General features: G+C 37.6%; 59 protein-coding genes, 1 tRNA gene and 1 other annotated feature (2 of these 61 only partly in view). Of the genes, 16 read left to right on the forward strand and 44 right to left on the reverse strand.

The features are described from left to right. Nucleotides 1-1,492 carry the 5' portion of a polysaccharide biosynthesis protein gene (locus AB3I34_RS06510; protein WP_085444153.1) on the reverse strand. The gene continues 158 nt to the left of window position 1, outside the view, so 1,492 of the gene's 1,650 nt are visible here — the first part of the coding sequence; its start codon is at nucleotides 1,490-1,492; the stop codon falls past the left edge of the window. 203 nt (nucleotides 1,493-1,695) lie between these two features. Here AB3I34_RS06510 and AB3I34_RS06515 point away from each other — a divergent pair, with 203 nt between their 5' ends. Further along, nucleotides 1,696-3,222, forward strand: coding sequence for a UDP-N-acetylmuramoyl-L-alanyl-D-glutamate--L-lysine ligase (locus tag AB3I34_RS06515; protein WP_002378005.1), 1,527 nt, complete (start codon nucleotides 1,696-1,698; stop codon nucleotides 3,220-3,222). Nucleotides 3,223-3,288: 66 nt separating this feature from the next. Here AB3I34_RS06515 and AB3I34_RS06520 read toward each other — a convergent pair whose 3' ends face one another. After that, a complete protein-coding gene (locus AB3I34_RS06520) occupies nucleotides 3,289-3,861 on the reverse strand; it encodes an alpha/beta hydrolase (protein WP_002358653.1) in 573 nt (190 codons plus the stop codon). 30 nt (nucleotides 3,862-3,891) lie between these two features. Here AB3I34_RS06520 and AB3I34_RS06525 point away from each other — a divergent pair, with 30 nt between their 5' ends. After that, entirely contained in the window at nucleotides 3,892-4,866 is a 975-nt protein-coding gene (locus tag AB3I34_RS06525) for a ring-cleaving dioxygenase (RefSeq protein WP_002361234.1), read from the forward strand. A 112-nt stretch (nucleotides 4,867-4,978) separates the two neighbouring features. After that, a complete protein-coding gene (locus AB3I34_RS06530) occupies nucleotides 4,979-5,152 on the forward strand; it encodes a hypothetical protein (protein ID WP_002355495.1) in 174 nt (57 codons plus the stop codon). Between the two features lie 75 nt (nucleotides 5,153-5,227). On the opposite strand, the gene AB3I34_RS06535 is transcribed toward AB3I34_RS06530, so the two are convergent. From AB3I34_RS06535 to AB3I34_RS06545, 3 genes are all read right to left on the reverse strand, one after another. Continuing rightward, the gene (locus AB3I34_RS06535) at nucleotides 5,228-5,698 is read right to left on the reverse strand and encodes a C-GCAxxG-C-C family protein (RefSeq protein WP_002384891.1); all 471 of its coding nucleotides are present in this window, start codon (nucleotides 5,696-5,698) and stop codon (nucleotides 5,228-5,230) included. Between the two features lie 52 nt (nucleotides 5,699-5,750). Continuing rightward, nucleotides 5,751-6,479, reverse strand: a complete 729-nt coding sequence (locus AB3I34_RS06540; RefSeq protein ID WP_002361233.1) for a YebC/PmpR family DNA-binding transcriptional regulator — start codon at nucleotides 6,477-6,479, stop codon at nucleotides 5,751-5,753. A 130-nt stretch (nucleotides 6,480-6,609) separates the two neighbouring features. Beyond that, nucleotides 6,610-7,119, reverse strand: a complete 510-nt coding sequence (locus tag AB3I34_RS06545) for a VanZ family protein (RefSeq protein WP_002363134.1) — start codon at nucleotides 7,117-7,119, stop codon at nucleotides 6,610-6,612. A gap of 127 nt (nucleotides 7,120-7,246) precedes the next feature. Between AB3I34_RS06545 and AB3I34_RS06550 the strand changes: the two genes are divergently transcribed. After that, nucleotides 7,247-9,073 carry a M3 family oligoendopeptidase gene (locus tag AB3I34_RS06550; RefSeq protein WP_002399760.1) on the forward strand — a complete coding sequence of 609 codons (1,827 nt, stop codon included), beginning with the start codon at nucleotides 7,247-7,249 and terminating at the stop codon, nucleotides 9,071-9,073. Between the two features lie 24 nt (nucleotides 9,074-9,097). Here the strand turns inward: AB3I34_RS06550 and AB3I34_RS06555 are convergent, their stop codons facing one another. From AB3I34_RS06555 to AB3I34_RS06590, 8 genes are all read right to left on the reverse strand, one after another. Beyond that, nucleotides 9,098-10,438 (reverse strand): MATE family efflux transporter, encoded by a 1,341-nt coding sequence (locus tag AB3I34_RS06555; RefSeq protein WP_085444154.1) that lies wholly within the window; start codon nucleotides 10,436-10,438, stop codon nucleotides 9,098-9,100. Nucleotides 10,439-10,612: 174 nt separating this feature from the next. After that, on the reverse strand, nucleotides 10,613-11,263 hold the full coding sequence (locus AB3I34_RS06560) for a uracil-DNA glycosylase (RefSeq protein WP_002361229.1): 651 nt from the start codon (nucleotides 11,261-11,263) through the stop codon (nucleotides 10,613-10,615). Nucleotides 11,264-11,350: 87 nt separating this feature from the next. Further along, nucleotides 11,351-12,751, reverse strand: coding sequence for an aminopeptidase P family protein (locus AB3I34_RS06565; protein WP_010711990.1), 1,401 nt, complete (start codon nucleotides 12,749-12,751; stop codon nucleotides 11,351-11,353). A gap of 12 nt (nucleotides 12,752-12,763) precedes the next feature. After that, entirely contained in the window at nucleotides 12,764-13,525 is a 762-nt protein-coding gene (locus AB3I34_RS06570; protein ID WP_002375902.1) for a DeoR/GlpR family DNA-binding transcription regulator, read from the reverse strand. A 128-nt stretch (nucleotides 13,526-13,653) separates the two neighbouring features. Further along, nucleotides 13,654-14,499: a VOC family protein gene (locus AB3I34_RS06575; protein ID WP_002358647.1), complete on the reverse strand. Its 846-nt coding sequence runs from the start codon at nucleotides 14,497-14,499 to the stop codon at nucleotides 13,654-13,656. A gap of 42 nt (nucleotides 14,500-14,541) precedes the next feature. After that, nucleotides 14,542-15,138, reverse strand: coding sequence for a nitroreductase family protein (locus tag AB3I34_RS06580; protein WP_002355475.1), 597 nt, complete (start codon nucleotides 15,136-15,138; stop codon nucleotides 14,542-14,544). A gap of 170 nt (nucleotides 15,139-15,308) precedes the next feature. Further along, nucleotides 15,309-16,244, reverse strand: coding sequence for a LacI family DNA-binding transcriptional regulator (locus AB3I34_RS06585; protein WP_002355472.1), 936 nt, complete (start codon nucleotides 16,242-16,244; stop codon nucleotides 15,309-15,311). 4 nt (nucleotides 16,245-16,248) lie between these two features. Beyond that, entirely contained in the window at nucleotides 16,249-16,533 is a 285-nt protein-coding gene (locus tag AB3I34_RS06590) for a hypothetical protein (RefSeq protein ID WP_025189301.1), read from the reverse strand. A 115-nt stretch (nucleotides 16,534-16,648) separates the two neighbouring features. Between AB3I34_RS06590 and AB3I34_RS06595 the strand changes: the two genes are divergently transcribed. Together AB3I34_RS06595 and AB3I34_RS06600 are read left to right on the forward strand one after the other, a co-directional pair. Then, nucleotides 16,649-16,984, forward strand: a complete 336-nt coding sequence (locus tag AB3I34_RS06595; protein ID WP_002355470.1) for a hypothetical protein — start codon at nucleotides 16,649-16,651, stop codon at nucleotides 16,982-16,984. Nucleotides 16,985-17,166: 182 nt separating this feature from the next. Beyond that, a complete protein-coding gene (locus AB3I34_RS06600; protein ID WP_002384882.1) occupies nucleotides 17,167-18,021 on the forward strand; it encodes a M48 family metallopeptidase in 855 nt (284 codons plus the stop codon). 70 nt (nucleotides 18,022-18,091) lie between these two features. Here AB3I34_RS06600 and AB3I34_RS06605 read toward each other — a convergent pair whose 3' ends face one another. Both AB3I34_RS06605 and AB3I34_RS06610 read right to left on the reverse strand, forming a co-directional pair. Further along, a complete protein-coding gene (locus AB3I34_RS06605) occupies nucleotides 18,092-19,105 on the reverse strand; it encodes a lipoate--protein ligase (RefSeq protein WP_010711988.1) in 1,014 nt (337 codons plus the stop codon). A gap of 187 nt (nucleotides 19,106-19,292) precedes the next feature. Beyond that, a complete protein-coding gene (locus tag AB3I34_RS06610; protein ID WP_002355466.1) occupies nucleotides 19,293-19,910 on the reverse strand; it encodes a nitroreductase family protein in 618 nt (205 codons plus the stop codon). A 111-nt stretch (nucleotides 19,911-20,021) separates the two neighbouring features. Here AB3I34_RS06610 and AB3I34_RS06615 point away from each other — a divergent pair, with 111 nt between their 5' ends. Beyond that, on the forward strand, nucleotides 20,022-20,369 hold the full coding sequence (locus AB3I34_RS06615) for a helix-turn-helix domain-containing protein (protein WP_002355464.1): 348 nt from the start codon (nucleotides 20,022-20,024) through the stop codon (nucleotides 20,367-20,369). A gap of 13 nt (nucleotides 20,370-20,382) precedes the next feature. Here the strand turns inward: AB3I34_RS06615 and AB3I34_RS06620 are convergent, their stop codons facing one another. Together AB3I34_RS06620 and AB3I34_RS06625 are read right to left on the reverse strand one after the other, a co-directional pair. Further along, nucleotides 20,383-21,342, reverse strand: a complete 960-nt coding sequence (locus AB3I34_RS06620; RefSeq protein WP_002380066.1) for a GDP-mannose 4,6-dehydratase — start codon at nucleotides 21,340-21,342, stop codon at nucleotides 20,383-20,385. 22 nt (nucleotides 21,343-21,364) lie between these two features. Beyond that, nucleotides 21,365-22,333 (reverse strand): TDT family transporter, encoded by a 969-nt coding sequence (locus AB3I34_RS06625; RefSeq protein ID WP_085444155.1) that lies wholly within the window; start codon nucleotides 22,331-22,333, stop codon nucleotides 21,365-21,367. 141 nt (nucleotides 22,334-22,474) lie between these two features. Here AB3I34_RS06625 and AB3I34_RS06630 point away from each other — a divergent pair, with 141 nt between their 5' ends. Beyond that, on the forward strand, nucleotides 22,475-23,302 hold the full coding sequence (locus AB3I34_RS06630; protein ID WP_002358639.1) for a LysR family transcriptional regulator: 828 nt from the start codon (nucleotides 22,475-22,477) through the stop codon (nucleotides 23,300-23,302). 46 nt (nucleotides 23,303-23,348) lie between these two features. Here the strand turns inward: AB3I34_RS06630 and AB3I34_RS06635 are convergent, their stop codons facing one another. Together AB3I34_RS06635 and AB3I34_RS06640 are read right to left on the reverse strand one after the other, a co-directional pair. Beyond that, complete coding sequence (locus tag AB3I34_RS06635; protein WP_002367972.1) at nucleotides 23,349-23,759, reverse strand: DUF4809 family protein; 411 nt, start codon at nucleotides 23,757-23,759, stop codon at nucleotides 23,349-23,351. A gap of 15 nt (nucleotides 23,760-23,774) precedes the next feature. After that, nucleotides 23,775-24,137, reverse strand: coding sequence for a DUF4809 family protein (locus AB3I34_RS06640; protein ID WP_002363122.1), 363 nt, complete (start codon nucleotides 24,135-24,137; stop codon nucleotides 23,775-23,777). A gap of 167 nt (nucleotides 24,138-24,304) precedes the next feature. Between AB3I34_RS06640 and AB3I34_RS06645 the strand changes: the two genes are divergently transcribed. The 3 genes from AB3I34_RS06645 (at nucleotide 24,305) to AB3I34_RS06655 (ending at nucleotide 26,484) form a co-directional block, all read left to right on the forward strand. After that, a complete protein-coding gene (locus AB3I34_RS06645) occupies nucleotides 24,305-25,258 on the forward strand; it encodes an L-lactate dehydrogenase (RefSeq protein WP_002358635.1) in 954 nt (317 codons plus the stop codon). 131 nt (nucleotides 25,259-25,389) lie between these two features. After that, on the forward strand, nucleotides 25,390-25,896 hold the full coding sequence (locus tag AB3I34_RS06650) for a phosphatidylglycerophosphatase A (protein WP_085444156.1): 507 nt from the start codon (nucleotides 25,390-25,392) through the stop codon (nucleotides 25,894-25,896). Nucleotides 25,897-26,034: 138 nt separating this feature from the next. Beyond that, entirely contained in the window at nucleotides 26,035-26,484 is a 450-nt protein-coding gene (locus AB3I34_RS06655) for a YehR family lipoprotein (RefSeq protein WP_002355456.1), read from the forward strand. A gap of 52 nt (nucleotides 26,485-26,536) precedes the next feature. Here the strand turns inward: AB3I34_RS06655 and AB3I34_RS06660 are convergent, their stop codons facing one another. From AB3I34_RS06660 to AB3I34_RS06715, 12 genes are all read right to left on the reverse strand, one after another. After that, nucleotides 26,537-27,454: a hypothetical protein gene (locus AB3I34_RS06660; protein WP_002375884.1), complete on the reverse strand. Its 918-nt coding sequence runs from the start codon at nucleotides 27,452-27,454 to the stop codon at nucleotides 26,537-26,539. A 355-nt stretch (nucleotides 27,455-27,809) separates the two neighbouring features. Beyond that, a complete protein-coding gene (gene nhaC / locus AB3I34_RS06665; protein ID WP_002363118.1) occupies nucleotides 27,810-29,216 on the reverse strand; it encodes a Na+/H+ antiporter NhaC in 1,407 nt (468 codons plus the stop codon). A gap of 124 nt (nucleotides 29,217-29,340) precedes the next feature. After that, nucleotides 29,341-30,759 (reverse strand): tyrosine-tyramine antiporter, encoded by a 1,419-nt coding sequence (tyrP, locus tag AB3I34_RS06670; protein WP_002355453.1) that lies wholly within the window; start codon nucleotides 30,757-30,759, stop codon nucleotides 29,341-29,343. Nucleotides 30,760-30,961: 202 nt separating this feature from the next. Then, nucleotides 30,962-32,824 carry a tyrosine decarboxylase gene (gene tdc, locus AB3I34_RS06675; protein ID WP_002355450.1) on the reverse strand — a complete coding sequence of 621 codons (1,863 nt, stop codon included), beginning with the start codon at nucleotides 32,822-32,824 and terminating at the stop codon, nucleotides 30,962-30,964. A 298-nt stretch (nucleotides 32,825-33,122) separates the two neighbouring features. Then, nucleotides 33,123-34,379: a tyrosine--tRNA ligase gene (gene tyrS, locus AB3I34_RS06680; RefSeq protein ID WP_002355444.1), complete on the reverse strand. Its 1,257-nt coding sequence runs from the start codon at nucleotides 34,377-34,379 to the stop codon at nucleotides 33,123-33,125. Between the two features lie 191 nt (nucleotides 34,380-34,570). Beyond that, nucleotides 34,571-34,785: a binding site (T-box leader), on the reverse strand. A gap of 291 nt (nucleotides 34,786-35,076) precedes the next feature. Next, the gene (gene cls / locus AB3I34_RS06685; protein WP_002361214.1) at nucleotides 35,077-36,522 is read right to left on the reverse strand and encodes a cardiolipin synthase; all 1,446 of its coding nucleotides are present in this window, start codon (nucleotides 36,520-36,522) and stop codon (nucleotides 35,077-35,079) included. A gap of 166 nt (nucleotides 36,523-36,688) precedes the next feature. After that, the gene (locus AB3I34_RS06690) at nucleotides 36,689-37,171 is read right to left on the reverse strand and encodes a VOC family protein (RefSeq protein WP_002355441.1); all 483 of its coding nucleotides are present in this window, start codon (nucleotides 37,169-37,171) and stop codon (nucleotides 36,689-36,691) included. Between the two features lie 22 nt (nucleotides 37,172-37,193). Continuing rightward, entirely contained in the window at nucleotides 37,194-38,069 is an 876-nt protein-coding gene (locus tag AB3I34_RS06695; RefSeq protein ID WP_002384874.1) for an aldo/keto reductase, read from the reverse strand. 278 nt (nucleotides 38,070-38,347) lie between these two features. Continuing rightward, nucleotides 38,348-38,421 (reverse strand) — tRNA-Lys (locus tag AB3I34_RS06700). An 81-nt stretch (nucleotides 38,422-38,502) separates the two neighbouring features. Beyond that, a complete protein-coding gene (locus AB3I34_RS06705) occupies nucleotides 38,503-38,640 on the reverse strand; it encodes a hypothetical protein (RefSeq protein WP_002355364.1) in 138 nt (45 codons plus the stop codon). Nucleotides 38,641-38,646: 6 nt separating this feature from the next. Further along, nucleotides 38,647-40,797 carry a ferrous iron transport protein B gene (gene feoB / locus AB3I34_RS06710; RefSeq protein WP_010711987.1) on the reverse strand — a complete coding sequence of 717 codons (2,151 nt, stop codon included), beginning with the start codon at nucleotides 40,795-40,797 and terminating at the stop codon, nucleotides 38,647-38,649. Next, nucleotides 40,794-41,267 carry a FeoA family protein gene (locus AB3I34_RS06715; protein WP_002355361.1) on the reverse strand — a complete coding sequence of 158 codons (474 nt, stop codon included), beginning with the start codon at nucleotides 41,265-41,267 and terminating at the stop codon, nucleotides 40,794-40,796. Before AB3I34_RS06715 ends, feoB begins: the two co-directional genes overlap by 4 nt. 512 nt (nucleotides 41,268-41,779) lie before the next feature. On the opposite strand from AB3I34_RS06715, the gene AB3I34_RS06720 reads away from it, so the two are divergent. The 4 genes from AB3I34_RS06720 (at nucleotide 41,780) to nrdF (ending at nucleotide 45,689) form a co-directional block, all read left to right on the forward strand. Further along, nucleotides 41,780-42,004, forward strand: coding sequence for a redoxin NrdH (locus tag AB3I34_RS06720; protein WP_002355360.1), 225 nt, complete (start codon nucleotides 41,780-41,782; stop codon nucleotides 42,002-42,004). A 1-nt stretch (nucleotide 42,005) separates the two neighbouring features. Next, on the forward strand, nucleotides 42,006-42,383 hold the full coding sequence (gene nrdI / locus AB3I34_RS06725) for a class Ib ribonucleoside-diphosphate reductase assembly flavoprotein NrdI (RefSeq protein ID WP_002355359.1): 378 nt from the start codon (nucleotides 42,006-42,008) through the stop codon (nucleotides 42,381-42,383). After that, nucleotides 42,364-44,523, forward strand: a complete 2,160-nt coding sequence (gene nrdE, locus AB3I34_RS06730; protein WP_002355358.1) for a class 1b ribonucleoside-diphosphate reductase subunit alpha — start codon at nucleotides 42,364-42,366, stop codon at nucleotides 44,521-44,523. Before nrdI ends, nrdE begins: the two co-directional genes overlap by 20 nt. A 200-nt stretch (nucleotides 44,524-44,723) precedes the next feature. After that, complete coding sequence (gene nrdF, locus AB3I34_RS06735) at nucleotides 44,724-45,689, forward strand: class 1b ribonucleoside-diphosphate reductase subunit beta (RefSeq protein ID WP_002355357.1); 966 nt, start codon at nucleotides 44,724-44,726, stop codon at nucleotides 45,687-45,689. A gap of 39 nt (nucleotides 45,690-45,728) precedes the next feature. Here the strand turns inward: nrdF and AB3I34_RS06740 are convergent, their stop codons facing one another. The 7 genes from AB3I34_RS06740 to AB3I34_RS06770 all read right to left on the reverse strand — a co-directional run bounded on the left by AB3I34_RS06740 (nucleotide 45,729) and on the right by AB3I34_RS06770 (nucleotide 52,653). Then, nucleotides 45,729-47,015 (reverse strand): YgcG family protein, encoded by a 1,287-nt coding sequence (locus AB3I34_RS06740; protein ID WP_010711986.1) that lies wholly within the window; start codon nucleotides 47,013-47,015, stop codon nucleotides 45,729-45,731. Between the two features lie 45 nt (nucleotides 47,016-47,060). Continuing rightward, nucleotides 47,061-47,630, reverse strand: coding sequence for a LemA family protein (locus tag AB3I34_RS06745; protein ID WP_002385314.1), 570 nt, complete (start codon nucleotides 47,628-47,630; stop codon nucleotides 47,061-47,063). Nucleotides 47,631-47,929: 299 nt separating this feature from the next. Continuing rightward, the gene (locus tag AB3I34_RS06750; RefSeq protein ID WP_010711985.1) at nucleotides 47,930-48,631 is read right to left on the reverse strand and encodes an MgtC/SapB family protein; all 702 of its coding nucleotides are present in this window, start codon (nucleotides 48,629-48,631) and stop codon (nucleotides 47,930-47,932) included. 95 nt (nucleotides 48,632-48,726) lie between these two features. Further along, the gene (gene nagB / locus AB3I34_RS06755) at nucleotides 48,727-49,428 is read right to left on the reverse strand and encodes a glucosamine-6-phosphate deaminase (protein ID WP_002355352.1); all 702 of its coding nucleotides are present in this window, start codon (nucleotides 49,426-49,428) and stop codon (nucleotides 48,727-48,729) included. 130 nt (nucleotides 49,429-49,558) lie between these two features. Next, the gene (locus AB3I34_RS06760; RefSeq protein ID WP_085444055.1) at nucleotides 49,559-50,767 is read right to left on the reverse strand and encodes an LCP family protein; all 1,209 of its coding nucleotides are present in this window, start codon (nucleotides 50,765-50,767) and stop codon (nucleotides 49,559-49,561) included. A 149-nt stretch (nucleotides 50,768-50,916) separates the two neighbouring features. Then, nucleotides 50,917-51,897 carry a diaminopimelate epimerase gene (dapF, locus tag AB3I34_RS06765; RefSeq protein WP_002370226.1) on the reverse strand — a complete coding sequence of 327 codons (981 nt, stop codon included), beginning with the start codon at nucleotides 51,895-51,897 and terminating at the stop codon, nucleotides 50,917-50,919. A 147-nt stretch (nucleotides 51,898-52,044) separates the two neighbouring features. After that, entirely contained in the window at nucleotides 52,045-52,653 is a 609-nt protein-coding gene (locus AB3I34_RS06770) for a superoxide dismutase (RefSeq protein ID WP_002361201.1), read from the reverse strand. Between the two features lie 193 nt (nucleotides 52,654-52,846). Here AB3I34_RS06770 and AB3I34_RS06775 point away from each other — a divergent pair, with 193 nt between their 5' ends. After that, a complete protein-coding gene (locus tag AB3I34_RS06775; protein WP_002355344.1) occupies nucleotides 52,847-53,656 on the forward strand; it encodes a DUF1189 domain-containing protein in 810 nt (269 codons plus the stop codon). A 179-nt stretch (nucleotides 53,657-53,835) separates the two neighbouring features. On the opposite strand, the gene AB3I34_RS06780 is transcribed toward AB3I34_RS06775, so the two are convergent. The 6 genes in view from AB3I34_RS06780 to AB3I34_RS06805 are tightly spaced (at most 30 nt apart) and all read right to left on the reverse strand, a layout consistent with a single transcriptional unit that may run on beyond the window. Beyond that, nucleotides 53,836-54,255 (reverse strand): PTS sugar transporter subunit IIA, encoded by a 420-nt coding sequence (locus tag AB3I34_RS06780; RefSeq protein ID WP_002363016.1) that lies wholly within the window; start codon nucleotides 54,253-54,255, stop codon nucleotides 53,836-53,838. 9 nt (nucleotides 54,256-54,264) lie between these two features. After that, nucleotides 54,265-55,254, reverse strand: a complete 990-nt coding sequence (locus AB3I34_RS06785; RefSeq protein ID WP_010711984.1) for a serine hydrolase — start codon at nucleotides 55,252-55,254, stop codon at nucleotides 54,265-54,267. 12 nt (nucleotides 55,255-55,266) lie between these two features. Next, nucleotides 55,267-56,157, reverse strand: a complete 891-nt coding sequence (gene murQ / locus AB3I34_RS06790) for an N-acetylmuramic acid 6-phosphate etherase (RefSeq protein WP_002355340.1) — start codon at nucleotides 56,155-56,157, stop codon at nucleotides 55,267-55,269. Between the two features lie 14 nt (nucleotides 56,158-56,171). Then, on the reverse strand, nucleotides 56,172-57,023 hold the full coding sequence (locus AB3I34_RS06795) for a MurR/RpiR family transcriptional regulator (RefSeq protein WP_002355339.1): 852 nt from the start codon (nucleotides 57,021-57,023) through the stop codon (nucleotides 56,172-56,174). A 16-nt stretch (nucleotides 57,024-57,039) separates the two neighbouring features. Beyond that, nucleotides 57,040-57,516: a PTS sugar transporter subunit IIB gene (locus AB3I34_RS06800; protein WP_010711982.1), complete on the reverse strand. Its 477-nt coding sequence runs from the start codon at nucleotides 57,514-57,516 to the stop codon at nucleotides 57,040-57,042. 30 nt (nucleotides 57,517-57,546) lie between these two features. Continuing rightward, nucleotides 57,547-57,671: the 3' portion of a PTS system mannose/fructose/sorbose family transporter subunit IID gene (locus AB3I34_RS06805; RefSeq protein WP_196782459.1), read on the reverse strand. The gene runs 712 nt beyond the window's last position; the window shows 125 of its 837 coding nt (coding positions 713-837); its start codon lies off the right edge, out of view; the stop codon is at nucleotides 57,547-57,549.

Below are 57,671 nucleotides of genomic sequence, written 5' to 3' on the forward strand. Positions count from 1 at the left end.
AAAATAGATACAGGAACTGACGGAAAATCAAAGCGATAATCATCATGACGACTGTAATACAGAACATTAACAATGTTCGCCGTAAGGTTAATTTGTAATTAAAACGTGTCACTTGACGAATTCTTCTTAGAATCAATACGCAAGAAACCGTAAAGCCAATCATCGTTGCTAATAACGGACCGTAAACTTCAAATAAACGGATTGCGGGGAATTGCACGATTAATTTCACTGCTAAACCAATTCCTAAATAACGCATTGCGTCACGATTTTCATACATCCCCATCAACATATTTGACACTAACATATACAAGCCCAAGAATAAACTAGCGTAACAAGCTTGCACTAATAAAGAAGTACCTAAAGCATCTGGCATGTAAAAAACAGTGTATAGTGGTTGCGCTAAAACAATCATACCGAACGTTGCTGGCAACATTACAAACACAAAAAGTTGTAAATTATTACTAATCAAACGCGCTAACTCACGGTGATTTTTTAAGGTGACCGCTTCTGTAATCAACGGTAATCCAGTAGCCGAAATCGAAGTTGCTAAAGCCACGACAATCATGGTTAATTTGTCCGGATTGGCATTAAAAATACCGAAAAGCTCTCGTAATTGGGTATCTGAATAATCCGTAAACAAACGCATAAAGTTTGAGAAAGTAAACTGATCGACAAGTTTAAAGACCGTCACCCCTGAGCCAACTACGATAAAAGGAATCGCCTCTTTAAAAGTTTCAATCAATAACTCTTTTGGAGCAATTTCATGTTCATTGGCGCTGTGTTCTTCTAAATAATCAAATAATGGTTTTTGTTTGTACATGTAATAACCTAAAACCGCAAAACTTGCGAGCATCCCAATAAATGCCGCAAAAGTGGCTTGGGTCACCGCTGTAACGTAATTACCTTCAAAGACTTTCATGATAATAAAAGCAGTTAATAACATGTAAAAAACTCGTGCTACTTGTTCAACAATTTGTGATAAAGCAAAGGGCATCATTTCTTGATTTCCTTGGAAATAACCGCGAATGACACTCATGCTTGGGAAAACTAAAACGGCTAAACTTAATGAACGCATCGTTGGAACTAATTCAGGACCTCCGCCAGACAAAGCTGCTAATGCCGGAGATGCCAAATACATCACAATAGCAAAAACCACACCTAAGCCACCCATTAGTTGTAAGGCACGATAAAAAAGCTGTCGACTAATTTTATATTCGTTCAATGAATTATAATGCGAGGTCTGCTTGGCAATCGCACCTGGAATTCCGGCGGTAGAGATCATTAGGAATAAGGCATAAATCGTATACCCCATTGAAAACAAACTGTTCGCTTCGTTTCCGTGCTCGCCCATCCAAGCGTACCAGGGGATGATGTAAATCGCCCCTAACATGCGGGAGATAATATTACTAGCTGTCATCCAAGCTGAGCCTTTGACCATTTTTTCTTGGTTCGTCAGGATTGGTTGATCAACTGAATTTGGTTGATTGATCATTTTGTCCTCCAATATTCTTTGAGTATGCTTTCTTTATTTTAATTGTTCATCTTGGGATATGCAACGACTTTCTCGAAGAATTATCCTATTTTAACATTTCTCATGGATTTTCTCACGCTAACGAGATGGTTTTTTTAAAAGAAAAATAATGCTATAATGACATCAGTTTTGAAATTTCGTTGAAACGTTTGGAGGCAAAAAAAGTGACGATTTCATTATTCGCAATTCGCGATTGCTTAGAAAAAGAAGATTTATTAAAAGAATTTATTTCACCAGAAGGCTGGCACTTGACTCTTTCCGACACGTTAGGTCAACGAGAAGTAACGGCTCTTTCTTACGATTCGAGAGACGTAACAGCAGAAACACTCTTTTTTTGTAAAGGATTAAACTTTAAAGAAATCTATTTAGAAAATGCTGTAAAAGACGGCCTAGAAATCTATGTTTCTGAGGTGCCTTATGAGGTTCCTGCACAACTAGGAATTATCGTGACTGACATTAAAAAAGCAATGGCTGTGTTAAGCATGGCTTTTTATGATTATCCACAAAATAAATTAAAACTGATTGGCTTTACTGGAACCAAAGGTAAAACAACAGCGGCTTATTTCACCAAATATATTTTAGATGTTGCTACACAACAAAAAACAGCCTTGCTTTCTACCATGAATTCGACATTAGATGGCAAAACATTCTTTAAATCTGCCTTGACTACACCCGAATCTTTGGACTTGTATCGAATGATGGCAACCGCTGTTGCTAACGGGATGACTCATTTTATTATGGAAGTTTCTTCCCAAGCCTACAAAACTAATCGTGTCTACAAGCTATTTTTTGATGTCGGCATTTTTTTAAACATTACCCCCGACCATATCAGTCCAATTGAACATCCAACCTTTGACGATTACTTTTATTGCAAACGTCAATTGATTACACATTCTAAAGTCATTGTGTTGAATCACGAAGCTGATTATTTTCCATTACTTAAAGAAACTGCACAACAGCAAAAAGTCCCAGCCATTGTCTATGGCAGTCAGCCGGCTCCAGAAGTTGACTATTCATTCGCTGTTTCTTCAGAGGATTCCTTACGTTTTATCGTTGAAAGTCCTGCAGATGCGTTAGGATTGGCTGGCTCTTATCACCTTCGTTTAGGTGGTGATTTTAACAAAGGTAATGCGTTAAGTGCGGCGATTGCTAGTGTCCTTGTGGGAGCTTCAAAAGAAGAGTGCCAACAAGGGATCGCAGCAACCACCGTCCCTGGCCGGATGGAATCTTTAACGAATACCAACGGTGCAACCGTCTATGTTGATTACGCTCATAACTATGACAGTTTGAAGAATCTTTTAACCTTTGTCCGTGAAGAACATCCTGACGGCCGCTTAATTGTTCTTGTCGGTAGCACGGGAGACAAAGCGATTTCTCGCCGCAAAGACTTTGGTAGGGTTCTTTCTGAATTGGCTGATGTTGCAGTCCTAACAACCGATGACCCAGCCAGTGAAGATCCAGCAAAAATTTGCCAAGAAATTCAAGCCCATATTACCAAAGAAATGCCTGTTTACACCATTTTAGATCGTGGCGAAGCAATTGCTCACGCATTATCTTTAAGCACAACGGCTGATGATGCGATTGTCTTAGCTGGTAAAGGCGCCGACCTTTATCAAAAAGTAAACGGCGTAGATGAACCTTACGCAGGAGACTTTGCCCTTGCGGAAGCTTTCATTAATAAAAAGAACTAAATCATTTAAACACACATGAAAAAAACAAGCTGCAACCACTTATCAACAAAGGTTGCAGCTTGTTTTTTAAAGAACTTCTTTTATTTTCGTTACTTCTTCTTCCGATAACCCATGACCGCCATCCACTAGTAAAAAGTCGACTGGAAAATGTTTCTTTAATTGATTAGCTAAAGAAAGAACTTGTCCCGGAATACTCAACTCATCCTGAGCCCCTGTTGTGACAATCACTTTTGTCGCAAACTCACCAGATACATATTGATAGCCTAAATTGCTTGGATGCAGTAAAATAACAGTGTTAGCAATAGTCGGGTTCTTTTCTAACAGGCCTAAAATAAAATTGGCACCGTTAGAGTACCCTATAAAAATAACTTCATCGTATAACTTTTGCGGTTGCCAAACTTCTTCTAGAAACGCCGTCACTCGCTCATCAAAGTTAGCACGAGGTAATGCTCCATTGACTAATGGCGCAAAAAAGCGTCGCTGTTCGCCTACACCTTCTGTTCCTAAGTAACTTAGAACACTCGCTTCTGGATAAAGGGTTGCGATGGTGGTTAATAATTGATATTCATTGCCACCAGTACCATGGAAAGCGACAACTAATTGATTAGGTTTCGACCCTTTTTGAAAAAATTGTTTCATTTAATAAACCTCCAAGAAAGGAATTTTACTATGTATGCACAAATTCATCACATCTCTATTTTAAATCGATTGATAAAGCCTACATTTGACTTCTATCATAATACACTGGGATTAAAATTACTAATGAAAACGATCAACCAAGATGACCACACCATGTATCACTTATTTTTCTCAGATAATGAGCAACGAACAGGTACCGAATTAACTTTTTTTGAATTGAATGATGGCCAAGATCAATCATTTGGGACAAATACAATTGAACGAACTATTTTAAAAGTACCAACGCGCGCCTCTTTGGATTTTTGGGCAGAACGTCTTGAGCAAGCGGGTATCTGCCACTATGGTGTGGAAACATTTAACCAACACCCAATTTTGCGTTTTGAAGCGCCCGATAATACGCAAATGGCGCTTGTTCCGTTACGTGAATTTGAAAATGCGGAAGATTATTTTCCAGCTGAGCATGCTGAAATTCCAGTAGAACATGCAATTTTAGGCATTGATGCAATTCAATTACGCGTCCAATATGCCGCAGCTACCAAACAACCTTTAGTGGATTATTTACATTGGCATGAAAAAGAAACAGTACCTTTTTTTGAAACTGCGCATGAAGTAACCGTTCTGGAAAATCATCATCCACAGTTTTATCAAGAGGTGCACATCATTGATGATCGTACCAATCCGCTTGCCATTGAAGGAATTGGTGGCGTTCATCACGTCGCCTTTGGGGTGGAAGATACGCAAGAATTAACGCAAGTTGATAGCCTGTTAGAGGAAAAGAATTTTACAAACTCAGGAATTAAAGACCGCGAATTTTTCAAATCATTGTATTTTAGAGAACCGAACCACTTGTTATTTGAAGTAGCCACACAAAAAGGCCTGCTAGATGCCGAAGCCTATGAAAATCAAAGCTCAAACTTTGATGAAATCCCCCTTTATTTGCCTCACTTTTTGGCAGATCAAAGAGAACGAATCGAAGCGATTTTAGCACAACAACGCCATGAGTAAACAAAAATAGCGGTTAGGACCGCTATTTTTGTTTTTTAATATCCTATTATTGCCCTTTTTTGAAAAAAAGGAGTACACTAATAGTAGATGAACTGCGCAAGGAGGTGAGTACATGTTATCTAAGGAAGAAGTTCTACACTTATTGAACGAAGCAAAAAAAGAAGTCGATCGTTTAGAAACAAACCGCCAAGAAGATTTAGGTAATTCAATCAACTATATTGAAAATGAATTACAGCTCCAACGTGTCTTATCTCAAGTGGAAGCTTATGAAAAAGTACTTGGTTAATTGATTACGCATTAAATGAGAGAGGAGCAACCAGATTCATTCACCTGAATCTGGTTGCTCCTCTCTCATTTTTTACTAGACTAATTCGTAAGCAAGTTCTCGTGCAATAATTTTTGCGGTTGTTTCAGCGATTTCTCCAGTAAAGCCAATGCATTGTTCCATATGCTCAGGTGAACCCATCGTCATTTTACTTGTCAAAATACTGCAGCAAACCACTCGATGCTTTTGTCGAAAACTTTGATGCAATTCGTTGGCTAAAGCCATCGTTTTATTTACTTGTTCTCCTTTGGCTTCTGTCCGACCAAAAAAGTAGCCCAGACACATAACCCCGCCTGAAAGAGCACCACAAATACACTTCGCTCCTCCAACACCTACAGGAAACCCAGAAGCCATGGCCACAGCTTCAATGGGAATCTCCGCATCGAAGTGTTGCCGAATGGTCGCCACAATCGCTTCCGAGCAATAAAAATCACCGTTACGATAATAGGCTTCCGCTTCTTCCCTGATTGCTTGTAAACAAATTCTCTTTTTCAAAATGCCCTCCATTCTGTATCCGCTTTCATTTTATGAATAAAAGGATGCCAAGCATCCCTTTATTTTATAGATTTTCTGCAGAGGTAAATACTTCTGACACATCATCATCGTCTTCTAACTTGTCAACCAAGCGCTCTAATTGCGCTTTTTGTTCATCGTTCAAGGTTAGTAAGGTTTGCGGAACCATTGTTAATTCAGCTTGTGCTAATGAATAACCTGCTTGTTCTAAAGCATCGCGAACCGCTGTAAAATCTTCTGGTGCTGTGTAAATTTCAAATACTTCTGGTGATGTTTCTAAATCCTCGCCGCCTGCTTCCAAAACGACTTCTAGCATGTCGTCTTCCTCAATTGCATGATCTTCTCGCTTAATGACAATATAGCCTTTACGATCAAACATATAATTCACCGAACCCGTTTCACCTAAAGAGCCACCATTTCGAGTAAACGCGACGCGAACATTGGTGGCCGTTCGGTTGCGGTTATCTGTTAGTGCATGAACTAAAACTGCCACGCCACCTGGCCCGTATCCTTCATAAGTTACCTCGTCATAATGTTCCCCTTCACCAGCACTACTGGCTTTTTTTATGGCGCGCGCAATATTATCATTGGGCATATTGGCTGACTTAGCTTTATCGACTGCTAAACGTAAAGCAGGATTCATTGCGGGGTCAGGGCCACCTGCTTTTGCCGCCATATAGATTTCCCTTGAAACTTTTTGGAAAATTTTCCCACGTTTGGCATCTTGCGCATTTTTACGCCCTTGAATGTTGCTCCATTTGCTGTGTCCTGACATCCTTGATTCCTCCTGACTTTTCGTTACTATTCTCCTTTATTCTACTCTTCTTTTCAGTTAGGAACAAGCGCTACCAAAAAAAGACCCTCGCTTATCTACCTTTCTGACGAATAAACGAAGCTCTTCTAAATTAGCGTCTTCTTTTTTTATTTTTCTTCAAACCATGAACCACCAAACAAATAACGATGGCTGTCAAAGCACCCATGGAATCCAACATAACATCTTGAAAAAGAGGGGTCCTTCCGCCTGTGATCATTTGATGAAATTCATCTAAACCTGCATAGCCAGTAGCAGCTAGCCAGGAAACAACAGCTGTTAAAAACAGACCTTTGATTCTTGGCACTAATCCAATAAACCAACTACCACCTAATAGAAAATACGTACCAAAATGGGCTCCCTTACGAATAAAAAATTCAACAAATTTACTATAACCACTAGCTTGAATGCTCACTTCACTGCCAGCATATTGAAAAGAAATGTTTTTTAATTGTTCTTCAAAAGGATGACTGCTCAGAAGTTTATCTAAAAGACCAACTTGTGATTGCTGTTCATACGTCTGTGATGAACTGAAAAATAAAATGGCCATAATTACAAACGCAATGACTAAATATAAATTACTATCTTTCAAATAATTTTTCATATAATCCTCTTTTCTTGGTTTCAAGTTGCCCCGTGCCTGCCACGGAAAATTCTTTTTTATTATAGTCGGTTTCGAGGGAAAAAGAAACAACTTCTCTTAGGTCTTATGATATACTGAAAAGAAAAAAATGAAAGAAGGATTGGATATGACCTATTCTATTACATGGGATTTAGACAGTATTTTCCCCAATGGGAGCGAGTCCAAAGAACTTAGCCAACGAATGACTCAATTAACCGAACAGACAAAAGAGTACCATCAATTAATCACAGAATGGACACCAGAAAGTGCCCAAGGCAAAGAACAATTTGCTGAAATCTTAACGTTACAAGGGAAAATCTCAAATGGCTTTTCACAATGTAATAGTTTTTTAACTGCTTTAATTTCTGCTAATACTAATGATACCAAGGCCAAAATTTTATCAGGCGATTTATACAATCTATTGCCAGCGATTCAATTAGCTGAAACCATTTTTACTAAAAAAATCACCGAGATTTCAGCAGAACATTGGCAAGCCCTGTTAGCCGAAGAACCGTTCAAAACAATGGCTTTTCGCTTAAATGAATTACGCCGTGATGGAAAAAAACTGCTTTCCGAACAAGAAGAAAATATCATCAATACGCTTTCTCTAGATGGATTAAATGCTTGGAGTACACATTACGATACGATTGTTGCTTCCATTGTGATTCCTTTTGAAGAAAAAGATGGCTCTGTGACAGAACTATCTGCAGGCCAAGCCTTTAACCGCATGATGGGAGATCCTGACAAAGAGGTTCGTCAACGTTTGTTTACAGCCTGGGAGAAAGCTTGGAGTGGCAAAGCTTCAATTTTAGCAGACACCCTAAATCACTTAGATGGGTTCCGTTTATCTGATTACAAATTGCATGGCACTACAGATTATTTAGAAAATCCCTTAAACTATAATCGAATGAGTCAAGAAACATTAACGGTTATGTGGGAAACCATCCAAAAAAATAAACAACCATTCGTCGACTTTCTAACGCGCAAAGCGCAATTATTCGGTAAAGAAAAAATGGATTGGCAAGACCAAGATGCGCCAATTATTTTAGGTGATTTAGAAGAAAAAACGTATTCCTTTGATCAAGCCGCTGCCTTTATTTTAGAAAATTTCCGTAAATTCAGTCCGAAAATGGCCGATTTTGCCCAAATGGCTTTTGAAAAAAGTTGGATTGAAGCTGAAGATCGTCCAGGCAAACGTCCTGGGGGGTATTGTACAGAATTACCTGAAACACAAGAGTCGCGGATTTTCATGACCTTTGGCAATTCAATCAACGAAGTAGCTACTTTAGCCCATGAATTAGGTCACGCTTTCCATAGTAGCGTGATGTGGGATTTACCTTCATTGAATCGAGAGTATGCCATGAACGTAGCAGAAACAGCTAGTACCTTTGCAGAATTGATTGTTGCTGACGCCACCTTAAAAGAGGCCAAATCAGATGTTGAAAAGATTAACCTTTTAGACACAAAAATGCAAAATGCCATTGCCATGTTTATGAACATTCATGCGCGTTTTATCTTTGAAAATAATTTTTATCAAGCGCGCCAAAAAGGTTTAGTAGCGGAAGAAGATATTACTGAATTAATGTTAGCGGCGCAAAAAGAAAGCTACAAAGATAGTCTTGGCAGTTATCATCCTCATTTCTGGGCGAGCAAATTGCACTTCTTTATTGATGATGTGCCTTTCTATAATTTCCCATATACTTTTGGCTATCTATTCAGCATGGGTATCTATGCGTATGCCAATCAACAAGGCAGCTCGTTTGAAGACCAATACATTGCGTTATTAAGAGACACTGCTTCGATGACAAGCGAAGAATTAGCGAAAAAACATTTAAATGTTGACTTAACAAAACCTGATTTCTGGCAAGCCGGCATTGATCAAGTCCTAAAAGATGTGGAACAATTCATGACTTTAACTGAAAACTATGTAAACTAAGCAAAAAAGAAGCAGTAACCAACATCAGGTTACTGCTTCTCTTTTTTTCAAATAGTTTCGATACGCAAAGTAGCCCACAAGCATTAGTCCAAACGTAACAAATTCAACTACTGGCATGGCTAACCAAACACCGGTTAATCCTAGTAATTTCACCAAAATAAATAAAACTGGCACAATTAAAAAGAACCCACGCAAAGAGGAAATCATTAGCGCCATTTTCGGTTTACGAACTGCCGCAAAGTAATAAATCCCCATAAAATTCAATCCTGTAAACAAGAAGGAAATCGCATATAAGCGGATGGCTGTCCTAGCAATTTGCGCCAACTGGTCGTTCCCTTCGCTATTAAAGACCTCAATAATTTGTCCCGTAAACACTTGACTGATTAAAAAGAACAGGAAGCCGGCGACCAAGTACGTAATAAAGCTAAGTTTAACAAATTTACGCAACACCTTCGTTTCCCCTAAACCATAGTATCGGCTGAGTAATGGTTGCGCCCCTTGCCCAATCCCTGTAAAAATGGCAATCACAATAATATTGAGGTTGGCAACAATCGCATAAGCTGAAATCGCCACATGACCAACTAAGTTTAACAAAACAATATTAAATAAAAACATGACAAAGGCCGAAGAAAATTCATTTAAAAAGGAAGAAAAACCAATCGACATAATTTCTCGAACATCCTGAAATTTCACTTTAAACTTTTCAAAACGTAAAACTCGTTGCGGCGACCACTTATGCAACGTAATCAGGATTAAGCTTGTTAACGGTGACATCACCGTTGCAATGGCCGCACCTGCCATGCCCCACCCAAATTGATAAATAAAGACATAGTCCAAAATAATATTAACAATTCCCCCACTGACAAAAGCAATCGTTGCCAAACGAGGATTATGGTCATTTCTTAAAAAAGTAATCAGGCAATTGTTTAAAATAAATAATAATGAACAGCTAAGGTAAATCATATAATATTCCTTTGCCAAACCAAACAAGACACCGGTCCCCTGAAGTCCCCGAATAATTTGATCGGAAAAAATCAAGCTCGCTAAAGTAAAGAGACTCCCTATAACGAAAACTAACCCAATCGTTAAACTAAAATACTGATTAGCTTTTTTGATTTCTTTTTGCGCAACCGTGGTCGAAAACAACGTAGCGCCGCCAACCCCAAACATCCAACCTAATCCATTAATAATATTAACAAGTGGTAAGACAATGTTAAGCCCCGCCAACGCCTCGGTGCCGATCCCATTTGCAATGAAAAATGTGTCCGCCAAAATAAAAATTGATTGCGCCGCCATACTTAAAATTCCTAACAGAACATTTTTATAAAACAACGCAGTAAAATGGTTTTGCTGTGTTTGCTCCATACCCAAATCTCCTTCTAACAAAAAAAGGACTCATTCTTTTTGCTTCAAGGCTTACGCAAAAATCAGAATCCTTCAATTATTCAACCCAGCGATTAAATAATCTGTCTATTTATTGATACTTCTAGGGTAGCATTCTCTCTTCGAAAAAACAACCATCCTTTTATTTTTCTCATTTTAAACTTTCTTAAGCAGTTGCAGTTGTTTTTGAACTACTTGCCAATCTTCTTTCACGACTTCTTTTAAACGATAATTATAAAAGACAGCCGCTGGATGGAAGAGTGGAATGATTTGATAGGTTTTCTGCGTCCAATGATAGTTTTGGGATTGCTCATCAAATGTTTGAATGGGCGACTGAATGACCGTTCCGTGCACTGCAGTGATTGTTGGCTTTGGTCCTAAAAGTCGTTGCAACCCAATATTCCCCAGTGTCAAAATTAGTTCAGGTTGGCAAACAGCGATTTCCCAATCAAGCAAAGGCGCAAAAATTTTGATTTCTTCTTTGGTTGGCGTTCGATTAGGAAATTTGGTTACTCTTTCTCCCGTTTTTGCAATCTGCTTCGTTTTTACAGAAAAAGGCCGACTCCTAACCGCACTGGTGATATACACCGTTTCACGACTTAAGCCAACTTGTTGTAATTGTTCCATCAACAATTGACCTGAACGCCCTATAAATGGTACGTTTTCTTTAATTTCTTCTTTTCCAGGGGCTTCCCCAATCAGCATCACTTTTGGCTGTTGCGGTCCTTGGCCTTCCACAAAACCTTCTAATGGTAAGTCTTTCGCTTTAGCTAAAACTGCTTGTTTCAGATGTTCAGGATAATGCATTTGCCATCACGCCTCTCTTCTGGTGTTCTTCCTTCGCTATATTAATTATAAATAGGACCCAAAAGAAACTCAAAAAAGGGGACCTACTCATTTAGGAGCTGGTTTTTCTACACACAAAGCTTTGTCTTTAGCTAGATAAAAAGGCCGTAAGTAACCAACTAAATTAGACATTGGTAAAACCTCCGATGGTAAATCAATCTTTAATGTCTCCTTTAAATAGGCTTTGCGTGTCGTAATCCGTTGCCACATGTCTGGATAAGTTTGCTGAATCTCTTTTTGCAATGTTTCATCAGCCAAAGCCACACACTCTTCTGCACTCACCCCTGTATAACCAGGTACAGAAGGAATAATATCCACTTGAAAGAGCATGCCACTTTCCAAGCGAATGGCTGAATCTGGATAAATAGGCGACGACATCCATTCATCATCCGAAACTAAATGTCCAGGATTCAAATGCCAGTGATAGATTTCTTTTGGTAACTGTTCTTCAATTGCTTGGTACATTTCTCGTCCTAACAGTCCGATTCGAATGGTTTCAAGCCAGTGAACGACAGCTTTAAAATAGGGTTTTGCTACGCGCTCTAAATAATCACGTTGCGCTTCTGGCAATTGCTGCTCATTTTCAATAACAAAACCTGTTCGGCTAGACAAGCCGCCTTTGTAGCCTGTAGTTAATGATAAGGCATCACCTAACTGAATTTCTTTGGCAGTCGGATACATGTTTGCATATTCAAAACGTTGACCAGTTGCCGCAATGGTTACTACCGTCGGCGTTTGACCTTCATCATTTAACAAAGCCCCAATGTCCGTTTCACGCTGTCCTATTTCAATTGCATTTAAGGCCTTTAACATACTGCGAGAAGCCAAATTCGCCCCATATTCATAGTGCGCCAATTCGTTAGCATTATTTGTTGTGCGAGCCCCCTTTGCTCCAATCAATAAGTGGGTCCCATTTAGTAAACGAGCTTCTTTCGGCAGCGCTTTTTTCAGTGCTTCGACAATAAAATATGGCACATCAAACATAGTAGCAGGTTCTTGCTGTTGTGTCGTAAACATTTTCCACCCAACGATACCTATTTTTTGAGCAGTTTCATCGAGAAGCGTTTCAAAAATCTGCGACAACTTTTGTTCTCCAGCCATTGGTTGATTAGGTAGCGAAAAAGCTGGATAATGAATTAAATCGGCTGAGATGCGCGCATGTTGGCACAGTTTTAAATTTTCATTGCCTAAAATAAGTGTCGTCGCACCATCCTTATTTAACACAAGGAGTCCTTCTTCAAACCTCGGAATAAAGCCAGTTAAGTATTCAAAATTACTGCCATGCTCTTTGTCTGCATAGAAGACCAATTGATCGAATTTTTCTGTTTCCATTCGTTGTAATACTTTCTGCTTACGCGCCATCATCGTTTCATTCGTCAAATACGTTGGAAAAACATTCTCAAAAACAGTAGGTTCAGCAATATGTGTATAATTAATTTTTCGCTTCATTATTATCCTCCATTATTCATCTGCGACAATCAACGTTACGCCTGCTTGCGCTAACTGTTCACAGAATTTTTCATCAGGTCGTGTATCTGTCACTAAACAATCAATTTCTGTTAATTCGCAAATTTTAAATAAACCCGTTTTGTTTAATTTCGTTTGGTCTGCTAAGGCAATGACTTGTTTGCCTTGTTGAATCATTCGCCGTTTGACTTGACCTTCCTCTTCTGTGTGAATAAATAATCCTTGTTCAGATAACGCAAAGACACCTAATAATGTATAGTCGGGGGCAAATTCCCCAACCTTAGCGACTGTTTCTGCCCCAAACAAAAAGAGTTGTTGTTTATGCAGTTGCCCAGGTAATACTGTAATTTTTGTCTGATCCATTTGCGCTAGAAGTAGCGCATGACTGAGAGAGTTCGTGATCGCGTGAATCGGACTATTTTCCATCGCTCGAATAGCTGCTTCCACCGTGGTTGATGAATCAAAAAAAATGGACGCTTGTTTGGGAATATTTGCCCAAACTTTTTGGGCAATCGCTTGTTTTTTCTCTGGATGCTTCATTATTCGTTGAGCATAATCATAAATAGTTGCTTCAGACTGAACTGAGATAGCGCCACCGTGCGTTCTCTTTAAATGTCCTTCCTTTTCTAAACGAATTAAATCTCGCCGAATAGTATCTTTTGAAACGGAGACTTGCTCCGCTAACGCTTCCATGGAAATACTTTTTTGTTCATTCACTATTTTTTGAATCTTGGCTAAACGTTCTTCAATCAACATGCTTCCTCACCTCTTCTAAGTAAAGATAGCACCTTTTGCATTATTTTGCAAACAAATGCAAAATGATGCAAACGAGACAAAAAAACTAGTCCTTCATTTTCTAACGAAGGGCTAGTTTGAGAGTGGTTTTAATAGGTAAATTGAATAATCATGCCGCTAGGATCTTCTAACGCAAGTAAATGATCTTTGGCAATAAAATGTAACTTTGCTTCTTCCGCATTGGCTTGGACGATCTCTAAATCTGCCGCAGTTGGTAAACGGAAGGTATAATTTTCTAAGCCAAATTGATTTTCTTGAATCGTTGGCAGCTGTTTGCCGCTCCATGTATTTGTCCCAATATGATGATGGTACTGACCCGCTGCAAAAAACTTCGCTTGTTGACCAAAGTTAGACTTTAAGCCAAACCCTAAGTTTTTATAGAACGTTTCAGTGGCATCTAAATCGGCCACTTTCAAATGAATGTGCCCAATTTTAGAACCTTCGGAAATTCCTAGCCAGTGACCGTCAGCTTCTGCAGCTAAACTATCACCGTCTAATTCTTCTGTCACACCGATAATTTCACCATTTGGACGAATATCCCAGACTTCTTCTGGTTTATCCCAATAAATTTCAATGCCATTATTTTCTGGATCACTTAAGTAAAGGGCTTCACTGTAGCCATGATCTGCTGCGCCAATTTGCACATTTTCCTGCAAAAGCCACAGCAACATATTGCCTAAATCTTTGCGGGTTGGTAGTAGGAAAGCAATATGGTACAAGCCAGTGGTACCCTGATTTTCTTCCCCAGCTGTTAGTTCTTTTAAGACAAGAATTGCATCGTTGGTGCCTTGTGGCGCTAGCCAAGCACGTCCCTCTCCTTGTTTTAAAAGTTTTAAGCCAATTGTTTTCGTATAAAAGTTTACCATTTTATCTAAATCAGCCACTTTCAAAGTGACTTGTTGAATCCCAATATTACTTGGTAATGCTTGAACCATTTGCTTTCACTCCTTTCCTCTTCGTTTTACTAAAGCAATGATTTAGTTGAATTCTTTAAAACGAGCACTATCTTCCATGTATTCTTTTTCGCCAGCTGGCGCTTCAATGGAACCAATAACCATTTGTGCACGTAAATTCCAGTTTGCAGGAATTGACCATTCTGCAGCAACCGCTTCGTCAATGACTGGGTTGTAGTGTTGTAAGTTTGCGCCGATATTTTCTTGCGCTAAGGCAGTCCAAACGTTCGCTTGTGTTAAACCAGTTGCTTGTTCAGACCAAACAGGGAAGTTATCCGCATATAATGGGAAGCTATCTTGTAAGTTTTTCACGATATCTGTATCTTCAAAGAATAAAATTGTGCCCGCACCAGCTGCAAAACCTTGTAATTTAGCTTGTGTGTTTGGAAATGCTTCTGCTGGAGTTAATGGTTTTAAGGCATCTTCAGTCATTGCCCATAATTTTTTGTGAGCATCGCCGAATAAGAACACAACGCGTTGTGTTTGAGAGTTAAAAGCTGTTGGACTTTCTCTAACAACTTCTTTTACTAAAGCAGTTACTTCTTCTTTTGAAATTGGTAAGTTTTCTCCTAAAGCATAGATTGAACGACGGTTTTTCATCATTTCAGTAAATTTTGACATAATATGTTCATCCTTTCGAATTTCCTCAGTAAATTCATTTAATTTTGTTTACATGCTTACTATACTACCTTACTAAAAGTAAGTAAAGCTTTTTGTCTTACTTTTTGTAAGTTTTTTTATTTTTTAGCGAAAAACCTTATTCTACCAAAGAAAAAACAACCAGCTTTTTTCTAAGAAAAAGAAAAATCTGGTTGTCGATTAATAAATGTAGAAGTCAATTGAATCGTTTTTGGCCGTTTTTCTTGAAATAAGTGTGTGGCTTTTTCCCCTAATTCCATTAATGGATGACAGATTGTTGAAAAATTTAAAATTTCACTTAATAAAGTTTGTTCCTGTCCCACTAAAAAGAGTGGTCTTTCAATAACGGCTTGAATCCCTGCGGCAATTTCATCACCGTTGGTCACAACCGCTTGGAGCGTTGGATCTTGCCCACAGTGACGTCCTACTTCACACCCATCTTCATAGGTTAAACAGTCCTTAAATAACCGATTTTCAGGAATCACTCCATAAATTTCCTGATATGCGTCAACTAAATAACGTGCGCTTGTACTTTTTTCTGGTGCACGGTTAATCGTAATTGCCACTTCACTACATCCTTGTTGTTTCAACGCTTGGAAGACCCGCCGATAAACGGTTAAACGATCGATATAGATACTAGCATAACTAGGGTCTTCTATTTTTTCACAAAAAACAACTTGCTCTTTATACGGAGCAAACACACTTAAAGGATTTGCCTTTGACAAAACAATCATGCCATCAAACGCACCCGTGGCCATTTTTTCCAAGTAACTTTTTTCAACTTCTTTATCATAATCCGTTGGTAATAAACTGACCATCATCCCTTGTTGAAATGCTTGGTGGATAATCCCACTTAAAATAGCATCAAAATAAGGTTGATTCGTATAAGGAACCATGACACCTAATGTGTTACTTTTCCCAAAGCTAAGATTTCTCGCTAATATATTGGGCTTATAGCCCAACTCATCGATAATTGCTTGGATTTTCAGTCGTTTTTCTTCAGAAACATACGGATGATGATTAATCACACGCGAAACAGTCGTAACTGAAGATCCTGAAAGGCGCGCAATTTCTCGAATTGTTGTCATACTTTCACCTCATTACTTTACAAAATTGAGTTAAATAAGGCACAATCCCTGTCCCGTAATCAACAAAACGATAAAAGGTCTCCTGCCAAGCAAAAGAAATTTCCTGAATATTCTCCTGCTGTGTCAAGTGCCACTCCGTTATCTGATGGTACGGAATTTCTTGATGCCAAATCTTATAGTATTTTTTGGGACTATTTAACTGCAGACTTTTGGCCGTCGTAGTCACCGAGACAAAATAGTAATCCATGCCAAGTCTATCGCTTATCTCCACTATAACATTCATTTTCATGCCCTCCAATATTTTGATACACATAGCTTACCTTATGAAACGCGTACCAGAGCAAGAGGAAAAATAAAAAAAAGTGAGACCATGTTATACTAGATGTATCATATAAAAGCAAAGGATGAGTGCAATGGAAACTGTTACAGTAGCAACAAAAAGCGACTTACTAACGAATTTGAACAAGCAAACGGATGAAATCATTATCTCGGGGGCACTTGCACAAGAAATTTACCACTTAAAAAAACAACAATTAACCGAAACGGAAGAAATGGGCTTTTTAGTGGGCAGCCAAGGTGCTGGCTCATTTTTAACCTATTTAATCGAGAAGTTATCCTATATAAATTCGGAGCTATCGCCAGAAGAACAAAAAATTGAACATGCGATTTTGCGTTTGTATGTTATTAAAAAATTAACTCCAGAAACTACTTTATTACGTCTAAAACAGTTAGATTATTAAAATTTTATTTAATCAAGATAGACCAATTCCCCGCGTACAACGAGTCCCTTTCATTAATCACTTGATATAATTACCTTTATTCAAGTTTCTACCATTGTCATTATCGATTAACCAATGGTATATTAGAAGTAACAGATAAGTCATTTTATTTGAAAAAGTGTTTGGGAAATGTTTGGGGAGGAATGTTTATGTGTCAACCGCAGGAAAAAAAGAAAGAAATTTCTGTTGCTAAGTTACGTTATCGTTTTGAATTACCAATGATTATCATTGGTTTTGTTTTATTGTTTTTAGCATTGGGGTTAGTCGCTTTATTGATATTGAGTGATTTGCCGATTCCTGACTGGTTATTAATTGTCTTAATTGCGCCAATTGCGCCAGTCATTGCTTTTTTTACCATTCGTTATATGTACATGGATACTGCTTCTAACGGAGTGGAAATTACAGAAAATCAGTTACCAGAAATTTATTCCTTGTATATTGATTTAGCAAAAGAAATGGGCTTTGGCACTAAAAAATTAAGGATGCCACGTCTTTATTTAATCAACGGGAATGGTGTCTTAAACGCTTTTGCGGCAAAATGCTCTTTACACAGACGCTATGTTGTCATTCACAGTGATTTGTTGGACATCGCGTACAATACAGGCGATTTTTCGCTGATTCGCTTTATTTTGGCACACGAGCTAGGACACCATAAATGTGGACACACTAATTTATGGCGGCTAATGTTATCCATTATTTTGAAACCAGTTGCGTTAGATAAAAGTTTTACAAGAACGCAAGAATATACCGCTGATCGCGCAGGTTTATACTACGCAGAAGAAGGTGCTTTAAGCATGATTTATTTATTTTCAGGAAAATACATGGGCAGTCGTGTGGATTTAGAAGAATACTTTCACAGTATTGATTTACATGATGATACCATCTGGCTTAAGTTGAGTAACTTCTTATCCGATCATCCTGTTGGCTTCCGTCGAATGCAAACATTGAAAAAAGCCAAAGATACTGGCAATTGGGACGTTCATGGGAAATTTTTCTAGCAAGAGCCAACCATCATTAAATAAACGTGCTGGGACAAAAGATTCTTTAACTTTTGTCCCAGCACGTTTATTAATCCACCAATAAATGAACAAATTCTTCTTTGGTGATATTTACAAAGTAGTCTTCAAAGTTAAACGCTGCTAATGCTTGCCAAATTGATGAATACTGATAGTCCACACCTAATAAAGCCGCAACGATTTCCGCTGTTTCTTTTTTGGCAAAGTAATCACCATAAATCGTTAACTCAATTATTTTACCTTTTTCAACAGTCAAACGTGCATCCACAATGCCGCCTTTAAACTTTTCTTCTTTTTTGATCGTAAATTTAGGCGCTTCATCAAAAATCCAAGCTTCATTGCCATACACTTCAGCGACCAATTTCCTAATTTCCTGCTGATCTGCTTTGGTTAGGACATATTCTTTCTCCGCAATTTCAGTTAGAGATTCGACATCAAAGAGCTCCATCAGTAAACGATTGCGAAATTCCTCAATGGTTAATTTTTGATATTTTTCGTCTAAGTACGGCCGTAAATTGGTTACGCGTCCCCGAACAGATTTTGTCCCTTTTGATTCAATTTTTTTCTTAGAAACAGTTAAGACACGTTGAACTTCTGCCAAATCAACATCATACATCAAGGTACCATGAGTATACATCTTCCCCTTTTTTGTATACATGGCATTGCCAGAAAATTTTTTCCCATCAATTAATAAATCATTGCGACCGCTAATCTCGGCCCCCGTTGCGCCCATTTTATGTAATGCTTCAATAATTGGTTTAGTGAACGCTTTAAAATCCCCAAAAGCTTGATGTCCTTCCTGAACAACAAAACTAAAGCTGACATTCCCGAGATCATCATAAACAGCACCACCGCCCGATAAACGGCGAGTAATAACGATTCCCTTCTCTCTAGCATAAGCTAAGTCAATTTCTTCATAAGCATTTTGATTTCGGCCTAAAATAACACAGGGTTCCTGAATATAGAACAACACTAAGGGCTCTTCAAAAGAGAGAGTGTTTAATAGATAATCTTCCGTTGCTAAATTTTCACGAATATCTCGTGACTGCATTATGACATAACGCATAAGGTCGCCCCACTTCTTTTTCTTCTAGTGTATCACTTTCTTTCAAAATTGGTTCACTAAACGTCTTCTCTGGCCATTCTCAAAAGCGGATGATCAACAAAAAAACGAACGTGGGACAACAATCACTTTGGATGTTTGTTCCACGCTCAAAATCTAATAAACAGCAATTGCAGAACTGTTTAGCTTTTTAATCTAACCAAGTTACTACTTCTGAAACATCTCGTCGGACTGTTTCAAAGCCGGGTGTTTGAGCTTTGCCAATCGGAATAATCAGTCCGTTCACTAAATGATCCTCAATATTAAATAACTTGCGAACCGCTTCTGTTTCAAAACCAGACATCGCCACAGTATCATAGCCTCGATCTTTTGCAGAAAGCATCAGCTGCATTGCAACTAAGCCTTGGTCTAACATTAGCCACTCTCTTTTTTGTTCTTCGCTAACATCATAGTACCAAGAAACATTTTCATTAATTCCTTGACGAATTTCTTCCGTCATCGTTCCTTGTGCGACAGCTTTAGCACTGATTTCATCTGCATTGGCCACTGTATAAGCAGTCAAATCACCTAATAAAATAATCACCGCCGCTGCCCCTTTAACTGCTGGTTGTTGCATCGAAACTTCGTAAAGGGCCTCTTTTTGTTCTTTTTCTGTGACAATTAAAAAACGCCATGAATTTAAATTGGTACTATTTGGCGCGAACATCGCTTCCTCAATTATAGCCATTAATTCCTCTTTAGGAATCTCAACATCTGGCATAAAATCCCGAACTGAGCGGCGGCTGCGAACAACATCTTGATACATCATATTTCTTCTTCCTTCCTCTTACCTTACTTGACATAGTTATTATTACTCACTATGATGGAGAAAAAAAGTACGCACTTTTTATTCACCTAGGAAGAAAAAAGTAACCATTACGTGTCACAAGGAGAAACTATGACAACTGATAAACAAACCAGTATCAACTTAGCCCTTTCCACCATTAACGGCAAATGGAAATTATCATTAATGGATGAATTATTCCAAGGAACCAAGCGCAACGGTGAATTAATGCGTGCGCTCGACGGAATCACTCAGCGTGTCCTGACAGATCGCTTGAGAGAAATGGAAAAAGATGGCCTAGTCCATCGAGAATCCTTTAACGAACTGCCCCCTCGTGTGGAATATACGCTCACTCCGGAAGGATATGCTCTTTACGATGCCCTCTCTTCACTTTGCCATTGGGGCGAAACATTTGCACAAAAAAAGGCGAGACTTAACAAATAAGTCTCGTCTTTTTTTATCTATTTTGGGTATTATGGGTAAACTTAAGATATTTTTGAAGTCCTTCTTGAATTGAATAAACGGGTGAAAAACCTAAGCCTTTCAAAGCAGAACTATCTGAAAGAGAATATTTTATATCGCCATCTCGTTCCTTTTGATAAGAAACTGGCAAAGAAAGTCCCACTAATTGGTTCATTTCTTCAATTAATTGATTAAGGGAAATGGCAACTTCGGTACCCACATTATAAACATGTCCCAACGCTTCACTTTTGGTTGCTACTAAATCTAATGCAGTTAGGACATCCTCAATGTAGATAAAGTCACGTGTTTGCTGACCATCTCCAAATATTTGAAATTGGCTCGCTTGCCCTTGCTCTAATTGGATATAACGATCCATCAAAATGGACAGGACACCAGAATAGGGGGAAGCAGGATTTTGATTGGGACCATAGACGTTAAAGAAGCGAACTGCGCTTGTAGGTACCCCATGTAAATGGTATTCATTGAGAACATAACGTTCAGCAGCAAACTTATCAATAGCATAGGGACTCAAAGGGCAAATCACCGAAGTTTCTCTTTTAGGCAACGTTGGCTCTGCACCGTAAACGGCTGCCGACGAAGCAAAAACAAAACGTTTGAGCTCTTTTTGATATTTTTTTATTGATTCCAATATTTTCAATACACTTAAAAAATTGACCTCGTGGGTCTCTAGAGGCTGTGCCACAGAACTTGCCACGCTTGCCACAGCCGCAAGATGAAAGATGTACTCAAACGAATGCTTTGAAAGTACTTCGTCCAATAATTGCTGATCCGTCACACTTCCTTTAATAAAAACCAACTGCTCAGTTTGTTGCAAATTTGACACTCGCCCCATGGACAAATCATCAATCACAAAAACTTGATACTGTTGACTATAAAAATTAGCCAAATTAGAACCAATAAAGCCAGCTCCTCCAGTAATTAATAGTTTCTTCACCTCTTTGCTTCCTCTCTTTTTTTTAATTTAATTCCACTTTTTTCGTGTTATTTTCTCTTTGGAATAAAAAAATGCAATATCGAATGAACACATAACTTACAATAGCCACAGCTAATAAAAGTTCAAAAGTAGACAAAATATTTAACAGACTCGTTAGGCCTACCTTTTCTGCAAATAAAGGTTTAACTTTGACTAATGCTGTCGCAGAAATCACTAATGGGAATGTAAAGGCAGCATAACTTGGATAGAATGTCACTTGCATAATTTTATATAGATTCACAACTACAATCCCATAAATACATTGAGATAAAATTAGCAAGAAAACAACTAATGGCATATACAAATGACCACCCATTGAAATATAGCCAGCTAAACATAACGAACCTGGCGCTGTCATAATCGTCAATAAAGGAATGGTCGATTCAGGCATTTCTTTCGACTTCGTAATTCTCTTGATTAAAATTGGTAACAAGAGTAAATAAAAGAACAACGCTACCCAAAAAACAATTTTTCCCAACTCATTGATAAACAATTGAGAAGTATTAGGAATAACGCCAATGCCGACAAACGTAATAAACCAGCTTGGATAAATATGTTCCAGTTCGATTTTTGTTGGAAAAATATGCACCGCTACAAAATAAATCATTAAAATAAAATGTAAAATCACTGCGCCAATCCACAACACGTTAATCCAAGTAGCATTGGTAAATATCCGATCTAAGAAAACACAGATAACCATTAAAGCCATTGTAAATGTTGGTGATACCGAAGCAATAATTGGATCATCTAAGGTGCTTAATGCATGTTTCATTGTAAAAATAATTTTTAAAATAACTAAAATCATTAAGAGACTGCCAAGTACACAATAAATGGTCCCAATTGTTGCATATCCCAAGGAATAAAGTAAATTCCCCAAAGAAACCATCCCTAAAATTAGTCCGCAAATGGGAATCGGGACTTTCCGCAAGAATTTTTTCGCACTTTCTACCATTATGTAGTCACACTCCGTCTTTATTTATTATTATTGATATTAATCAAAAGTATGTTATTATACTAAATGAAATATTTATATTTGTAAAATAAATATTTGCAATACCAACTATTAAGATAGTAAATAGAAAGAGGCGATTTTATGTTCGAATGGATCAAAACATTTATTGCTGTGTATGAAACCAAAAATTTTAGTGCGGCGGCCAAACAATTGTATATTTCTCAGCCAACTGTTTCTTTGCAAATCAAGAAATTAGAGCAACACTTTTCGATCAAGCTGTTCTATCGTAATGGAAAACAATCGGTTATTCCTACCAAAGAAGCTGATTTTTTATATCCAAAAATGCTCTCGATTATTGAAAGCTTAACTACTTCTTTTGCGCAAGCTGCAGAAAAAGAGAATTTTAAAGAAGACTGCATTATAGCCTCTTCAAATACAGTTGCTATTTATTTACTGCCAGATATTATGGAGAGTTTGGTTACCGCTTTTCCACTCATCAACTTTTCGATTCAACTGATGAATTCAAACGAAGTCGTGGATATGGTTCAAAATAATCATGCCCACATTGGACTAATTGAAAAACCCATTGAAACCAAAAATCTACACAAAGAAATTGTTTATGAAGACCAACTAGTTCTAGCAGGAGATGCCGCTTCAAAATTTTGGCTCTTAAGAGAAAAGAACTCTGGCTTACGTTTTTTCAATGAGCTTTATCTCAACGAACACAGCATCAACTTACCAATTATCGAATTAAACAACAACGAAGTCCTGTTACAATTGCTAAAAAATAACATTGGGCAATCAATTGTTTCTCGATTATCTATTTCCGATGAGATCCCTTGGCAACCAATTGATCAGTCCTTTGCTTCTCGAAAAATTTTCATTGTCCAGACCGATCACCATGCCAATACTTCCTTCTCTGAAGTTTATAACCGAATCGTTGAAAAAATTCGTGAACGACAAACCTAAAAAACAGGAGAACGACTTAGCTTTCGCTAAATCGTTTTCCTGTTTTTTATTTATCAGTTTCCTCTACCAATTCAAATTCAAAAGGTTCTAACTCAAATAGTTGGTGTAAAATTTGCTGGGTTTCTTGGAACACTTGTTGTGGCTCTTTACACAAAAGAGTGCTTTGAATGGTCTGTTTTTTTGATTGAAAAAGAATTCTCGTTTCCTCTTCCTTAAATACCACTTGATGAGTTTCCCTTTCAAACATCGTATATTCTTCGAACATTTCCATAACTAATTTTTGACGAAACCCTTCTTTGAGTGCTAATAAAGTTACTAAATCTGCAACGGTTAGCGTTTCTAACGCAATTGTTTCATCTTCTACATGAACAAGATAATTCGTACACTTCACATTCGGACAGGCATTGCAGCCGCCATTAATCAAGTCTGAGGTAGTTGTTATTTTCACCTGTTTCATCTTAATCCTTCTTTCCTACTTTTCGAGAAAAACACAAGGGGTCTCCTCAAAAATATTCAATAAAATATGATTGACTTCTTGAAAGACTTCTTCGTGATTCCGGCATTGTTTTTCCATTACTAAACGCAGATCATTCACAACAAAAGTCAACGTCGTCGCTTGTTGGGAAACATGTATACAACGGTTGCCTTTAACAAAACATTCTGTTTGTTCTTCAATGAATGGTTCTTTTTGATAACCATATGCTGAAGCGACACATTCCAGGATTTCGTAGATTTCTATTTTTGGAAGTTCATAGCTACAGCTACCGATAACTAGTTGAAAACGGTTCGGCTGTTTTTCATTATTGCTTGCATAATACACTGTTGTCGTTGTCATTTTGCCTCCTTATCTTCTCTATTTTCCTACTCTTATCATAACAAAAAAAACACGCTTCCCTTATTTAAATTGTTAATAAAGACTATTACAGATTGGTATAACCACACCTGAAAAGTTCGTGATATAATTCACTAAGAAAGAAATATTACAGAAAGAAGAGATGAACGATGAAAGTATTTAACAAAAAAGTCGCAATTATTGGTACTGGTTTTGTTGGCACAAGTATTGCCTATTCCATGATCAACCAAGGGATTGCGAATGAATTAATCTTAGTTGATATTGACAAAGCCAAATCTGAAGGCGAAGCAATTGACTTATTAGATGGTGTGTCTTGGGGTCAAGAAAATGTAAACGTCTGGGCTGGCGACTATCAAGACTGCCAAGATGCCGATATCGTCGTGATTACAGCTGGCGCTAATCAAAAACCTGGGCAAAGTCGTCTAGATTTGGTTTCAATCAATGCAGAAATTATGAAAACAATTGTTAACAATATCATGAAATCTGGTTTTGATGGAATTTTAGTAATTGCCTCAAATCCTGTCGATGTACTGACTTATGTGGCTTGGCAAGCTTCTGGTTTACCTGTTTCAAGAGTAATTGGAACTGGTACAACTTTGGACACAACTCGTTTCCGCAAAGAACTGTCTCAACGTTTAGCGATTGATCCACGCAATGTTCACGGCTATATTATTGGCGAACACGGGGATTCTGAAGTGGCTGTCTGGTCTCATACCATGATTGGAACAAAACCTATTTTAGAAATTGTGGATACGACAGAGCGCTTAACTAGTGACGATTTACCAATCATTTCTGATAAAGTGAAAAATACAGCTTATGAAATTATCGATCGCAAACAAGCGACCTATTATGGGATTGGTATGAGTACTGCACGCATTGTTAAAGCCATTTTAAATAATGAACAAGCTATTTTACCTGTCTCAGCTTACTTAGATGGGCAATATGGGCAACAAGATGTATTTACAGGGATTCCTGCAGTCGTTGGCAATCAAGGTGTGACTGACATTATTGAATTGAATCTGAATGCCGCTGAAAAAGAACTCTTCCAAAAATCAGTGACACAATTAAAACAAGTGATGGCATCGTTACAACCGAACGCTTAGTAATTTTTAACTAAAAATAACACTTCAACTAAATTATTCTCTACCAAAATAGATTCTAATTCCCCTTTATCGTTCTTTTTGGTACCATGAAAGAAGAACTTCAACTAAAGCAGAAATTAGGAGGACAAAAAATGGTAATCCAAGGAGATACGTTAGAAAATAGCGCACGTCGTTTATTGCAAGAACGTGGCGTAACAATGAATGATTTAGCTGAACTTGTGTTATTTTTACAAAAAGATTATATTGACAATTTAACATTAGATACTTGTTTAGAAAGTGTTGATGCTGTGTTAACAAAGCGTGAAGTACACAACGCGATTATTACAGGTGTTCAACTGGATATTCTGGCAGAAGAAAACAAGCTACTCTCACCGTTACAAGAAGTTTTAACGGAAGATGAAGGGCTTTATGGCATTGATGAAATTATGGCGCTCTCCATTGTAAATGTTTATGGATCTATCGGTTTTACGAACTATGGGTATATCGACAAGGTAAAACCAGGCATTTTAAAAGAGTTAAATGCGCATGATGGCGAACATGTCCACACATTCTTGGATGATATCGTGGGCGCAATTGCGGCTGCGGCTGCCAGTCGGTTGGCTCACTCACAACCAGATTTAAGTGATATTACTAAATAAAAAACTTGCCTCTTCATTTTTATGAGAAGAGGCAAGTTTTTTATTTGCTGGACTTCTCACAAGCTTTCTACTTAACAGTAATTATTTGCCGTGTTATGTTACAGTCAAGAATAAACAGCTAAAGGAGGTTATCTAGAAATGAAAAAGTTTTTACGCGTATTTTTAATTTTTATTGGGGTATTTTTTCTTGCAAGTTGCGGTTCAAAAATAGAGACAAAAACCTTTGTAGGTTCGCCACAAGATGGGATTGATTCCACCTTAACCTATACGTACCAAGGAGATAAAGTCTTAACGCAAACGGCTAAAAACATTGTTTCTTATGACAAGTTGGGGATTACAAAAGAAGAGGCAAAAACAGCGTTGGAACCCGTTTCTAAACAATATGAGGACATCAAAGGGCTTGATTACAAACTGACCTATGAGGACAAACAAGCCATCGAAAAATTGACGATTAATTATGAAAAACTTGATTATGATAAAGCCAAAAAAGTAGATGGTATCCAGATTGATGGAGATTCTTCTAAGGGAATTAGCATGAAGAAAAGCCAAGAATTGGTGGAGTCACAAGGTTATACAGAACAAAAATAATAAAAAGAAAGCGTGCGACAATGGGCATTGTCGCACGCTTTCTTTTTATTAATTACATCGATGTTGCCATCTTCACTGCTTGAATTGGGTCAAAATGGTGGACAGAGTAAACGACTGTACCGGCTTGCCAAACTACTGAGTTTCGATTATAGTCAGTGGTTCCTGCCACGTTCAATGTGATTTGACCAACGGTATTCGGTGCTGGTAATGTTTCTTGTTCCAAAATGTTGACAACATTTTTCGCTAAATCATCAGGCGATTCACCATTGATATTTGAGGCCCGTACGACTAAACTCCAATTGCCTTCTTGCCAAGATAAGTAACTAGAACCTGCCGCCCCTTGTTTATACCCAGTAATATTGTAACCTAAATCTACTGGTTGACCGCCATTGTCAATGATTTGGTTCACTGCATTTTTTGCTTCGGCATCAGAGCCATATGTTTTTTTCTCAAAAGAACTAATTGGCGTTAACTGATTAACACGTGCATCATTCACTGGAATCGCTTCTTTTTCTGCATAATATAAAACACGGAAATTGTTTTGATCCGCTTGTGATGTTGTCGCTGCAGTTAAAAAGTTATTCGTTTGACTCGTTAAAATTGCCTGCGGTAAGCCTTGACCAGGAAACATGTTTGCTAGCTGGTTAAGCACTTGCTTGGCTTGGTCATCTGGATTCGCATTTTTCGCTGGTGATTGCTTTTCTGCTGAGCCATTATTTGCCGCTTCCTTCGTAGAAGAAGCTGTTGCTTTCGAATCAGCTGTTGTTGTTCCTGACGGTTTCGCATCACTAGATTTCGTTGCTGCTTTGCTACTTGATTCTTTTGTAGCAGATGTTTTTGTACTCTCGACTGTGGTACTTTCCGCAGCACTGGAACGACTATCTGTATTTTCTGTACTTTTTCCGCCGCCGCATGCTGCTAAAGCAAGGGTTAAAAGAAAAGCACTAGAAATAAGCCCTATCTTTTTCATAAGAATTCCTCCTTGTTTTCCCTACCCTTATTGTACCTTAATCATGTGTATCCGTCACTTGTTTGTGTTTCGTTCTAGTTGGTTTAAATAACAGAAAGTGGACGGTAGGATTCGAACCTACACCTCAACATTGAGCAAGAATAAACTACTGTTAGTCTCTATGAGTTTAACACCACGTTCATCCACCTATTTGATTGATCCTTTGTATCATAACTTAGAATAATTAAATTGCCTTTAAGGAGCTTCAAAGATTATATGAAGAATTGTAAAAAATCTGTGACGAAAAAACGATTGAACCAATCAGTAGATACACTGAGGTTCAATCGTAACCAATTGTTTAATTATCTGAAAAAACTCACAATTCAACGTTAGTCCCTGGTGCTTTTTTGTTTTCCCCTTGTTGTTTTTTTAAGAATATCCCCAAAATGACGGTGATAATGGGACAAAGCAATGGGAAAAAGGCATATGGTAAGTATTCTAGTGCACCAACTTTTAACGTTCCCATAATGAAGGTACCACTAACTCCCCAAGGAATTAACGAGTTGACTGCCGCCCCAGCATCTGCCAAAGTACGAGTTAAATATTTTTTATCAATACCTAAACGAGTAAATGAGGATTTAAATGTTTCCCCTGGTAAAATAATTGACAAATATTGTTCGCCAACTAGTAAGTTAATTCCCACAGAACTTAAGGCAGTTAAAGCGATTAATTTGGCTGGATTATTCACATAGCCTTTAATTTTATCAATTAAAGTAGCCACGATGTTAAACTTAATCAACAAACCGCCCAAACCTAATGCCAAAATAATCAACGCAGCAGAACCTAACATGCTTTCAATCCCACCACGAGATAAAAGTGTATCAATACTTTGATCCCCTGTATCTGCCACATAACCACTCATTAAGATGGTAGAAACTTTCGCTAAACTTAGGTGATGATCATTTATAAAAGCTAAGATGACCGCCACTGTAGAGCCGACTAGTAACGTTGGAATAGCCGGTACCTTTTTCCAAGCGAATAAGAATAAAACCGCTACTGGCAACAATGTTATCGGTGAAATCCAGAATCCTTGATGTAACGTTTGGACCATTGCATCAACCGATTGTAAATCCGCCGAACCAGATTGATGCCCCAAGAAGATATAGCCGACAATCGAAATAATAAACGCCGGAATAACAGTGTACATCATGTTTAGTATATGTTCAAAAAGGTTCACGCCACCAATTCCAGCAGCTAAGTTTGTTGTATCAGATAACGGTGAAATGTTGTTCCCCAAAAAGGCACCTGAAACAACTGCGCCAGCTGTCATCGCATTGTCAAATCCAAGAATATGTCCAATACCTAGAAAGGCAATCCCCATAGTTGAAACAGTCGTAAAGGAGCTCCCTACCGTCACACCAACTAGTGCACAGACCACAAAAACGGTTGGTAAGAAGAACTTCACTGAGATAATTTTAAAACCATAGACCATAATTGTTGGAATCGTCCCAGACAAGATCCAAGTAGCAACTAAGACACCTATCAACAAGAAAATAATAATCGGAATGATCCCTGGTTTAATCCCTTCCACAATGCCTTCGTGGATCTCATCCCAAGAAAATCCTTTCCATTTGCCATAAAGCAACAACAACATGAATACAAAAAGAATCGGTATGTGAGGGGTTAATTTTTGACCAATAATTAAGTACCCGAGAATCGCTAACAAGGCAATCAAAATGCCTAAACTTTCAGCGAACGAAACAGTGGGTTTCGTTGATTTCATATGAAAACCTCCTTTTATGGAAAGCGAAAACTGAAGCAATAATCGAACTTGCTTCAGTTTCCAAACGACAATTTACTATAGTCATCAGGTGAAGAGGCACTCAGCAAAATAATTGCTAGCCTTTTTATTCACCTAAATCTTCTTTTACTTCCGTTGCCCAACTTGCTTTTTTAAAGCGATTAATGATTAACGGAATCACAAACATAACAATAGTGATTAATGCAACTAAGACTGCATCAGTCACGGTTGTTGTACCTAATGTGGCGAAAATAACAATGATAACACTAAAAATTAACATTGCTGCCACTAAATAAGCTAAGCCATTACCTTTTTTACCAATTCGGTAAGGACGTAGTGTATCTGGTTGAGATTTACGTAATTTAATTAGGGAAATCGCAATCAATACATACACAATACTATAAATAATTGTTGTTGCATTTGTTAAAGTTAAGAATACAGCGTTGACATCATCCATTACCCCATAAAGTAATGCGAATAATGAGATAACCACAGATTGTGTTAACACAACGTTACGAGAAACGCCATATTTATTTTCGCGATGGAAACCAAATTTTGGTGGCAATAAGCCATCACGAGCAACTTGAATAATTGTTTTTGATGGTCCAGTAACCCAAGCAGATAATTGTAATAACACGCCTAAGAAGACCATGAAACTAAAGATATTACCAATAATTGTTGGTAAACCTAAAACGTCACAATAAAGCAAAATTGGTTGTGTAATGTTAGACAATTCCATTTTGCCATTTGGAACAATATTAGCAACAAACATTGCATTAATAACGTTTAATAAAACTAAACCAATTAATGAAATGAAAACGCCTTTTGTATAATTTTTTGTTGCATCTTTCAAACGAGGAATATAAACAGAAGACATTTCAATCCCAACAAAGATAAACGCAATCCCTGCTAGATATTTAAATGTGTCCATATTTTCTAAGTTTGGTAAAACTTTTGACCAAGAGAAGGCACCTAAATAGCCGCCAGGTGTTAGGCCTACTTTAATCATTGAAAGAAGACCTAAAACAAACATAACTAATACTGGGATGTAAACACCTAGCCAAACACCAATATTTCCGCCAACTTTCGCCATGTCAAATTTCAAGTTCAAGATTGTAATAATCCAGTAAATCACTAAGATACAACCTAATACGAACCAATGATTTTCACCTAAGTGAACATTACCAAATGTATTACCTAGCAAAGGGCCTAATGTAGAAGCAACCATTACCATTCCTGGGAACATTTGCACCCATAGTAACCAAGCGACAACAAAACCCCATTTGCTACCTAAGGCAGTTTTAACCCAAAGTTGAGGGCCACCTTCTTGAGGAAGCATCGTAGATAATTCACCAGATATCAATGCGATTGGACCAGCAAAGAATAAGACCGCGAAAATTGTGTAAGAAATTAATGTCCAACCAACAGCAGCAAGTGTTGGGATACTACGTACAGTTGCACACAATGCCATTGTTAAACCGATAAAAGTACCTAATTCAATTTTTTTAACTTGTTGTTTATCCAATTTTGTACACTCCTTATAAGATTTTGGATAAGGAGCATGAATGACTGTTATACGCTGAGTAAAACAGTCATTCGACTGCCTCTTACCCAGACAAAGAATTGGTTAAGAGGTTAGCCGTCTGGTTGATTTATCTCTTGAATAAATCAACCAGACCAACGTTCCCTCGTTCGGTTACCATTTCTTTTTTCCGTTTAAGATTCAATTATTTTACGTCGTAAATTTGTTCTAATTTTTCTTGTAAAGCAGCTTGAATCTTAGGAGCGTAAACATCAAATTCTTCTTTATCGTTCATGTATGGAGTCATTACAGCAGCACGTAACACAGTTACTTTACCTGCACGGTTCCATTCTTCGTCACTAAATCCTAAGCTGTTTACAAATTTTAATGGGCTGTTGCCATAATCTGGAATAGCAAAGTCAGTATGTGAAGTAATGAATTCGTTGTTGTAAATATTTCCTTTAACGTATGATGCATAGTCATATACATCATGGTTTAATTTGTTCATTGCTACTAAATCATCGTTGCCTTTTTCTTTAAACACATAGTCAACCATGTTGAAGTCTGGATGAGTTAATGTGTGGACTTCGATTTCTTTGTCGCCAACTTTGAATGTTAAATCATTCAAGAAGTTATAGAAATGATGTGATCCTTCAATTGAAGCACCAATTAATTTACCATAACCTGCAACGTTTAAAGGTAAAACGTGATGTGCAGCCCATACAGAAGCAGCTGTTGCACCAGCTTTTGAACCTTCAAGGATATAAGCACCTAGTAACGCAGGAATATCGGCACCTTTTTCAAATACGTAAGTTGCGAAGTAAGAAATAACGTCGCGCATACGGATATCTTGGATAACGATACCACCAGCTGAATAAGGGATATAACCCATTTTATGAGGGTCAATTGTTACTGATTCTGCTAATTCGATTGCTTTATATGCATCATACACTTCTCTTGAAATGTGTTCTTTTTTCTCTTTGAAGACACCGTATTCTTCGTGAACATCTTGTAAATCTTCGTAAGGGATGAAGTTGTTGTCTTCGTCTAAGAAGATGGCACGTCCATAACCACCATAAGCAGCATCAACGTGTACATAATAGTAAATACCGTCTTTCATTAATTCATCGCGTAAAGCAATAATTTTATCGATTGAGTCAACGGCACCTTCTTCAGTAGAACCAACTACACCGACAACACCTAGCACTGGAATTTGTTCTTCTGCTAAGCCACGAACGATTTTTTCTAATTCGTTGATATCCATACGGTAGTTATGGTCAACTGGTACTGGGATAACTTGATCTAAACCGATACCGATAATATCAGCAGCTTTTAACCAAGAATAGTGTTTAGTTTGTGGGACTAACCATTTACCGATTGCTTGTAAATGTTTACCTGAACGAGCTGAATGAGCTTTGATTTCATCAATTTCATCTTCAGCTGATTCTAATAAGTCCATAATTTCTTTTGTTGGCATGTTCAATAGTTCCCAATCTGATTTGCCAGCAACTAATTCTGGTTTTACTTCTTTCATAGCAAATGGTAATGATTTAATGTTACGGGCATACCATAAGCCTTCTAAGTTAGCTAAAGAACCATCAGCAACGATGTGTCCCCAACCATTTTTGTAGCTCATTAAGTGAGCAAATTCATGTCCTACTTCTTCTTCCATTTGAGAAGTTGCTGGAGAAGATTCATAGGCAACGTTGTTCCCGTTCCATAGCATTGCAAAGTTGTAAGCTAATAGAGAAGGCATTAATGTTTCTGAGTTCATATGTCCCCAATATCTACCTGCTGTATGCCATGGAACTGAATGTGTACGCATGCGAGAAGAGATTTCATTCAATACATCTTTCATATGGTTGACAGTTTTTTCGTAGCTTTCAGATGTGCGTTCTTGAGAAGAGATAACTGGCATGTCTTGTGGCATGTAGTTTTGACGCCATCCTAAATGTTCATCTACTAAGTCGATCAACAAGTCTTTATATAATTGTCCGTTTTCGGCTTTGTCCCCAATGAATAGTGCATTAAGGTTCATTTCGCCTTTTGCTAATTTTTCGTTTTTCATACGAAAATTCCTCCTTACAAATTTTAATGAATTAGATTTTGCATTCACAACTTACACCCAAACGGCTAAAGTGTAAAGAAGAAAAATAACAATGGTTATCATAGCTCTTTAATTTTATAATTTTTTCACAAGGTGTCTTGTCAGAACCATTATATAAAAAAATAAGAGTGGGATTGTGTGTACAATCCCACTCTTATTAGGTGTATTAACGGTTTCACCACTACCTGTAAGGAGAAATAGAATTTTAACTTTGATCAAATAATCACACGTCTTCTCTTCGTGAAATTATTATCAATTTCTAATCCATTACTTTTGCTAAAAAGTAATTTTTCTTCCCTTTCCGTACAACAACGAATTTTCCATCGAAATGTTGTGTTGGATCGACTGCAAAATCTAAATCGGTAACTCGGTCACCGTTAATACTTATAGCTCCTCCGCTCACATCTTCGCGAGCTTGACGTTTTGATGGTTCGATTTCTGTGTCAACTAACCAATCTACGATGTTTTTAGCATCTTTGGTAATTTCAACAGTTGGCACATGTTCTAACCCTTGCTCGATTTCCTCAATCGTTAAGTCTTTAATATTGCCTGAGAAAAGAGCTTCTGAAATTTTTTGCGCTTCTTCTAATGCTGCATCATCGTGAACAAATCGTGTCACTTCTTCAGCTAAGCGTCTTTGTGCTTCACGTTTACCTGGTTCTTTTTCAACTTTTTCAGCTAACGCATCGATTTCTTCTTTATCTAAGAAAGTAAAGAATTTCAAGTATTTGATGACATCACGATCATCTTGGTTTAACCAGAATTGGTAGAATTCAAATGGTGAGGTTTTCTTAGGATCTAACCAGATAGCGCCACCCGCTGTTTTCCCAAATTTTGTACCATCTGCTTTTAGCATTAAAGGAATAGTTAACCCGAATACTTTGGCTTCTGGTCCTTCTTTTTTACGAATCAAATCTAATCCTGCAGTGATATTGCCCCATTGATCAGCGCCACCAATTTGCAATTGAATATTATGTTTTTTATGCAATGTGTAAAAGTCAATTGATTGAAGAATTTGGTATGTGAATTCTGTAAAGGAAATGCCACTTTCTAAACGACTAGCGACAATGTCTTTTGCCAACATCGTGTTGACATTAAAGTTTTTCCCGTAATCTCTTAAAAAATCTAATAAAGATAGTTCTGATAACCAATCGTAGTTGTTCACCATTGTTACCTCAGCATCTTTACCAAATAATTTTTTCATTTGGTTTGAAAGACTGTCCACATTATGTTGCACAGCTTCCATCGTTTGTAAAACACGTTCAGTTGTTCGTCCACTTGGGTCACCAATTGTTCCAGTTCCGCCACCAATTAAAATGTATGGGTGATGACCTGCTAATTGGAATCGTTTCATCATCATAAAAGGAATTAAATGTCCAATATGCATGCTATCTCCAGTTGGATCGACACCGCAATATAGCGAAATGCTCGTATTTTCTGTAAGTTCTCTTAGTCCTTCTTCGTTTGTTTGTTGATTGATTGCATCACGCCATGCTAGCTCGTCAATGATATTCATGTTATCACCCTCCATATTTATAATTATCTCTTTATAGGAAATCGTTCATTTAACGAAATAAACGATTAACACACTTGTTTTTACACGATATCCCGTGTTTATTTCTATGTATACACGGGTTCACGAAATTTTCTTTGGTCTGCCACGTATTCAAAAAAAGAATACAAAAAATCCCTAAGCCGTCGAAACGACTTAGGGACGAATTTCTCGTGGTACCACCCAAATTTATACATAGTTTAGTTTATTTAAAATACTATATACCTCTTAACAAATAACGCTGTTACCCGTGCCCTGTAGGCAGAAGCTCAAGAATGTAATTCGATAAATAACGTGTACTAGTTTCCAGCGCCACTAGCTTTCTGTAACAGTGGTTATTTCTCTACTGCTTTTCTGTCATTGCTTTGTATTTAACTTGTACATGTAGCATATTCCTTTTCGTTTTTTTTGTCAACACTCTTTGCTTAATTTTTTTTACTTTTACAAAAGATGCCCCTTTTTCACAAAAATAAAATAACGAATCCACAATAATATTTATTTGTTTTAACAACAACTACAGATAAAAAAATAACGAAAAAATTTAAAAAATATTCTTTAAAAATTTTTTGACTTTTTTTGTGATTTTCTATACTTTTATAAAATTCCCGAAGAAAAATGACGAACTTCGGATCAGAAGTTCGTCATTTTGTGAAAAACAGTTTTAAAGAATTGGTGAAAATAATCGTGAAATTTGTTGTTTAAAAATCAACCATTTTGACATGTCACGAACAACTTCTGGAGTCATTGTTGTACATTTTTTTCGATCTTCTAAGAAAATTGCTTCTAATTGATCAATGATTTTTTTATCATATAACACAGCATTTGCTTCAAAGTTTAATTTGTAACTTCGGATATCTTGATTGGCTGAACCAACTGTGCAGACTTCATCATCCATAATCATTGTTTTCGCATGTAAGAAACCACCGTTATAAATTAAAATTTCAATATTTTCTTTCATCAATAAGCGGCCGTAATACTGTGTTGCTCGATAAATAAACGGATGGTCGGGCTTATCTGGAATCATAATTTTAACATCTACTCCTGAAGCCGCAGCAACCTTTAAAGCAGCCAAGACACTGTCATCAGGAACTAAATACGGCGTTTGAATCCAGACTCTTTTCTTGGCAGAAGTAATCAATTTAATAAAGGCCAATTTAATTTGTTCACGGTCACTGTTAGGACCACTGGCAATCATCTGAATGGATGTATTTGCCTCTGGCACCAATGCTTCAAGTTTAAAGAAATAATCCAATTGATACGCCACACGATTTTTCTCGGGGGAAGAGACGTTCCAATCCATTAAAAAACGCATTTGCAGTAATGAGGCTGCTGGCCCTTGAATCCGTAAATGTGTATCCCGCCAATAGCCAAACTTTTTAGTCGTTCCGGCATATTGATCGGCAACATTAAAGCCGCCAATGTAGCCTACTTTTCCGTCAATAACAACAATTTTCCGGTGATCATGATAATTCAAACGAAACTTCAAAAGTGCTTTTTGAGAAGTAATAAACGTTTGGACAAAACCGCCGTTTTTTTTCAATTCATTCAAATGATGAACCTTGGTACCCTTTGAGCCAAAGGCATCGTAAAGCAACCGCACTTCAACCCCTTCAGCCGCCTTTTCTTCTAATAAGTTCAAAATTTTGGTACCGATATGATCCGTTACAAAGGCATAATATTCAATATGAATGGAGTGCTGAGCTTTTTTTATGTCTGCCATCAACGCATTGAATTTTTCCGTACCATCCGTAAAAATTTCAACATCATTTTTCTTAGTCAGAGGCATCCTATTTAACGAGGAAAAAAAGTCTGTAAACTGTTGTTGCTCCTCCGTCGGCATCTTTTGACTATAAAGTTCAAAACTTTCTTCTTGGAAATTCTGAAAATTCTCTAATTCCCGCAAATCACTTTGTTGCAAATAAAATTTCTTTTTGTCGGTTAAACCGCGCCCAAAGAATAAATATAAGAAAAAACCAAAAACGGGTAGAGCAATCAGTACGAGTAGCCATGCCCAAATTGCTGCTACATCTCGAGGTTTTAACAAAATGGTAATTCCCGCAATAATTGCATTAATAAAATAAATAACTGTTAAGACGCTAAGAATCAATTGTCTTCCTCCTTTATTTGTTACGTTTTAGTATACCATCAATTACGGATTTGGAATATCTTTTCTTTAGCGACTTCTGTCTCAAAAAATAAAAAGAACCCCTCATTCTAGTACCAGTAACTAGAATGAGGGGTTCTTTTTGATGTTTGTTTGAAAGTCTTTTAACTTAATTTCGTGTAAATGGACCTTTAGGAGCAATCAATTCTAAATTTGTACCATCTGGATCGGTAAAGTAAGCGACACCTGTACCAAAACCGCTCTTCAAGCCATCTTCTTCTTGGAATGTAATCGGCTCTCCATCAGGTTCTACGCCAATCGCTCTTAAACGTGCAACAGCTGCATCAATATCTTCCACTTCGAAACACATATGCATTGCACTAATTTGTTCGTTGGAATAAGAAGCTTTTTCTGATTTTGGTTTAACATATTCTAATAAATCAATATTGATGTTTTCTAGATGCACATTGGCATACTTGATTAATGTATCATCTAACCCTTGTGTTTGGGCCATCCGTTTTCCACCAATTTCATCACGATTTGCGATTTTTGTTCCTGTTAATGCTTCATAAAACTTTACTGATTCATCCAAATTACTGACTGTAATCCCCACGTGGTTGACTACTGAAAAACCTTTAACTGCTTCACTCATTGTATCTCCTCCTAGTTAATTTTTAGAAATCAAACGTGTCTGGATCTGGTCCCACACGTAACGATTCATTCAATTGGTTAATTTGTGCCATTTCTTCTGCACTTAGTTCAAAATCAAAGACCGCTGCATTGCTAATCATCCGTTCTTTGTGGACAGATTTCACGGCTAATAAGATATCTTGTTGAATATCCCAACGTAAAATCACTTGCGCTGCTGATTTATTATGGTTCTCAGCAATCGCCAAAATGGTTTCATTCGATAATAATTGGCCTTGCATCAATGGTGACCAAGCTTGGACTTTGATATCATGTTTTTCACAGAAATCACGCACTTCTTTTTGATCCAATTTTGGATGTAGTTCCACTTGGTTAATTACCGGAACAACTTTTGCATAAGAAAGTAAATCTTCTAAATGATGAACTTGGAAGTTGCTGACACCAATTGCTTTCACTTTTCCTTCAGCATATAAAGTTTCTAAAGCTTGCCATGATTCTTTGTAAGAATTATTTCCTGGCCAATGAATTAAATACAAATCTAAATAATCTAAACCTAAACGTTCCAAACTATCATTGAAAGCTTGAATTGTTTCATCATAGGAAATATGCGCGTTCCAAACTTTCGAGGTAACAAATAAGTCCTCACGGTTCAAACCAGTTGCCGCTAAGCCTGCTTTAATTCCCGCTCCTGTGCCAGATTCATTGCCATAGATTTGCGCTGTATCGATTAAACGATAACCATTGATAATCCCTTCTTCGACCACTTTTGCTGTCTCTTCATCTGGTATTTGGAATACCCCGAGACCCATTCCTGGAATTTTAGTGCCGTTGTTTAATGTTACTGTATCTGCTAGTGATGTAATCATTTGATTCGCTCCTTTAACGTTTTCTGATATCATCATATACCGCGCCGTACATGCTGTATAGTACGTACTTTTTCGTTTCATAGGAACCAAAAAGTGCGCTTTTTGGTAAATTCGCTTTTTTAGCCTGAAATTTTTTTAAAATTTTTTATATAACGTACTTTCTCGCTCTTCTAAGCGTAGCATTCTTTAAATGATTTAACTAGTATATCTCTCACGACACTCGACATTTTATGTAAAAAAAGAGAACGCGTACTCCGTCTTCGAAACGTCCTAAGACGCCGACAGAATACCGTTCTCGTGGGTTTGGCACCCAATGGGGGCATAGGGATTCGAACCCTAGACCCTCTGATTAAGAGTCAGATGCTCTAACCAACTGAGCTATGCCCCCGTTGTATAAAATGGCTTTTCAGCTACCTCAATATTGTAGCACTCCGCTATTATTTATACAAGAGGGAATTTTTTTCAGTTGTTATTCTTGTGAAGATTGTTCTTTTTTTACAGGACAAGCTGTTTGACAATCTTCACAACTTTCCCCTTTTTTGATTCGTCGATAGGTGATGATTCCTGCTGTTCCAAAAATTAAAATGGATAAAATAATTGTTGCCATCCGTTATTACCCTCTTTCTAAAGAAGTGATTGCTTGGATACTTTCTTTGCCTGGCTTTGGTTTTCTTATAAGGAAATAAAATCCAGCTAAAACAACGCCCATCGCTAAAAAAGTCCCCAGAGTTAGTGTGCCTTTTTCGACTAACACATGGCCCAATTGATAAATCACAAAACTGACCATATAAGCCAAACCGCATTGATAACCAATGGCTCCTAATGTCCATTTGAGGTCTCCCATTTCACGACGAATTGCGCCAATTGCAGCAAAACAAGGTGCACATAATAAGTTAAAAGTTAAGAACGAATAGGCCGCGACTGGCGTAAAGGTGTGTTGCAGTGCGCCCCAGACTTCTACCCCATTTTCAGAAACATCTTTCACATTGCCAAATAAAATGCCTAAGGTACCAATAATATTTTCTTTCGCTATCAATCCTGTAATTGTGGCAACTGCCCCTTGCCAATTACCCCAGCCTAATGGGATAAATAGCACCGCCAACCCTTTACCTAGAAATGCTAGAATACTTTGACTTTCTGGAACGGGTTGAAACGTCACAGAATAATGTGACATGAACCAAATGAGAATACTGGAAACAAAAATAATCGTACCTGCTTTTTTTACAAATGAGCGACATCGTTCATAGGCATGCCGAACCACACTTCTAAGCTGTGGCAAATGATAGGCGGGAAGTTCCATAATGAATGGTGCTGGATCTCCCGAAAAATGCTTGGTCTTTTTTAAAGCAATCCCTGACAACACAATGGAAGCAACCCCTAAGAAATAAGCAGAGGGCGAGACCCAACTTTGGTTAGGAAAAAATGCACCTGCAATCAGAGCGATAATTGGCAACTTCGCCGAACATGGCATAAAAGTCGTGACCATAATAGTCATTCGCCGATCGCGTTCGTTTTCAATCGTTCGACTAGCCATCACGCCTGGGACCCCACAACCTGTCGCAATTAACATCGGAATAAACGACTTACCAGATAGGCCAAATTTCCGAAACAAACGATCCATGACAAAGGCAATCCGGGCCATATAGCCACAATCTTCTAAAAAACCTAAACATAAAAACAGGACGGCCAGTTGTGGTAAAAATCCTAACACAGCCCCAACACCTGCAATGATCCCATCTAAAATTAAACTTTGCATCCATGGCGCTACTTGCCATTGCGCCAACCAATTTCCCACAAATTGAGGAACCCATTCCCCGAAAAAGACATCGTTTAACCAGTCTGTCCCCATTGTACCAACCGTTTGAATAGACAAGTAATAGACCAACCACATCACAAACGCAAAGATTGGCAACGCCAACCACCGATTGGTTACCACTCGGTCAATCTTATCACTGTGAGTAAATGTCATTTCTGTTTTTTTCGTCGCACACAAAGCAATTAATCGAGCAATAAAGGCATAGCGTTCATTAATGATAATCGCTTCACTTTCATCTTGAAAGATTTTTTCGGTAATTTGTATGACTTCTTCAATTTCTTTTTCTTGAAAAGAACTCAATAATAATTGCTCTTTGGTTCGAACATCTCGTTCAAAAAGTTTTAAACTATACCAACGCTGTTGCGTTTCAGGAACAGTATTTCCTAAAATATCAACAATTTCAGCAAGTGCTGCTTCTAAGCGATTATCATAAGAAGGATAAATAACCTCTGTCTCTATGGCATTCGCTCGCTGCTTACTTTGTTTTAAAGCATGATCCAACCCACGATTCTTCAAAGCACTAATCTCAACGACAGGCACGCCTAAGCCATAACTTAACTTTTCACTATTCAACGTTTGGCCGTTTTTTTCCAACAAATCCATCATATTTAACGCACAAACAACCGGTAATCCGGTTTCAATTAATTGTGTTGTTAAATAAAGATTCCGTTCCAAATTGGTCACATCGAGAATATTCAAAATCACTGAAGGTTGGTCCTCCAAAAGATAATCTCGTGCCACAATTTCTTCAGGCGTATAAGGAGAAAGAGAGTAAATCCCCGGCAAATCTTGAATAATGAGTGTCTTATCTTTCTTTGCCACCCCCTCTTTGCGTTCCACAGTCACCCCTGGCCAGTTTCCAACATATTGGTTGGCTCCTGTTAACATATTGAACGTTGTCGTTTTACCGCTATTAGGGTTGCCGGCTAGTGCGATTTGCTGAGTCATTCGCTTTCCTCCTTTTCAACCAAGATTAGTTCCGCTTCACTTTTTCGTAACGTTAGTTCGTAACCACGTACATTGATTTCAATTGGATCGGCTAAAGGAGCTACTTTGCGAATAAAAATTACTGTTCCTTTTGTTAAACCCATGTCCATCAACCGACGTTTCACCGCTCCTTGTCCGTGGATCCCTACTATTGTAGCGCGTTCTCCAACTTTCAAGGTATCTAAGGAGACCCAAACTTTCTCATTCGCCGAGCGCTCCTCCACATGAATCGCTTGTAAAATCGTATCTGTCAGCGCAATTCGACTATTATGTAATAAAACAATACCATTTTGATTCTGATAATTGACAAGGACAACTGCTTGGCCTGCAACGACACCTAAATTGTTCAGATGTTTCTTTGTCTGAACATCTGCTTGGACGCTTTCGACTGTATAGACTTTCCCAACTTCTGCCTGCGCTAACGTAATCATTTACTTTCCTCCATGTGAAAAAGTTTCAAACGAAAATGAGAATCGTTCTCAATTAAAAGAATACGCTTGCTTACACGGAAAGTCAATGAATTTCTGGATGTATCTCCTGTTTTCTTCTATTTTCCTTCTATATAGAGACACTTTTTTCAGGTTACTATTTTTGAAAAAAGTCAGCTCTTGTTTTTTATGTTACTAGCTACTATAAAATTCCACTCATTCAATAACAAATCCGCTTATTTTTTCTTCTTGTGCCTAACTCAAATGTCAACACAATATTTAGTGTTTTTTCACTAAATGTTCTCTTTCAAAATTTTAATTTTTTTGTTTGTCAAACACTGACCAATGTGTTTTTTCTCCCAAAAACGAGGATTCACGTGTTTTCATTTTTCTTTCAAAAACACAAAAACTAGTATTATGAGAAAAACACACCACAATATATAGTGTTAAAGTGTTGACTTTTTTCTACATAGATTTATACTAGTCTATGTAGAAAAAAAGAGGAGGAACTTTCAATGAACGTAAAAATCTTTTCAAAAAATAACTGTATCCAATGTAAAATGGCGAAACGTTTCCTAAGTGAAAATAACATCGCTTTTGAAGAAATCAATATCGACGCACAACCAGATGCTATCGACTGGTTAAAAGAACAAGGGTTCCAAAGCGTACCGGTAATCACATCTGAAGCAACAACCGTTGTTGGCTTCCGTCCAGACCAATTAAAACAATTGGCTAGCTAAGATGAAACTTGTTTATTTTTCAGTCACCGGTCAAACAAGGCGCTTTATTAAAAAATTGGATTTGCCTGCTTATGAACTTGAGCCAGCGAATCCTTTTTTTGAAATAAATGAGCCTTTTATTCTTGTCATTCCTACCTATGATGCAGAAATTACAGAGGTAGTGAATGACTTTCTTGATTATAAAAGTAATCAAGAACTGTTAGTTGGTGTAGCTGGTGGGGGCAACCGTAATTTTGCTGAATTATTTGTCTATACCGCCAAAGATATTGCCCGCGATTACCACGTTCCGCTTCTATACTCCTTTGAGTTTAGCGGAACAGACGAAGACGTGGAGACCTTTAAGAAAGTAGTGGAAGAAATTGAGTCTAAAAGAAATTAAAGATGTCAGCTATTTCAAACTGAATAACGAGATTAACCGTCCTGTTGATGGTCAAATCCCTTTAAATAAAGATAAAGAAGCACTCGCAGCCTTCTTTAAAGAAAATGTAGAACCGAATACACGTAAATTCAGCTCTGCTGAAGAAAAAATCAACTTTTTAATGAAAGAAGATTTTATTGAAACTGAATTCATCGAAAAATATTCAATGGACTTTATTGAAAAATTATATGCTTTCTTAGATGAACAACATTTCCAATTCAAGTCTTTCATGGCGGCTTATAAATTTTATTCTCAATACGCTTTAAAGAACAACGCCGGAACAGAGTATTTAGAAACATATGAAGATCGGGTTGCCTTTAATGCCTTGTATTTTGCGGATGGCGATGAAGAGTTGGCTTTAACATTGGCGGATGAAATGATCCATCAACGGTATCAACCAGCCACACCTTCTTTCTTAAACGCTGGGCGTAAACGTCGAGGTGAATTGGTTTCTTGTTTCTTAGTTCAAGTAACAGATGATATGAACAGCATTGGGCGTTCAATTAATTCTGCCCTTCAATTATCACGAATCGGCGGCGGCGTAGGGATTACTCTTTCAAACTTACGTGAAGCGGGCGCACCAATCAAAGGTTATGATGGCGCAGCAAGTGGTGTTGTCCCTGTTATGAAATTATTTGAAGATAGCTTTAGCTACTCTAACCAATTAGGTCAACGTCAAGGTGCTGGTGTGGTTTATCTAAACGTCTTCCATCCAGATATTGAAATGTTCTTATCTGCTAAAAAAGAAAACGCTGATGAAAAAATCCGTGTAAAAACGTTGTCTCTTGGTGTTATTGTTCCAGATAAATTTTACGAATTAACACGTAACAACGAAGATATGTATTTATTTAGTCCTTATAGTGTGGAACGCGAATATGGTGTGCCTTATTCCTATGTAGATATCACCAAAGAATATGATAACCTAGTGGCCAATCCAAACATACGTAAACGTAAAATTAAAGCCCGTGACTTAGAAAATGAAATTTCTAAATTACAACAAGAATCTGGCTATCCTTATATCATCAATATTGATACAGCTAACAAAAACAATCCGATTGATGGCAAGATTATCATGAGTAACTTATGTTCTGAAATTCTTCAAGTTCAAACGCCTTCTGTTATTAATGGGAAACAAGAATATGAAGTTTTAGGAACAGATATTAGTTGTAACTTAGGTTCAACTAACATTGTTAATTTAATGGAAAGTCCTGACTTTGGAAAATCTGTTCGCGCTATGACGCGTGCGTTAACTTTTGTAACAGATGCTTCTGAAATTGATGTCGTGCCAACTATCCAAAATGGAAATCGTTTAAGCCATACAATCGGGCTAGGCGCAATGGGCTTACACACCTTCTTCGCTAAAAATCATATGGAATACGGCTCTGAAGAATCATTAGACTTTACAGACATTTATTTCATGTTATTAAATTACTGGACTTTAATGGAAAGTAACCAAATTGCGAAAGAACGTAACCAAGTCTTCCACAATTTTGAAAAATCAGATTATGCTTCTGGTGCTTACTTCGATAAATATATTGAAGGCAACTTTACACCAAAATTTGATAAAGTGAAAGAAATTTTCAAAGACATTCAGATTCCAACGGCTGAAGATTGGGCTGCGTTACGCGATGCTGTGAAAAAAGATGGTCTTTATCATCAAAATCGTTTAGCCGTAGCGCCAAATGGTTCAATTTCATATATTAATGATACTAGTGCCAGCATTCATCCAATTACTCGCATGATTGAAGAACGTCAAGAGAAGAAAATTGGTAAGATTTACTATCCAGCGCCTTATTTAGCTAATGATACAATCCCTTACTATACTTCTGCTTACGACATGGATATGCGCAAAGTGATTGATGTCTACGCAACAGCGCAACAACACGTTGATCAAGGAATGAGTTTAACCTTGTTTATGCGTTCAGAAATCCCTGAAGGCTTGTATGAATGGAAAGAAACACCAAAACAAACAACCCGTGACTTAAACATTTTACGTCATTATGCGTTCAACAAAGGGATTAAATCAATTTACTATATTCGTACATTTACAGATGATGCTGAAGAAATTGGCAGCAATCAATGTGAGTCTTGCGTGATTTAATGAAAAGTACTTAAATAAGGCGTTCTGCTTGAGCGTCTTATTTTTTAGGAATGTTCTCTTTTTAAACAGGACATTTTCAGATATACTGGACAAAGAAGAACGGCTGCACGCTCCTATTTGGACTCTGTAGAACGTTTTAAGCGAAGAATCGAGACAACTAGTCAAACAGACTGCTGTCCCAGCATACAGGAGGAATAACCATGGCAACGTATTATGAAGCAATTAACTGGAACGCCATTGAAGACGTCATTGATAAATCCACTTGGGAAAAATTAACCGAACAATTTTGGTTAGATACACGGATTCCGTTATCCAATGACTTAGATGATTGGCGGACTCTTTCCGATTTAGAAAAAACTACTGTCGGCTACGTTTTCGGCGGTTTAACTTTATTAGATACTGTTCAATCAGAAAGCGGCATGGATCAACTGAGAAATGATGTGCGGACGCCCCATGAAGAAGCCGTCTTAAATAACATCCAATTCATGGAATCTGTCCATGCCAAAAGTTATTCTTCTATCTTCAGTACATTAAATACAAAAAAAGAGATTGATGATATTTTTGAGTGGACAAATACCAACAAACATCTGCAATATAAAGCAGAACGGATTAACGAAATTTATAAAAACGGTACTCCGTTAGAGAAAAAAATTGCTAGTGTATTTTTAGAAACGTTTTTATTCTATTCTGGGTTTTACACTCCTCTTTACTATTTAGGAAACAATAAACTAGCGAACGTCGCTGAAATTATTAAATTGATTATCCGTGATGAATCAGTGCACGGCACGTATATTGGCTATAAATTCCAATTAGGATTTAATGAATTACCAGAAGATGAGCAAGATAAACTAAAAGACTGGATGTATAATTTACTTTACGAATTGTACGAAAATGAAGAACGTTATACAGAAGAATTATATGATGACTTAGGTTGGACCGAAGAAGTAAAAACCTTTTTACGTTACAACGCCAACAAAGCTTTAATGAACTTAGGTATGGATCCCTTATTTGCGGATACAGCCAATGATGTGAACCCGATTGTAATGAATGGTATTTCGACAGGAACTAGCAACCATGACTTCTTCTCTCAAGTAGGAAATGGCTATTTACTAGGAACAGTTGAAGCCATGAAAGATGATGACTATCTTTACGGTTTAGATAAATAGCAAAAAGCTAGAAACGATTAACGTTTCTAGCTTTTTATTTTACCAACTTCCAGAGGCACCGCCACCGCCGAATGAGCCGCCACCGAATGAACCACCACTGCTGCTACCAGAACTACTATGATTAGACGGATTGTATTGTGAGTTTAAATAAGCATACGTCAAAACACTACCATCATAACTATATAAAGTATCTCCTACTAATAAACGCCCAAAAGATTGTTTTTTTGCATTTGGATATATACTTAGTAAAGAACCACGCTTAGTGGCACGTCTTATTTTCCCTTTTGTGGCAAATAACGTTGCTCCATTAAGATATAAACAATAAAAAGAAGTCTTTTTCATCTTATTTAATACTTTCTTTGTCTGTTCTGAGTTATTTGGGACAGCCTTTGTTGGTAAACAATTCAAATAATCTTGATACATTTTTTTAACAAGTTTTCTTGTTCTTAAAATTTGTAAAATATAAACAGCACAAATGAGCATCCCAGCAATACTTGCCATTAAAAGAACATTTCTTTTCGTTGTGTTAGTGTTTAACTCTGCTTGTATATTTGTTAATTCATTATCCACTTGTGCGGTTTTTGAATTGATTGCAGCCGATACTTGATCAATAATTTTATTGAGACCTGTATTATAATCCTCGTCTCTAAAAGCCTCTTTTACTTCTTCATTATTAATAATATTATCCGCATAGCTATCCGTTAAAATACTCTCTAAGCCATATCCAACTTCCAAGCGAGACTCGCGATCCTCAATTGCCATTAGAAAAACCACACCATTATTTTTTTCACGATCCCCTACACCTAATTGATTAGCAATCTTATTGCTGTAAGATTCAACAGATTCCCCACTAGGTAACGCAGGAACGGTAATAAGCATAAATTGTGCGCCATTCGCATTTTCCAACAATTGTTGATTCAATTGAAACATTTTCTGTTTAAGTTGATTTGAGACAATACCTGCATTATCTGAAACATAGATATTAGCATCATTAATGTTCAACTGCCCATTCGTTCCAGTAATTGTCACTAATTCATTTTCACCAGTTATTTCTTGTTTAGAAAAGTTATTTATTGTTGTCTGGGTTGACGCTTCAGTCATTTTCCCTGCTAAGATATCGTCTCTCTTTTTTTGTAAGGCATGTTGCTTCTCTCTCAGTGCAGTTTGTTTTGCTTCATAAGAGATTCCCTTTCCTTCATACCAAGCAGCCATTCCTAATATTAAAATCATACTTAAACTAATTACCACAACAATCGTTGTATTCCGCTGATGCTTTTTATAAAACAAACGAACTTTTTCTTGAATTTTTTCGACTTTTTTATCCAACCTTCCTCACTTCTTTCTTTTTAACCCAAATTTTCTACAAATTTTTTATTTAAATTTTACTTGCGGCACTTCTTTTCCCTGCTCTGTCGCAACATAGTTAGTTTTCTTCTCAAATCCTAAAAGTTTTGCAATTATTTTATCAGGGAATTTTGAAATCTGTTGGTTATATGTTTCAACAGCTTGTATATAGTTACGGCGTTCAACAGAAATTCGATTTTCAGATCCTTCTAATTGAGTCATTAAGGTTTTGACATTTTCAGAAGAAGCTAACTTTGGGTAATCTTCATTCAATACTGTAACAAAATTACCTAATCCTTTTTCAATTTGCTCATTTGCTTGCCCTTTTTCAGAAGAAGATTTTGCTCCTGCGTATGCTTTACGTGCTTCCGTTATTTCTTTTAAAACTTCTTTTTCTTGAGTCATACTGCCTTGAACACTACTGACAAGATTCGGAATTAAATCAGCCCGTCTTTGCATTACATTCTCTACTTGTGACCATTCTGCTTCGACTTTATTATCTAAAGTAATCAATTGATTATAAGCTTTCATCACAAATGCACCAATAATCACAACGACAACAACAATAATACTAAGAAATTTATTTTTTTTATTCATCTTACTTATCACCTTTCTTTCTAACTCGTAATACAATTATAACTCTTTTGTAATCTTTTTGAAATATTAAACTTAAAAAATCAGTCCTAGGCCCTAGAAGAAAAGAGCGTGGGACAAAAATCACTTTGGATTTTTGTTCCACGCTCAAAACTGATAAACGGCGGGAACAGAACCAACTCCTTCGGAAATAAGCCGAAATTCTCCAAAAATTAAAGAGCAATTTTCGGAAATTCCTTCTTATTTCTCGGAGCTAAACGGTTTTGTCCCGACCTCTTGTCATTAATTATAAATAGATGTTTCTACACATTAATCAATCGTAATTTTGTTACATTATTTGAAACAGATAGATCTTCGATAACATCGGCATACGTTAGGCCTTTAGGCAAATCAATAGTATAGATATTCGTATAGATTTTTGTATCATCTACCCAAGAAACATTGAAATTCACATCATAAATTTCAATATGTTTTTCTTCAAAATACTGATTAATAAATTCTTTGGTTTCTTGTTTATGTTGATAGCGAATTTCTAATTTTTTGATTGTTGGTACGTGAATAATTCGTTTGACAATGGTTAAGGCAAATAATACACCGATAAAACTTGTTAAGGCAATCGTATAGTAGCCCATGCCCACCGCGATCCCTAAACCAGCAACGGTCCATAGTGACGCTGCTGTCGTCAATCCTGTGACACTTTGTTTCGTTACAATGATGGTTCCAGCACCTAAAAAGCCGATTCCACTTACAACTTGTGCGATCAATCTTGCTTGATCTGAACGAATGACCCCCGTCAAAGCCGGATTAGCTAACGCATCTTTCAATGCATTGATTGCAATTTGCGACTGAATTAACGCAATAATAGCCGCGCCCATACAAACTAAAATGTGAGTGCGCATCCCTGCTGGGCGATTCTTATATTGTCTTTCAAAACCAATTGTGCCACCCATCACCATCGCTAGAACTAACCGTAAAATAATTTCTGGAATTGTTAGCTGTAACATCCTTTTCACCTCTTCTTCTATTACTTCCAGTATAACAAAAAAAGGACTTGAAACATAAGGAAATCCTTATGTTTCAAGTCCTTTTTCATCAACGATTATAATTTACTTGCAGCTGCATCATCAATGATTACAACAACATCTTGATGGTTTTGTAATGCACTTGCTGGCATGTCTGTTGTTACTGGTCCGTCAATCATCCCTTTAATGGCCTCTGCTTTTGCTTCGCCATAAGCCATTAAAATCATTTTTTTACCTTTCATGATTGAGCCAATCCCCATAGAAACAGCACGTGTTGGGACATCTTCTACTTTGTCAAAATAACGTTTGTTTGCGTTGATTGTTGATTCAGTCAACTCAACGACATGTGTTAAGCTATCTAGAGGTGTGCCTGGTTCGTTGAAACCAATGTGTCCATTTTGACCAATACCTAAGATTTGGATATCTACTGGATGTGCATCGATAATTTTTTCATATTCTGCGGAAGCAGCATCTAAATCTTCTGCTTTACCATTTGGTACAAATGTTTCTTTAAATGGTTTTTTGTCGAATAAGTGTTTGTTCATGAAATAACGGTAACTTTGCTCATCTTCGCCACCTAAACCAACATATTCATCTAAGTTTACAGAAGTCATTTCTGTAAAGTCGACATCACTTGCTGTCATTTCTTTATATAATGTTTCTGGTGTACTACCTGTTGCTAAGCCTAAAACTTTCGCACCATTGTTCATACCTTCTTTAATTAATTCAAACGCTTTTTTGCCGCCTTCTTCTGCATTTGCTACACGGATAATTTGCATTTTGACACGCTCCTTACGGTTTATTTTGGTATAGTCCAATTATAACACCTTCTGAAAAAAATTTCTAGAATAAAAGAAAAAAACTTCTATTTCCCATCAGAAATAGAAGTTTTCGAGCTTGTTTAACAGATTAATATTGTGGTGCGTTGGGATCCACATACGTATTTGGATCAGCATAAGCGTTTGGATCTGTGTACGCATTTGGGTCAACGTACGTATTCGGATCGTAGGCTCCTTCTGCTGCTTGTTGCGTATTGCCGTTATATTCTGTTTGTCCGGCTGTGGTGTCCGCTGTGCTACTCGAACTAGTAGAGCTATTGGCACTTGAATCACCAGATTCACCAATCAGTGCAGTATCTGTAACAGCATAGCTAAACTGATTATAAAAGGCTAAATCTTTTTCACGTTCAGAAGCATGTTCTTTTAAACCAAGTTGTTTTCTAAGCGTTGTTTGTGTTTTGTATAAGCTATTTGGATCTAGGACTTGATAATAAATATCATCAATGGTTGCACTGTATCCTTGTAATTGTTCTGAGTCAATTGTTTTAAAGGCAGATAAATATTTTGATTGGATGTCCATCATGTCATCCCAAGTTAAGTCTGTTTTTACGTTGGCTTCAACAGCATCAAGAATTTTTCGATATTTTGAAACACCGTCAAAACTCATGACTTTGCGCACAATTTTCTCAACAACTTCTCGTTGGCGGCGTTGACGACCCACATCTCCTTCAGGATCTTCGTGACGCATCCGCGCATAAGCCAAACCTGTCGTGCCATCTAACTTGATTTTACCTGCTGGAACAGTAATACCGTCCAACGTAAATTCACCAATCGTATTATCTACTTCAATACCGCCTACCGCATCAATCAGGTCTTTTAATCCTTTCATATTGATGGATACATAGTGATGGATGGGAATATCCAGTAATTCTTGGACTGTATTAATCGCCATTTCGGCGCCACCAAATGCATAGGCATGGTTCAATTTGTCTTGTGTGTCATTTCCAACAATATCTGTTAGAATATCTCTATCCAAACTGATCATTGTGGACTTGTTTTCTTTCGGGTTGATGGTTACAACCATTGTAGTATCTGAACGACCTTGTTCTGTTCGGCCTAAATCGCCTGTGTCAATCCCCATTAAAAGAACAGAGAATGGTTCTTGCGCATCAATATTGGCCGTGGTTCCTTTATTGGACTTACGGTTAACTGATTGATAGATCCCATTAATTGTTGAATTGGCATCTGAATACATCTTAATCCCGTAAGCACATACCCCAGCTACTACCACTAGCAAGACGCTCAAGAAGCCCAGTACTACTTTTTTCCATAGTTTCATAAGACACTTCCTCGTTTATCTAAGAATAATTCTTAATTCATGCCCTTTATTTTCTCATAGTTTGCTTATTCAAGCAATATTTTTTATTTTTTGGAACGAGAACTTAACACAATTGTAAAATAAAAGAGCGCTTTATCAAGGAACAATTGTTATTTTTGAGAAAGTGTTTGCAAAAATTCTTGATAATGTTTCTGTTCATTCGTTTCAGTGATAGTTATTTTCTCAAATGCACCATTTAGTAAATCAGTCAGTGATCCTTCAATCAAATGCGTAATCGTGGCATTCCCAATTAATTCCATCCAATAACTGCCATCTGACGTTTCGTGGACGACTGTTTTCACCATACCTCCAGCATTTTTGACGGTTATTTCTTCATAAAAAACACCATCTTTCAATAACGTATAAAGTAAACTACTTGCGCACATGGCTGTCCCACAAGCACTTGTAAAACCTACACCACGTTCATACGTTCGAACAAATAGTTGATTTTTGCCAAGAATTTCAACAAAACTCACATTTATCCCTTCTGGAAAATATGGATTTTCATTATTTACATAGGTAGCGATTCGTTCAAATTCTGGACCATTTAAGGTTTCATGATCCACAAATGCTACAAGGTGCGGATTAGGCACTGCTACCGCTGTAAAGCGAATGGTTTTAGATAAAGCTGGTACGATTTCATCAATTAATGTTTGGACCCCTAAATGCATTGGGATAGTGACTGCTTCAAAACTTACTGGTGAAATTTCCACTTGGTAAGTCGCTACTTCTTCAGCTAAATTGGGGGCTTGACGTACTTTCAAATCTGCAAACATTGTTTCAACTGTAAATGATTTTTCTTGGTTTTTTTCAGCTAAATAACGGGCAACCGTACGCAAGCCGTTCCCGCACATGCTTGCTTCACTACCATCGCTGTTAATCACTCGCATTCTAGCATTGGACGTGCCGTGAGTCCCTTCTCCTACCAAAAGTAACCCATCTGCTCCCGCCAATAATCCTGTTTCCCGCGAACATAACTGGATGCGCAATTGCTCAATTTCCTCAGCGGTTAAAGAACGCTCAAACTGTGTTTCATCCAATAAAAAGAAATCATTTTCTGACCCGTGTACTTTTTGCATCATAACATTCATTTTTTTAGCTCCTTCTTTATGTATCCGTTATCTTTCCCTACTTACTTTAGTATGCCATAAACGAACAACTATTTCGACCCTGGATTTGTAAAAGGAAAGAGTCAAATGACAGCCGTCATTTGACTCTTTCCTTCACAATTGGCAAACTTATTTTGCTGCAGCAAAAAGTTCGTTTACTTTATCCCAGTTAACAACGTTCCAGAATGCTTCAATGTAATCTGGACGAACGTTTTTATATTTTAAGTAATACGCATGTTCCCAAACGTCAAGACCTAAAACAGGTGTTTGACCATCCATTAATGGTGAATCTTGGTTTGGTGTTGAAGTGATTTCTAATTTACCGTTATTCACAACTAACCAAGCCCAACCTGAACCAAAGCGGCCAGTTGCAGCTGTTTTGAAAGCAGCTTTCATTTCATCAAAGCTACCAAATGTTTCATCGATTGCTTCTTTAATAGCGCCAGTTGGTTGTCCACCAGCATTTGGTGCCATAATTTCCCAGAAGAATGTATGATTTGCGTGACCGCCACCATTGTTACGAACGGCTGTGCGGATATCTTCAGGAATAGCATTCATATCTGAAATTAAGTCTTCTACAGATTTTTCGCCTAATTCTGGATGTTTTTCAATCGCTGCGTTTAAGTTAGTCACATAAGTGTTGTGGTGTTTATCATGGTGTAAGTGCATTGTTTCCACGTCAATGTAAGGTTCTAATGCATCATAAGCATATGGTAATTCTGGTAATGTGTAAGTCATTTTTTAAATCCCCCTATTTTTTAGTATGTAACATACGTCTTTCATACAACTATTATGATAACAGAGTGAACCGCTTTCTACAAAATAGTTTGCTTGCCAAAAGAAAAGTTTTACAAAAGAGGGAGATTACCTTGTGTTTCCCTCATAAATTCGCTAGAATGACCTGTAGAAGAATGATGTGAGGAGTAAATAAATGAATACATTGCAATTATTTAAGCAGGCCTTTTTTTCAGTTTCAGAATTACGGCATGCGAAAAAAATGGCGTTTTGGAAAGTAATTCTCTATGCTGTTTTTTTAAGTGCTATTTTAGCACTACCTATTACCAAACAAGTCTTTTCTGTACTACAAGAGGTGCAACAAGATGGCCAAAAAATTGCAGAAAAGTTGCCTGACTTTTCTATTGAAAATGGCACGTTGCAAACAAAGGCCAAAGAATCTGGTTTTATTTATCAAACGGACTCGATTATTTTTACGTTTGATCCAGATGGAAAGCGTACAGCCGCTGATGTCCAAAAGGATTTAATTGGTAATGCGTTTGGTTTGGCTTTTTTACAAGATGAATTTGTAGTCGCCTTACCAAATTCAGGCGCAACTGAATCAATTCTAGGCACCGACCAATTTATCTTCCCCTATAGTAAAGGAACCTTAGATGGCGTTAACGCTCAGAGTATCAAGACTGCGCTAAGCGAAGCAGCGATCCCCTGGTGGACAAAACTCATTGTCTTTTTAGTGGCTATCTACCCTGTTCTAATCGGTTTAGTTTTAGACTTACTGATTGCCGCTATCGGTGCGTCTCTCTATTCAAAATTACGTTTTTATTCTTTACGTTTGATTGATTGTTTAAAAATTATTACGTATTGTGCTACCGTGCCAGTTATCTTAAGTGCTATTTTAAACTTCGTAAATCCGATGTTTAACGATGGCATCCTAGTTATTTTACTAAGTCTGTTCTTTTTCTTTGTCACAACCAAAAACGAACCACGGAATATCCCTGGTTCTTAAAAAAAGAGCCTGGGACAAAAATCACTTTGGATTTTTGTTCCAGGCTCAAAACCTGATAAACGGCGGGAACAGAACCAACTCCTTCGGAAATAAGCCGAAATTCTCCAAAAATTAAAAAGCAATTTTCGGAAATTCCTTCTTATTTCTCGGAGCTAAACGGTTCCGTCCCGACCTCTTTCCTATTCTTCAAATTCTTCTTCATCTGTTAATTCAGGTAAATCAATCGTGGTCACCGCAGATTGTCCAATTTGCGTTAAATATGCAGCTAATTCATCCACATTTTCCACAGGTGAGACGGCTGCTTCAATTGCCATTGCTAAATTAAGTCCAGCGACTACTCGCAATTGCGGATAAGTGCCCATGGCCATCATAGCCACATTACAAGGTGTTCCTCCTTTTAAATCAGCTAATACAAGCGTCGGGACATTGCCAGCTTCTTTTAAGATTGCTGCCAGTTTTGCTTGCGTGCCGCTCAAGCCATCTTCTGCTGTCATTGACACAATCGCAGCATCTGCTAATTCCCCGACAATCATTTGAGTAGAAGCTAAAGTTTCTTCTGCCATCCGTCCATGGCTCATTAAAATTAATTTTGGTTTCATCATATCCTCCTAAAAATACTGCTGATAAATTTTTGTTCGTGCTTTCAGAAAGCCACGTTCTTCACGAGTGGGATGAATCCGATTCGTTAACAAAATTAGGGCTTCTTTGGTCTCTTTTTTCATACCAATCGCCGTTCCAGTAAAGCCAGTATGATACAAATAGTCTGCCCCAGCTTGCGTCTTTTTCACTTCCCAACCAAATGTACGTCCCCCTTGGTTCATAGACCAGAGAGCATCGAACATTTTTTCAGAAAATAATGGTTTGCCAGACGGGTAGCGATTATTCATAAAACACTGAACAAAAGTGAGTAAATCTGGTAAAGTTGCAAATAACCCTGCACTGCCGATTGGCGCTTTTAGTTGATAGGCTTTCGAATCGTGGACCACTCCCTGAATAACGCCGCGTTGTTTTGTAATCTCTGTGGGCACTGCCTGGGCAAAATCGCTGACCGTAAAACTTGTATGCTGTAGGTTCATTGGTTGAAATACGTATGTTTGAAAGCTCTCTTCTAATGAGCAGCGATCCAATACTTGAATAATTTCTCCCAATAAGTAATACCCTAAATCAGAATAAATGGTTTTCCCTCGTTCAGATAACGAATGCGTCAAAATAATTTCTTGCAAGCTTTTTTTTGTGACATTTTTCTTATCGGCAACATCAGCTGGCAGTCCGCTCTGATGCAGTAGAAGCTCCCCAATCGAACAAGATAGTCCTTGATAATCAGGCAGGATTTCCCCCACAGTGGTTGAAAAAGCAAGCTGATTTGTATCGATTAATTGTAACATTCGATTTGTTGTCCCAATAACTTTCGTTAAGGACGCTAAATCATACAGGCTAGCTGATGAAATCTTTTGTCTTGCAAATGGACCAGTATTACCTAAAAAGCCCGTATACTGTTCTGATAAGCTATCTTCTGTGATCGTCCCCCAAGCGACACCCGGAACGACTTGCTGATTAATCAGTCTCTGAATTGTTTCTTGAATTGCGATTTGATTCATTGTTCACCACTTCTATGCTAAAACTTCTGAAATCCGTCCGTCATGTTCTGCTAATAGTTGTTTGGCTTTTTGAAAATCAACGTGGGCTTTCGCCATTACAATGGCTGGTGCCACTTCTAGCTGTGCTGCCTCCAAGTATTCTTTGGCTTGCGATTCCTCGATTTCTGCTGCTTCTTTAATGATATTCGTGGCACGTTGAATTAATTTTTCGTTCGTTGGTTGTACGTTGACCATCAAATTTTGATAGATATTCCCTACTTTAACCATAATTCCTGTTGAAAACATATTTAACACCATTTTCTGTGCTGAACCCGCTTTCATTCTAGTTGACCCTGTAATGACTTCCGGTCCTACAATTGGCGCAATCCCAATTTCCGCCAATTGATTCATCGGACTTTGATTATTACAGGTAACTGAGATGGTTAGAGCGCCCACTTTTTTTCCGTATTCAATTGCGGAAACAGCATATGGTGTCCGACCACTAGCAGCAATCGCAATTACGACATCTCGGGCGGTCAATTGATGTTGCGTTAAATCTTCGATAGCTAATTCTTTCGAGTCTTCAGCGCCTTCAATTGCTTGATACATTGCTTTTTCACCACCAGCTAAAATACCAAATGCGCGTTCTGGCGACACACTATATGTGGGCGTTAATTCAATCGCATCCAAAGCCCCTAAACGTCCAGACGTTCCTGCACCACAATAGATTAAACGGCCCCCTTTTTTAAATCGTTCTGCCGCTGCATCAATTGCTGCAGCAATCTGCGGAAGCACCTTTTCAATTGCTTGTGCTACCTTTTGGTCTTCTTGATTTATTAAAGTCACCATCTCTAATGTTGACACTTGGTCAATCTTTTTAGTCGCTTCATTTCTGGCTTCTGTCGTTAATCCTTCTAAGTTCATTTGCTTGCACACCCCTACTTCTCTTTTAGACGGCTGACAAGTTGACTCGTTTCAATCATATTACGTTCAATTTCTGTGTCTAAATCATCTTGAATTGAACCTAAATACAGAACATCGCCAATTGCCATTGACGAAGCAATCGATGAAATAGCCCCCACTCGAATGAGGTGCTCATTATTGGGGACTAAAAGAACTTCATCGCTCAATGATCGCACGTTTTCTCCATCGTTACTGGTAATAAAAATAACCGTTGCGCCTCTATTTTTGGCAATTTCACAGGCGATTAAGGCTTCTTTTGTCAAACCACTATAGGAGACCGTGATCAAAATGTCTTGTGCCGTTGCATAATTTAAAAACTCCAACATCATGTGACTATCATAATTAAAAATCGCTTGGCGACCAGCGCGGTTAAACTTGTGATAAAGATTATAAGTCGTTAAAGAAGAGGCACCAATTCCAACCAAATGAATTTTTTCCGCTTTTTTAACATGCGCGATTGCTCGTTCCAAGGCTTGTTTATCCACTGTATAAAATAAATCCTCAATCGTAGCATTTAATAAAGATTCTACTTTCATACAAATAGTATCCACCGAATCATCCGCCGCTACAATTGGATCAATATCTTTTTTACCGTTACTGGCAGCTTGTACCGCTGCAATGGATAGTTTTAACTCTTCCCAGCTGTCAAACCCTAATTGTTTAGAAAAACGGGTAACTGATGCTGGAGAAGTTTCGCTATTGCTAGCAATTTCGTTTGCTGTTAATGAGAGAAGACGGGTCGGATCCTTCAGTATATAGTCTGCTATTCTCTTATTTACTTTGGAAAAGTCCTTATATTTTTGTCTGATTGAACGGATTGGCTCCATCTTCTCATCTCCATTTCTATTTTATGAAAGTTAAAATTGCTTCGTTTGGTTCAGAAGGGATCATCTGTGCGGTAATAGTCACCCCATTATCTGTTAAACGACGAACGGTTTGAATATCTTCATCGGTTAATGCAACAGATTTTTTAATTGCTCGACTGCCTTCTTTTTGAGAAATATTGCCGACATTGAAGCTCTGTAATGGGACACCGCCATCAATTAAAGCCGCCATGTCTGCAATGTCTTTCGTAATTAAAAAGACTTTTTCTTCATCATAATTGCCTGCTAAAATTTTTTCAATCGCTTTACGTTTCGATAAAATGGATAATTTAACTCCTGCAGGTTTGGCCATTTTTAAGGCACCAATTTGTAATTGATCTTTGACAGCGGCATCATTTACTACCATGATTCTTTGTGCGCCAACCATATTCGTCCAAACGGTTGCAACTTGTCCGTGAATTAAACGCTCATCTACTCTTGCATGTACAATTGTCATAATAAATCTCTCCTATTATATACTATTTTTTTAAAATAAACCGCCAACCCAAGCCAACATTGGTTGTAAATTGCCTAAAACCATGCCAATTAAAATTAAAACAAAGATTAGCCGTGTTGAATTCATTTTCTTTTTCCCTAGTAACCAATAGGATA

The organism is Enterococcus sp. C102(2024) (assembly GCF_040888205.1).
Classification (GTDB): Bacteria; Bacillota; Bacilli; order Lactobacillales; family Enterococcaceae; genus Enterococcus; species Enterococcus faecalis.

Coding starts and splice junctions, on each gene's coding strand:
- AB3I34_RS06520 (WP_002358653.1), bottom strand. CDS start 3,861: ATGAAACAATTTTTTCAAAAAGGGTCGAAACCTAATCAATTAGTTGTC.
- AB3I34_RS06525 (WP_002361234.1), top strand. CDS start 3,892: ATGTATGCACAAATTCATCACATCTCTATTTTAAATCGATTGATAAAG.
- AB3I34_RS06530 (WP_002355495.1), top strand. CDS start 4,979: ATGTTATCTAAGGAAGAAGTTCTACACTTATTGAACGAAGCAAAAAAA.
- AB3I34_RS06535 (WP_002384891.1), bottom strand. CDS start 5,698: ATGGAGGGCATTTTGAAAAAGAGAATTTGTTTACAAGCAATCAGGGAA.
- AB3I34_RS06540 (WP_002361233.1), bottom strand. CDS start 6,479: ATGTCAGGACACAGCAAATGGAGCAACATTCAAGGGCGTAAAAATGCG.
- AB3I34_RS06545 (WP_002363134.1), bottom strand. CDS start 7,119: ATGAAAAATTATTTGAAAGATAGTAATTTATATTTAGTCATTGCGTTT.
- AB3I34_RS06550 (WP_002399760.1), top strand. CDS start 7,247: ATGAAAGAAGGATTGGATATGACCTATTCTATTACATGGGATTTAGAC.
- AB3I34_RS06555 (WP_085444154.1), bottom strand. CDS start 10,438: ATGGAGCAAACACAGCAAAACCATTTTACTGCGTTGTTTTATAAAAAT.
- AB3I34_RS06560 (WP_002361229.1), bottom strand. CDS start 11,263: ATGCATTATCCTGAACATCTGAAACAAGCAGTTTTAGCTAAAGCGAAA.
- AB3I34_RS06565 (WP_010711990.1), bottom strand. CDS start 12,751: ATGAAGCGAAAAATTAATTATACACATATTGCTGAACCTACTGTTTTT.
- AB3I34_RS06570 (WP_002375902.1), bottom strand. CDS start 13,525: ATGTTGATTGAAGAACGTTTAGCCAAGATTCAAAAAATAGTGAATGAA.
- AB3I34_RS06575 (WP_002358647.1), bottom strand. CDS start 14,499: ATGGTTCAAGCATTACCAAGTAATATTGGGATTCAACAAGTCACTTTG.
- AB3I34_RS06580 (WP_002355475.1), bottom strand. CDS start 15,138: ATGTCAAAATTTACTGAAATGATGAAAAACCGTCGTTCAATCTATGCT.
- AB3I34_RS06585 (WP_002355472.1), bottom strand. CDS start 16,244: ATGACAACAATTCGAGAAATTGCGCGCCTTTCAGGATCTTCAGTTACG.
- AB3I34_RS06590 (WP_025189301.1), bottom strand. CDS start 16,533: ATGAAAATGAATGTTATAGTGGAGATAAGCGATAGACTTGGCATGGAT.
- AB3I34_RS06595 (WP_002355470.1), top strand. CDS start 16,649: ATGAGTGCAATGGAAACTGTTACAGTAGCAACAAAAAGCGACTTACTA.
- AB3I34_RS06600 (WP_002384882.1), top strand. CDS start 17,167: ATGTTTATGTGTCAACCGCAGGAAAAAAAGAAAGAAATTTCTGTTGCT.
- AB3I34_RS06605 (WP_010711988.1), bottom strand. CDS start 19,105: ATGCGTTATGTCATAATGCAGTCACGAGATATTCGTGAAAATTTAGCA.
- AB3I34_RS06610 (WP_002355466.1), bottom strand. CDS start 19,910: ATGATGTATCAAGATGTTGTTCGCAGCCGCCGCTCAGTTCGGGATTTT.
- AB3I34_RS06625 (WP_085444155.1), bottom strand. CDS start 22,333: ATGGTAGAAAGTGCGAAAAAATTCTTGCGGAAAGTCCCGATTCCCATT.
- AB3I34_RS06630 (WP_002358639.1), top strand. CDS start 22,475: ATGTTCGAATGGATCAAAACATTTATTGCTGTGTATGAAACCAAAAAT.
- AB3I34_RS06635 (WP_002367972.1), bottom strand. CDS start 23,759: ATGAAACAGGTGAAAATAACAACTACCTCAGACTTGATTAATGGCGGC.
- AB3I34_RS06640 (WP_002363122.1), bottom strand. CDS start 24,137: ATGACAACGACAACAGTGTATTATGCAAGCAATAATGAAAAACAGCCG.
- AB3I34_RS06645 (WP_002358635.1), top strand. CDS start 24,305: ATGAAAGTATTTAACAAAAAAGTCGCAATTATTGGTACTGGTTTTGTT.
- AB3I34_RS06650 (WP_085444156.1), top strand. CDS start 25,390: ATGGTAATCCAAGGAGATACGTTAGAAAATAGCGCACGTCGTTTATTG.
- AB3I34_RS06655 (WP_002355456.1), top strand. CDS start 26,035: ATGAAAAAGTTTTTACGCGTATTTTTAATTTTTATTGGGGTATTTTTT.
- AB3I34_RS06660 (WP_002375884.1), bottom strand. CDS start 27,454: ATGAAAAAGATAGGGCTTATTTCTAGTGCTTTTCTTTTAACCCTTGCT.
- nhaC (WP_002363118.1), bottom strand. CDS start 29,216: ATGAAATCAACGAAACCCACTGTTTCGTTCGCTGAAAGTTTAGGCATT.
- tdc (WP_002355450.1), bottom strand. CDS start 32,824: ATGAAAAACGAAAAATTAGCAAAAGGCGAAATGAACCTTAATGCACTA.
- tyrS (WP_002355444.1), bottom strand. CDS start 34,379: ATGAATATCATTGACGAGCTAGCATGGCGTGATGCAATCAATCAACAA.
- AB3I34_RS06690 (WP_002355441.1), bottom strand. CDS start 37,171: ATGAGTGAAGCAGTTAAAGGTTTTTCAGTAGTCAACCACGTGGGGATT.
- AB3I34_RS06695 (WP_002384874.1), bottom strand. CDS start 38,069: ATGATGATATCAGAAAACGTTAAAGGAGCGAATCAAATGATTACATCA.
- AB3I34_RS06705 (WP_002355364.1), bottom strand. CDS start 38,640: ATGGCAACAATTATTTTATCCATTTTAATTTTTGGAACAGCAGGAATC.
- feoB (WP_010711987.1), bottom strand. CDS start 40,797: ATGACTCAGCAAATCGCACTAGCCGGCAACCCTAATAGCGGTAAAACG.
- AB3I34_RS06715 (WP_002355361.1), bottom strand. CDS start 41,267: ATGATTACGTTAGCGCAGGCAGAAGTTGGGAAAGTCTATACAGTCGAA.
- AB3I34_RS06720 (WP_002355360.1), top strand. CDS start 41,780: ATGAACGTAAAAATCTTTTCAAAAAATAACTGTATCCAATGTAAAATG.
- nrdI (WP_002355359.1), top strand. CDS start 42,006: ATGAAACTTGTTTATTTTTCAGTCACCGGTCAAACAAGGCGCTTTATT.
- nrdF (WP_002355357.1), top strand. CDS start 44,724: ATGGCAACGTATTATGAAGCAATTAACTGGAACGCCATTGAAGACGTC.
- AB3I34_RS06745 (WP_002385314.1), bottom strand. CDS start 47,630: ATGAATAAAAAAAATAAATTTCTTAGTATTATTGTTGTTGTCGTTGTG.
- AB3I34_RS06750 (WP_010711985.1), bottom strand. CDS start 48,631: ATGTTACAGCTAACAATTCCAGAAATTATTTTACGGTTAGTTCTAGCG.
- nagB (WP_002355352.1), bottom strand. CDS start 49,428: ATGCAAATTATCCGTGTAGCAAATGCAGAAGAAGGCGGCAAAAAAGCG.
- AB3I34_RS06760 (WP_085444055.1), bottom strand. CDS start 50,767: ATGAAACTATGGAAAAAAGTAGTACTGGGCTTCTTGAGCGTCTTGCTA.
- dapF (WP_002370226.1), bottom strand. CDS start 51,897: ATGAATGTTATGATGCAAAAAGTACACGGGTCAGAAAATGATTTCTTT.
- AB3I34_RS06770 (WP_002361201.1), bottom strand. CDS start 52,653: ATGACTTACACATTACCAGAATTACCATATGCTTATGATGCATTAGAA.
- AB3I34_RS06775 (WP_002355344.1), top strand. CDS start 52,847: ATGAATACATTGCAATTATTTAAGCAGGCCTTTTTTTCAGTTTCAGAA.
- AB3I34_RS06780 (WP_002363016.1), bottom strand. CDS start 54,255: ATGAAACCAAAATTAATTTTAATGAGCCATGGACGGATGGCAGAAGAA.
- AB3I34_RS06785 (WP_010711984.1), bottom strand. CDS start 55,254: ATGAATCAAATCGCAATTCAAGAAACAATTCAGAGACTGATTAATCAG.
- murQ (WP_002355340.1), bottom strand. CDS start 56,157: ATGAACTTAGAAGGATTAACGACAGAAGCCAGAAATGAAGCGACTAAA.
- AB3I34_RS06795 (WP_002355339.1), bottom strand. CDS start 57,023: ATGGAGCCAATCCGTTCAATCAGACAAAAATATAAGGACTTTTCCAAA.
- AB3I34_RS06800 (WP_010711982.1), bottom strand. CDS start 57,516: ATGACAATTGTACATGCAAGAGTAGATGAGCGTTTAATTCACGGACAA.